Origin of the sequence: Mesorhizobium sp. WSM3859 (genome assembly GCF_002295065.1) — a bacterium.
Classification (GTDB): Bacteria; Pseudomonadota; Alphaproteobacteria; order Rhizobiales; family Rhizobiaceae; genus Mesorhizobium.
Genome location: NZ_NSGG01000027.1, coordinates 1 through 42,039 on the forward strand (window position 1 = coordinate 1; position 42,039 = coordinate 42,039).

Annotated in this window: 45 protein-coding genes; 25 read left to right on the top strand and 20 right to left on the bottom strand. The window is 64.9% G+C overall.

Going from position 1 to position 42,039, the window contains the following annotated elements; genetic code table 11:
• Window positions 1–386: 386 nt before the first annotated feature.
• Window positions 387–1,217: an aldo/keto reductase gene (locus tag CK230_RS31720; RefSeq protein WP_095820717.1), complete on the top strand. Its 831-nt coding sequence runs from the start codon at window positions 387–389 to the stop codon at window positions 1,215–1,217.
• Window positions 1,218–1,390: 173 nt separating this feature from the next.
• Here CK230_RS31720 and CK230_RS31725 read toward each other — a convergent pair whose 3' ends face one another.
• Complete coding sequence (locus CK230_RS31725; RefSeq protein WP_095820718.1) at window positions 1,391–1,690, bottom strand: hypothetical protein; 300 nt, start codon at window positions 1,688–1,690, stop codon at window positions 1,391–1,393.
• Window positions 1,691–1,844: 154 nt separating this feature from the next.
• Here CK230_RS31725 and CK230_RS31730 point away from each other — a divergent pair, with 154 nt between their 5' ends.
• Both CK230_RS31730 and CK230_RS31735 read left to right on the top strand, forming a co-directional pair.
• Complete coding sequence (locus CK230_RS31730; RefSeq protein WP_095820757.1) at window positions 1,845–2,744, top strand: VOC family protein; 900 nt, start codon at window positions 1,845–1,847, stop codon at window positions 2,742–2,744.
• Window positions 2,745–2,784: 40 nt separating this feature from the next.
• Window positions 2,785–3,387 carry a sulfotransferase family protein gene (locus CK230_RS31735; protein WP_095820719.1) on the top strand — a complete coding sequence of 201 codons (603 nt, stop codon included), beginning with the start codon at window positions 2,785–2,787 and terminating at the stop codon, window positions 3,385–3,387.
• A 76-nt stretch (window positions 3,388–3,463) separates the two neighbouring features.
• Here CK230_RS31735 and CK230_RS31740 read toward each other — a convergent pair whose 3' ends face one another.
• Entirely contained in the window at window positions 3,464–4,249 is a 786-nt protein-coding gene (locus CK230_RS31740; RefSeq protein ID WP_095820720.1) for a DUF2270 domain-containing protein, read from the bottom strand.
• A 122-nt stretch (window positions 4,250–4,371) separates the two neighbouring features.
• Window positions 4,372–4,578 carry a hypothetical protein gene (locus CK230_RS31745; RefSeq protein WP_095820721.1) on the bottom strand — a complete coding sequence of 69 codons (207 nt, stop codon included), beginning with the start codon at window positions 4,576–4,578 and terminating at the stop codon, window positions 4,372–4,374.
• 396 nt (window positions 4,579–4,974) lie between these two features.
• Between CK230_RS31745 and CK230_RS31750 the strand changes: the two genes are divergently transcribed.
• The 3 genes from CK230_RS31750 to CK230_RS31760 all read left to right on the top strand — a co-directional run bounded on the left by CK230_RS31750 (window position 4,975) and on the right by CK230_RS31760 (window position 8,243).
• Window positions 4,975–7,269, top strand: a complete 2,295-nt coding sequence (locus CK230_RS31750) for a cation:proton antiporter (RefSeq protein WP_095820722.1) — start codon at window positions 4,975–4,977, stop codon at window positions 7,267–7,269.
• 62 nt (window positions 7,270–7,331) lie between these two features.
• Entirely contained in the window at window positions 7,332–7,901 is a 570-nt protein-coding gene (locus CK230_RS31755) for a GNAT family N-acetyltransferase (RefSeq protein ID WP_095820723.1), read from the top strand.
• A gap of 45 nt (window positions 7,902–7,946) precedes the next feature.
• Window positions 7,947–8,243, top strand: a complete 297-nt coding sequence (locus CK230_RS31760; protein WP_095820724.1) for a DUF1330 domain-containing protein — start codon at window positions 7,947–7,949, stop codon at window positions 8,241–8,243.
• A gap of 25 nt (window positions 8,244–8,268) precedes the next feature.
• Here the strand turns inward: CK230_RS31760 and CK230_RS31765 are convergent, their stop codons facing one another.
• Together CK230_RS31765 and CK230_RS31770 are read right to left on the bottom strand one after the other, a co-directional pair.
• Window positions 8,269–8,901: an ankyrin repeat domain-containing protein gene (locus CK230_RS31765; RefSeq protein ID WP_245430132.1), complete on the bottom strand. Its 633-nt coding sequence runs from the start codon at window positions 8,899–8,901 to the stop codon at window positions 8,269–8,271.
• Window positions 8,902–9,208: 307 nt separating this feature from the next.
• A complete protein-coding gene (locus tag CK230_RS31770; protein ID WP_095820726.1) occupies window positions 9,209–10,417 on the bottom strand; it encodes an MFS transporter in 1,209 nt (402 codons plus the stop codon).
• 262 nt (window positions 10,418–10,679) lie between these two features.
• Between CK230_RS31770 and CK230_RS31775 the strand changes: the two genes are divergently transcribed.
• Entirely contained in the window at window positions 10,680–11,099 is a 420-nt protein-coding gene (locus CK230_RS31775) for a VOC family protein (protein ID WP_095820727.1), read from the top strand.
• Window positions 11,100–11,109: 10 nt separating this feature from the next.
• On the opposite strand, the gene CK230_RS31780 is transcribed toward CK230_RS31775, so the two are convergent.
• The 3 genes from CK230_RS31780 to CK230_RS31790 all read right to left on the bottom strand — a co-directional run bounded on the left by CK230_RS31780 (window position 11,110) and on the right by CK230_RS31790 (window position 13,790).
• Window positions 11,110–12,630, bottom strand: coding sequence for a winged helix-turn-helix domain-containing protein (locus CK230_RS31780; protein ID WP_176480297.1), 1,521 nt, complete (start codon window positions 12,628–12,630; stop codon window positions 11,110–11,112).
• 64 nt (window positions 12,631–12,694) lie between these two features.
• Entirely contained in the window at window positions 12,695–12,925 is a 231-nt protein-coding gene (locus CK230_RS31785; protein WP_141246170.1) for a hypothetical protein, read from the bottom strand.
• A 271-nt stretch (window positions 12,926–13,196) separates the two neighbouring features.
• Complete coding sequence (locus CK230_RS31790) at window positions 13,197–13,790, bottom strand: DUF922 domain-containing protein (protein WP_095820730.1); 594 nt, start codon at window positions 13,788–13,790, stop codon at window positions 13,197–13,199.
• 174 nt (window positions 13,791–13,964) lie between these two features.
• Between CK230_RS31790 and CK230_RS31795 the strand changes: the two genes are divergently transcribed.
• The 4 genes from CK230_RS31795 (at window position 13,965) to CK230_RS31810 (ending at window position 15,964) form a co-directional block, all read left to right on the top strand.
• On the top strand, window positions 13,965–14,198 hold the full coding sequence (locus tag CK230_RS31795) for a hypothetical protein (RefSeq protein WP_095820758.1): 234 nt from the start codon (window positions 13,965–13,967) through the stop codon (window positions 14,196–14,198).
• Between the two features lie 48 nt (window positions 14,199–14,246).
• On the top strand, window positions 14,247–15,218 hold the full coding sequence (locus CK230_RS31800; RefSeq protein ID WP_245430133.1) for an ankyrin repeat domain-containing protein: 972 nt from the start codon (window positions 14,247–14,249) through the stop codon (window positions 15,216–15,218).
• A gap of 30 nt (window positions 15,219–15,248) precedes the next feature.
• On the top strand, window positions 15,249–15,668 hold the full coding sequence (locus CK230_RS31805; protein WP_176480298.1) for a thermonuclease family protein: 420 nt from the start codon (window positions 15,249–15,251) through the stop codon (window positions 15,666–15,668).
• A 92-nt stretch (window positions 15,669–15,760) separates the two neighbouring features.
• A complete protein-coding gene (locus CK230_RS31810; RefSeq protein WP_095820733.1) occupies window positions 15,761–15,964 on the top strand; it encodes a KTSC domain-containing protein in 204 nt (67 codons plus the stop codon).
• Between the two features lie 178 nt (window positions 15,965–16,142).
• On the opposite strand, the gene CK230_RS31820 is transcribed toward CK230_RS31810, so the two are convergent.
• Complete coding sequence (locus CK230_RS31820; protein ID WP_095820735.1) at window positions 16,143–16,328, bottom strand: DUF3606 domain-containing protein; 186 nt, start codon at window positions 16,326–16,328, stop codon at window positions 16,143–16,145.
• Window positions 16,329–16,450: 122 nt separating this feature from the next.
• On the opposite strand from CK230_RS31820, the gene CK230_RS31825 reads away from it, so the two are divergent.
• Both CK230_RS31825 and CK230_RS31830 read left to right on the top strand, forming a co-directional pair.
• Complete coding sequence (locus tag CK230_RS31825; protein WP_095820736.1) at window positions 16,451–17,317, top strand: RNA ligase family protein; 867 nt, start codon at window positions 16,451–16,453, stop codon at window positions 17,315–17,317.
• Between the two features lie 14 nt (window positions 17,318–17,331).
• A complete protein-coding gene (locus CK230_RS31830; protein WP_095820737.1) occupies window positions 17,332–17,553 on the top strand; it encodes a hypothetical protein in 222 nt (73 codons plus the stop codon).
• A 165-nt stretch (window positions 17,554–17,718) separates the two neighbouring features.
• Here the strand turns inward: CK230_RS31830 and CK230_RS31835 are convergent, their stop codons facing one another.
• Together CK230_RS31835 and CK230_RS31840 are read right to left on the bottom strand one after the other, a co-directional pair.
• Complete coding sequence (locus CK230_RS31835) at window positions 17,719–18,171, bottom strand: helix-turn-helix transcriptional regulator (RefSeq protein ID WP_348629182.1); 453 nt, start codon at window positions 18,169–18,171, stop codon at window positions 17,719–17,721.
• 249 nt (window positions 18,172–18,420) lie between these two features.
• Window positions 18,421–18,717 (bottom strand): hypothetical protein, encoded by a 297-nt coding sequence (locus CK230_RS31840; protein ID WP_095820739.1) that lies wholly within the window; start codon window positions 18,715–18,717, stop codon window positions 18,421–18,423.
• Between the two features lie 483 nt (window positions 18,718–19,200).
• On the opposite strand from CK230_RS31840, the gene CK230_RS33410 reads away from it, so the two are divergent.
• The gene (locus CK230_RS33410) at window positions 19,201–19,374 is read left to right on the top strand and encodes a hypothetical protein (protein WP_176480299.1); all 174 of its coding nucleotides are present in this window, start codon (window positions 19,201–19,203) and stop codon (window positions 19,372–19,374) included.
• A 22-nt stretch (window positions 19,375–19,396) separates the two neighbouring features.
• Here CK230_RS33410 and CK230_RS31850 read toward each other — a convergent pair whose 3' ends face one another.
• A complete protein-coding gene (locus CK230_RS31850; protein WP_141246171.1) occupies window positions 19,397–19,669 on the bottom strand; it encodes a hypothetical protein in 273 nt (90 codons plus the stop codon).
• A gap of 224 nt (window positions 19,670–19,893) precedes the next feature.
• Here CK230_RS31850 and CK230_RS31855 point away from each other — a divergent pair, with 224 nt between their 5' ends.
• From CK230_RS31855 to CK230_RS31865, 3 genes are all read left to right on the top strand, one after another.
• Window positions 19,894–20,991 carry an NAD(P)/FAD-dependent oxidoreductase gene (locus CK230_RS31855; RefSeq protein WP_245430134.1) on the top strand — a complete coding sequence of 366 codons (1,098 nt, stop codon included), beginning with the start codon at window positions 19,894–19,896 and terminating at the stop codon, window positions 20,989–20,991.
• 293 nt (window positions 20,992–21,284) lie between these two features.
• Window positions 21,285–21,914, top strand: coding sequence for a glutathione S-transferase family protein (locus tag CK230_RS31860; RefSeq protein WP_095820743.1), 630 nt, complete (start codon window positions 21,285–21,287; stop codon window positions 21,912–21,914).
• A 108-nt stretch (window positions 21,915–22,022) separates the two neighbouring features.
• On the top strand, window positions 22,023–22,250 hold the full coding sequence (locus CK230_RS31865) for a hypothetical protein (RefSeq protein WP_095820744.1): 228 nt from the start codon (window positions 22,023–22,025) through the stop codon (window positions 22,248–22,250).
• Window positions 22,251–22,272: 22 nt separating this feature from the next.
• On the opposite strand, the gene CK230_RS31870 is transcribed toward CK230_RS31865, so the two are convergent.
• Window positions 22,273–23,274, bottom strand: coding sequence for an aldo/keto reductase (locus CK230_RS31870; RefSeq protein ID WP_095820745.1), 1,002 nt, complete (start codon window positions 23,272–23,274; stop codon window positions 22,273–22,275).
• A gap of 447 nt (window positions 23,275–23,721) precedes the next feature.
• Here CK230_RS31870 and CK230_RS31875 point away from each other — a divergent pair, with 447 nt between their 5' ends.
• Entirely contained in the window at window positions 23,722–23,913 is a 192-nt protein-coding gene (locus CK230_RS31875) for a hypothetical protein (RefSeq protein WP_141246172.1), read from the top strand.
• A 125-nt stretch (window positions 23,914–24,038) separates the two neighbouring features.
• Here the strand turns inward: CK230_RS31875 and CK230_RS31880 are convergent, their stop codons facing one another.
• From CK230_RS31880 to CK230_RS31890, 3 genes are all read right to left on the bottom strand, one after another.
• On the bottom strand, window positions 24,039–24,536 hold the full coding sequence (locus tag CK230_RS31880) for an N-acetyltransferase (RefSeq protein WP_095820747.1): 498 nt from the start codon (window positions 24,534–24,536) through the stop codon (window positions 24,039–24,041).
• A 378-nt stretch (window positions 24,537–24,914) separates the two neighbouring features.
• Window positions 24,915–26,201 (bottom strand): NAD(P)/FAD-dependent oxidoreductase, encoded by a 1,287-nt coding sequence (locus tag CK230_RS31885; RefSeq protein ID WP_095820748.1) that lies wholly within the window; start codon window positions 26,199–26,201, stop codon window positions 24,915–24,917.
• The gene (locus CK230_RS31890) at window positions 26,198–27,730 is read right to left on the bottom strand and encodes a formyl transferase (protein ID WP_095820749.1); all 1,533 of its coding nucleotides are present in this window, start codon (window positions 27,728–27,730) and stop codon (window positions 26,198–26,200) included. Before CK230_RS31890 ends, CK230_RS31885 begins: the two co-directional genes overlap by 4 nt.
• Window positions 27,731–27,976: 246 nt before the next feature.
• On the opposite strand from CK230_RS31890, the gene CK230_RS31895 reads away from it, so the two are divergent.
• Entirely contained in the window at window positions 27,977–30,070 is a 2,094-nt protein-coding gene (locus CK230_RS31895; RefSeq protein WP_095820750.1) for a Wzz/FepE/Etk N-terminal domain-containing protein, read from the top strand.
• Between the two features lie 55 nt (window positions 30,071–30,125).
• The gene (locus tag CK230_RS31900) at window positions 30,126–31,403 is read left to right on the top strand and encodes a VpsF family polysaccharide biosynthesis protein (protein WP_245430135.1); all 1,278 of its coding nucleotides are present in this window, start codon (window positions 30,126–30,128) and stop codon (window positions 31,401–31,403) included.
• Here the strand turns inward: CK230_RS31900 and CK230_RS31905 are convergent.
• The 4 genes from CK230_RS31905 to CK230_RS31920 form a co-directional block, all read right to left on the bottom strand.
• Window positions 31,362–31,772, bottom strand: a complete 411-nt coding sequence (locus CK230_RS31905; RefSeq protein WP_095820751.1) for a type II toxin-antitoxin system HicB family antitoxin — start codon at window positions 31,770–31,772, stop codon at window positions 31,362–31,364. The two genes, CK230_RS31900 and CK230_RS31905, sit on opposite strands and share 42 nt — an antisense overlap.
• A gap of 58 nt (window positions 31,773–31,830) precedes the next feature.
• Window positions 31,831–32,013, bottom strand: a complete 183-nt coding sequence (locus CK230_RS31910) for a type II toxin-antitoxin system HicA family toxin (protein ID WP_245430136.1) — start codon at window positions 32,011–32,013, stop codon at window positions 31,831–31,833.
• A 231-nt stretch (window positions 32,014–32,244) separates the two neighbouring features.
• Complete coding sequence (locus CK230_RS31915; protein ID WP_095820761.1) at window positions 32,245–33,516, bottom strand: cellulase family glycosylhydrolase; 1,272 nt, start codon at window positions 33,514–33,516, stop codon at window positions 32,245–32,247.
• A gap of 10 nt (window positions 33,517–33,526) precedes the next feature.
• Window positions 33,527–34,714 (bottom strand): DUF1972 domain-containing protein, encoded by a 1,188-nt coding sequence (locus CK230_RS31920; RefSeq protein ID WP_245430137.1) that lies wholly within the window; start codon window positions 34,712–34,714, stop codon window positions 33,527–33,529.
• Window positions 34,715–35,069: 355 nt separating this feature from the next.
• On the opposite strand from CK230_RS31920, the gene CK230_RS31925 reads away from it, so the two are divergent.
• From CK230_RS31925 to ligD, 5 genes are all read left to right on the top strand, one after another.
• On the top strand, window positions 35,070–36,257 hold the full coding sequence (locus CK230_RS31925) for a glycosyltransferase family 4 protein (protein WP_095820762.1): 1,188 nt from the start codon (window positions 35,070–35,072) through the stop codon (window positions 36,255–36,257).
• Complete coding sequence (locus tag CK230_RS31930; RefSeq protein WP_095820753.1) at window positions 36,254–37,561, top strand: hypothetical protein; 1,308 nt, start codon at window positions 36,254–36,256, stop codon at window positions 37,559–37,561. Before CK230_RS31925 ends, CK230_RS31930 begins: the two co-directional genes overlap by 4 nt.
• 9 nt (window positions 37,562–37,570) lie before the next feature.
• Complete coding sequence (locus CK230_RS31935; protein WP_095820754.1) at window positions 37,571–38,800, top strand: GNAT family N-acetyltransferase; 1,230 nt, start codon at window positions 37,571–37,573, stop codon at window positions 38,798–38,800.
• 95 nt (window positions 38,801–38,895) lie between these two features.
• Window positions 38,896–39,120, top strand: coding sequence for a hypothetical protein (locus CK230_RS31940; protein WP_095820755.1), 225 nt, complete (start codon window positions 38,896–38,898; stop codon window positions 39,118–39,120).
• A gap of 116 nt (window positions 39,121–39,236) precedes the next feature.
• Window positions 39,237–41,732, top strand: a complete 2,496-nt coding sequence (gene ligD, locus CK230_RS31945) for a DNA ligase D (RefSeq protein WP_095820756.1) — start codon at window positions 39,237–39,239, stop codon at window positions 41,730–41,732.
• Window positions 41,733–42,039: the final 307 nt, after the last annotated feature.

Below are 42,039 nucleotides of genomic sequence, written 5' to 3' on the forward strand. Positions count from 1 at the left end.
ACCCGATCCACCATCGCGAATCCTCCTTGCCGGATATCCGCATGGAATCACCGATCCGATTCTGTGCAAAGCCCTCCGTGTGGGAGAAGGTGGCCGAGCGAAGCTCGGTCGGATGAGGGGTGCTGCAGCTTGGCACCGCCGGACGAGACGGGAAATTTCCCAGCGTCTCACTCCGCTGGAACACCCCTCATCCGTCTCGGCGCTGCGCGCCGATCCACCTTCTCCCACAAGGGGAGAAGGGGAGCGCGCGAGCCATCTGCGCTCAGCCTCCTCCCTGCCGGCTTCTCTATTTTTTGCAGAGATCAACTCGTCATTTCAGAGCTAAAGCCTAAATAGTCGGCACCACCCGTCCCGTACACCACCCTCCCTCCCAAAGGAATCTCCCCATGCCCGAACAGCTCAAGCTCAACGACGGCTCGACCATCCCGCAGATCGGGCTCGGCGTGTGGCAGGTGGATCCGGACGTCACCGCAAAGGTCGTTCGCTGGGGCATCGACGCAGGTTACCGGCTGATCGACACCGCGGAGGGCTACCGCAACGAGGAAGGCGTCGGCGAGGCGATCCGCGCGGCCGGCGTGCCGAGGAACGAGCTCTTCATCACCTCCAAGCTTCGCAACGGCGCGCATCAGCGCGACGCGGCGTTGCGCGCCTTCGACGACACGATGCAAAAACTCGGCATCGACCGGATCGACCTCTTCCTCATCCACTGGCCGGTGCCTGCCCAAAACAAATATGTCGAAGCATGGAAGACGCTGGTCGAATTGCAGAAGGCCGGGCGCATCAAGTCGGTCGGTGTGTCGAACTTCAACCAGGACCATCTGGAGCGCATCATCGGCGAGACCGGCGTGACGCCCGTCGTCAACCAGATCGAGCTGCATCCGCGCTTCCAGCAGCGCGATAAGCGCGACTTCCACAAGAAGCACGACATCCATATCGAAAGCTGGAGCCCGCTGGGCAGCGGCCGGCTGCTTTCCGACCCGACACTGGAGAAGATCGCGAAGAAGCACGGCAAGTCGGTGGCGCAGGTGATCATCCGCTGGCATTTGCAGGAGGGGCTGATCGTCATCCCGAAGTCGGTCCACCAGGAGCGCATCGCCGGCAATTTCGACGTCTTCGATTTCGAGCTGGACGCAGACGACATGCAGACGATCCGTGGCCTGGATTCCGCCGACGGCCGCACCGGGCCTGATCCGGCGACGGCGGCGTTCTTGTTTTGAGGGCCTAAGCTCCCCCTTCCCCCCTTGTGGGGGAAGGTGGCCGAGCGAAGCTCGGTCGGATGAGGGGTGCTCCAGGGAAAGCCAACGTCTCACTCCGCTGGAACACCCCTCATCCGTCTCGGCGCTGCGCGCCGATCCACCTTCTCCCACAAGGGGAGAAGGGACAGTTGCCCCTAAATCCCTTCCCCATCCACCAGCGGCACGTCCTCACCCTCCCAGGGGCTCGGCATCGAGCCTCGCCCGGCGCTCGGCAGCGGCATCCAGCATCTGAGCTCCGGCTCGGCATATTCGACCACGCGGCCGGGTGAGGAGTCCGAGGCCCGCCAGCCTTCCTCGCCGAACTGGTCGGCGCGCGACCAATACGCCATGTCGACCTCGGCCGGTCCCTGCTCGGAGGAGCGCACCGTCACCAGGATGCGGCTGCCGTCCCGCGGCGCGCTCGCCATGTTGCGCCAGTGGTCGGTGTCGTCCATGGGAGGTTCCTCCTGCTTCGTTCGGAGCTGCGAAAAAACAGCCTGCTTCGGCGATAGTCGCCGCCCGCCGGGGAGGGGTCAACCCGAACTTGGCGCGAGACATAAATATCGTTCAGAGCTAATGTATCCATCGACCGCAATCGGATGGACGACGATGGACGAAGGATTGCTGTCTCAGGCCACGCGTCTCGGGCCGGTCCATCTCAAGGTGACCGACATTCCGGCCGCCTTGACCGTCTGGCGCGACACGCTCGGACTGGCGCTGGCCAGCGAGGATGCCGCTCAAGCGGAGCTTGGCGCCGGCGGCCGGACGCTGATCGTGCTCCATGCGGGCGCGGAAGTCGCACTGGCGCAGAAGTCGCGCGATCTCTTCCACGTCGCCATCCACGTCACCACCCGCCGAGATCTGGCGCATACAGCCGCCCGCCTTAAGGCGTCGGGCTTGCGGTACAGCGCCCAGGACCACCTCGTCTCGGAATCGCTCTACGTCTCCGACCCGTCCGGCAACGGCATCGAGATATGCTTCGACACGCCTGAACGCCTGCTGCGCCGCGAGGTCTCGCCCGACGGCCGCGTGTCGCTGATCGCCGTCGACGGCAGCGCGCATTCGGGGCTCGAGTCGCTGGACGTCTCTAGCCTGCTGCGCGATCGCGGCAATTCCGGCCATGTCGAGCCGAGGATGGCGCGGGACGCTTTCATCGGCCACATCCATTTGCGCGCCCGCGCGCCCGAGGCGCTGATGGAATTCTATCTCGGCGTGCTCGGCTTCCGGCCGCATATCCAGTCCCGGACCTTCGGCATGTTCGACTGCGGCACCGAGCGCCGCGCGCATATGATCGCCTTCAACATCTGGGCGCGCGACGAGCTGCGCGAGCCGCCGCCCAATGCCGCCGGCCTCGACCATTTCACAATCGAGCTCGGTTCGGCGCAGGAGTTCGCCGCCGTCGAGCGCAGGCTCGAAGCGGCCGGTATACAAGCGAAAAGAGACGGTCCCGTTGTCTCGACCGCTGATCCGGAAGACAACCGCCTGCGGCTCGTGCTCCAGGGAGGTTGATCGCCACCGCTTGAAGACGGCAGAAGTGGAGGAGGGGGAAATGTCGCTGATGGTGATTGGAACCGGCTTCGGCCGGACCGGCACGGACTCGATGCGCGAGGCGCTGACCATGCTCGGCTTCGGTCCTTGCCACCATATGTCGGAGGTCATGGGACATGCGAAGCAGAAGCGGCTCTGGCGGGCGCTGGCCAGGGGCGGGGCGCCCGACTGGGCCCAGCTCTTCGCGGGATATAAATCCTGCGTCGACTGGCCCTCGGCGTTCTATTGGCGCGAGCTGATCGAAGCCTATCCGCAGGCGCGCGTCATCCTCACCTGGCGCTCGCCCGAAAGCTGGTGGGAGAGTTTTGAAAAAACCCTGCTGCCGGCGATCGCCGGCAGCACGGATCAGGAGTCGCTCGGCATCGCGCTCGTCGCCAACCAGGTCTTCGGCGGCCGCCCTCAGGACCGAGCCCATGCCATCGCCGTCTATCGGGACAATGTCGAGGCGGTGCTGAACACCGTGCCGTCGGAACGGCTGCTGGTGCACAAGCTCGGCGACGGCTGGGCGCCGCTCTGCAGCCATCTCGGCGTTCCCGTGCCGGACGAACCCTATCCCGCTCGCAACACCACGAACGAGTTTCGGGCGGCGCTGTCGCTGCAGTAGGCAGTAGGCAGTAGGCAGGAGAGGGGCGTCTGCGCAGTCTGATTTTCCTACTGCCTAATCCCTACTGCCTAACCTCTCACACATGCACGTCGCCGAAGGAAAGCTCGGCGTCCTCGTCGCGGATCAGAAATGACGCGGCCAGCATCGCGAGATAGAAAACAGCGACCCCGCACACCACCGCCACGCCCGGGATGGGCCCGAGCGTTGCCACCCGGAACGTGTCAAGCAGCGAGGCGCTGAAGCCGATCGGGGCGCCCTCGCGCGCCAGGCTGGGTGTCGTGATCTTCAACACCCAGGCGAGCATCAGGATCGTATACATGAAGATGTAATTGCGGCGCAGCCGCCTGACGAGCGCCGAGCGCTGTGAGATCAGGAAGCGTGGCGAGCGCAGGCCTTCGCCGAGGATGGCGAGCCAGTTGGAGGCAAAGTCCGGCTGCGGTGAGAAGATCTGCGCAAAGTAGTATCGCTCGAACTGCCGTACCCTTGTCCTGTAGACGTCGAAGAAACGGTAGCGCCGCGCCTCGATCCACAAAAGCAGCGTGATCAGGAGCATGGCGAACAAAAGCACGCCGTGATGCGCGGAGGGCGTCGACAGCGATACCGACAGCATCGCCGCCACCACGGTGATCGCCCAGTTGCTGGTGCGGTCGAGCCGGTCGCGCCAGCCTGCCATGCGTGCGATCTCGGCCCGGTGGAAATGCGACAGCGTCGAGGTGAATTCGGGAGAGCTGAGCTTCAGCGCCAGCGTGTCGGACGCCCGCGGCGGCGCCGCCTTTTCGGTTGATGTTGCCGGCGCGTTCGCCTCGATGGATTTCGGGGCCCTTGCCGCGTCGGTGGATCCTGCGGCCTTCGTCTGGGACATTCTCTGCCATGCGCCTCCCGCCATGGCCGGCCGCATCCGATTTCAAGAACAGGCCGGCCACACCCCGTATAGCACAAACGTGTGGCCGGCCCAAAATGTTCCCGCCTTTTCAGGCGGATAAGTCAGGATGCAAGCGGTGGAACGCCGCCATTCGCGCGCAGCGGAAAGGGCAGCACGTCGGCCATCGGCCTGGCATGCTGGGCCGCCGCCACCGCGTCGATCACGAGGTCGAGCGCCTGAAGCGCCGCGCGGCTCGTTTCATCATCGCCACGCAGGTAATGGCACGCCCGGTCGAGGTGCAGGTGGGCGGCGGCAAAGTCGCTTTTCATTAGCTTCTCCTTATTGCCCCGCCTTGGCGGCCAACATCGTCGAGTCGCTTTACCGGGAAGCAAAGATCGGCGCTGGCATTTGATTAGAATTGTAGGGATGCGGGGCGTGGGAGCGACTAATCTCCCCCCTTGTGGGGGAGATGCCCGGCAGGGCAGAGGGGGCGCCGTGGAGCGCCAAGTTCTGTCATTTCTTTATTGCCATGTGTTCTATACCTGGCCGCGGATATCGACGCTTCTCGCTGAGAAGCCGCGATCCTTCGCGCCTCCCTCTGTCCTGCCGGACATCTCCCCAAAAGGGACCACAAGGGGGGAGATTGGCAGTTCCGCCCCCGTGCAACCGATCCTCCCGCCAGACCGTTATGCCGAAGCGAGGAATGAGGGGACATCTTGTCCAATATGCTCAATCGGCGCTGGCCGCCGTCGGTCTGGATTGCGCTTGCAGCGGCGGCGCTCGCTTTGATGCCAGCCGTGGCCTTCGCCGCCGAGAAGACCGGCATGTCGTCGGAAGGCGTTTTCGTCGCCGAGCTGATCCTGCTCCTGGTTGTCGGCCGCGGCATCGGCGAGGTGCTGGAAGCGCTGGGACAGCCGGCGGTGATGGGGCAACTGATCGGCGGCATCCTGCTCGGGCCTTCGCTGCTCGGCTGGGTCTGGCCGGCGGCCGAGCGGCTGATCTTCGCCGGCGATCCGACGCAGAAATCGATGATCAACGCCATCGCCCAGCTCGGCGTTCTGATGCTGCTTCTGCTCACCGGCATGGAAACGGATCTGAGGCTCGTGCGCCGGGTCGGCCGCGCCTGCTTTTCCATCTCGGCGGCCGGCGTCGCCGTGCCCTTCGCGCTCGGCTTCATCGCCGCGCAGTTCATGCCCGACACGCTGCTTGCCACGGGCGGCGAACGCATCGTTGCCGGGCTATTCCTCGGCACAGCGCTCTCCATCTCCTCGGTCAAGATCGTTGCCATGGTGGTGCGCGACATGAACTTCATGCGCCGCGACCTCGGCCAGATCATCGTCTCCTCGGCCATCATCGAGGACACGATCGGCTGGGTGGTCGTCGCCATCACCATCGGCATCGCCACCAAGGGGCGGATCGAGATCGCCAGCCTGACCTTCACCATCGCCGGCGTCGCCCTCTTCATGGCGTTTTCCTTCACGGTGGGCCGCCGCATCGTCTTCGACGCCATCCGCTGGACCAACGACACCTTCCGCTCGGAATATGCGGTGGTCACCGTCATCCTCGCCATCATGGGCGTGATGGCGCTGATCACCGATCTGATCGGCGCGCACACCGTGCTCGGCGCTTTCGTCGCTGGCATATTGGTGGGTGAATCGCCCATCCTGTCGCGCCATATCGAAGGGCAGTTGCGCGGCGTCATCACGGCTCTTTTCATGCCGGTGTTCTTTGGCGTCGCCGGCCTGTCGGCCGATCTCACCGTCTTGGTCGATCCGCAACTGGCGCTGCTCACCGTGGCTCTGGTGGTGATCGCCTCGATCGGCAAGTTCGGTGGTGCCTTCATCGGCGCGGAAGTGGCAGGCATGAGCCGCGCCGAAGGCATCGCGGTCGGCTGCGGCATGAACGCGCGTGGCTCGACCGAGGTGATCGTCGCGTCCATCGGCCTGTCGATGGGCGTGCTGTCGCACACCCTTTTCACCATGATCCTCACCATGGCCGTCGTCACCACGCTGGCCATGCCGCCGACATTGCGCTGGGCGCTGCGCCGCCTGCCGATCGGCGACCACGAGAAGAAGCGCCTGGAGCGCGAGGAGATCGACCAGCGCGGCTTCGTCGCCAATCTGGAGCGGCTTCTGGTCGTGGTCGACGAGGGCGTCGTTGGCCGCTTCGCCGCCTATCTCGCCGGGGTCATTGGCGCCGGCAAGCCGACGACGGTGCTGCATTCCAGCGGTGAGACCGATGCCGAGCCGACCGAGGGCCTGCATCTGGAGGAAATCGAGAAGGGCGCGGAGGACAGCCGCGAGGCGGCCAAGGAGGGTGACGAGGACCCGATGCGCGAAGCGCCAGTCACCCGCCGCCAGCATGAGGAGCTTTCGGCCGAGGCGGTCGCCAGGGAGGCGCGCAAGGGCTACGGCATGCTGCTTGTCGGCCTCGGCCGCGCCGTCACCTCCAAGGGCGGCTTCTCGCATCGGTTGAACGAAGTCGCCGGCGCCTTCGACGGGCCGCTCTGCCTGGTGCTGAAGCCGGCGAGCGCCGGCCGCCAGATGCCGAAACTCGGTCCCGGATCGGGCAAGATACTGGTGCCGGTCAACGGCACGGCGGTAGCCCGCCGCGGCGCCGAGCTAGCGCTTGCAATAGCCGCCGTCACCGGCGCCCCGGTCAAGATGCTCTATGTCGCGCGCACCGGCCGAGAGGAGCCGCGCGACACCGTCTCGCATCGTCGCCGGGAAGCGGTGTTGAAGGACATCGTCACACTTGCCGACCGTTATGGGGTCGAGATCGAGACCGCCATCCGCTCCAGGGCCGCGGCCGCCGACGCCATCGCCCGCCAGGCCGGCCGCAATGTGTCCTTGATCGTCATGGGTGTGGCGCGGCGGCAGGGCGAGGAACTCATCTTCGGCGAGACGACGACGGCCGTCCTGCGGCGCGGCTCGAGCCCGGTGGTGCTGATCTCCGACGAGCGGGTGCAACGCGACGAGAGCGAGCGCGAGGCCGTGCGCACGGGGGCGGGGACCGGGTGAAGCGAGAGCCCTCGCTTCAAAGTCGGCCTGGATCGGTTATCTTGCCGCGCAAGGAGGCATCAATGACCTTCAGCACAAAACCTCTCGACATCACCACCTGGCCGGATTTTGCCGCGCTGGTCGAGCGGCACAATGGCGTGTGGGGCGGCTGCTGGTGCATGGCCTTCCACGCCAAGGGTGCGGGCGCCGCGGGCAACCGCGATGCAAAGGAGGCACGCGTACGTGAAGGCAGCACGCATGCCTCGCTCGTCTTCGACGGTCCGGCTTGTGTCGGCTGGTGCCAGTTCGGGCCGACCGGCGAACTGCCGCGCATCAAGCACCGGCGTACATACGAGGAAGGGCTGGCGGCGTTGCCCGACTGGCGCATCACCTGCTTCTTCATCGACAAGGCGCGGCGTGGCGAAGGCGTTGCCGCCGCAGCGCTTGCCGGCGCGTTGGCCGAGATCGGTCGCCTCGGCGGCGGCACGGTGGAAAGCTATCCTGAGGACACCGCAGGCCGGAAGGTCGCAAGCGCCTTCCTGCACAACGGCACGCTGGCAATGTTCGAGCGCCAAGGTTTCAGCCGCAATCGCCAGATCGGCAAGCACCGCTGGGTGGTCGAGAAGAGGGTGGTGGCTCGGGACTCAAGATAGTATGAGTAATCACTAATATGAAGTGGATAGAACGGGAGAACGACGATGGCCGCATATCTGATTGCCGATGTCGACATCACCGACATGGCCATGTTCGACGAGTACAGACGCGAAGTCCCGGCGACCGAGGCCCGCTATGGCGGGCGCTATCTCGCGCGGGGCGGCGCGACGCGGGTGCTTGAAGGCGACTGGGAGCCGCACCGCCTGGTCATAATCGAGTTTCCCGACATGGCCGCGATCACCGCGTGGTACGACTCGCCGGAGTATGAGAGGCTGAAGCAAATCCGTTTCCGCTGCGCCCACACACGCATCATCGCCCTCGAAGGGGTGGCACCCGCCTGACGTTCCAAGGGCTGACGGCTGCCGTTCACTTGCCTTCGAAAAACGCGTGGATCGCGGCGTCGAGTTTCTCGATGAGTTCGGCGTTGCGGGTGCTGCCGGCCCAGATCAGCGCGTTGAGCCGCATGTCCTTGTTGAGGAAGTTCACCTTCCTGGTCTCGAGCAGATATTGCGCAACCGCGAAGTGCCGCCCCTTGATGGCTTCGATGAGGGCGCTGTTTCGCCCTGTCTTGTCGGCCGCATTGACGTCCGCGCCATGCTCGACCAGCAGCATGACGGCATCGAGATGCCCGTTCCTTGCCGCTTCGATCAACGCCGTGCGGCCATAATAGTCGGCGCGCGCGTCGATATCGATCTGAGGGTGTTGCACCAGCGCCTGGATGCAGTCGTAATGACCCTTGGCCGCGGCCAGGCTCAAGGGCGTGCTCTTCCATTTGTTCCTGGAATTGACGTCGATCGCCGGCTGCGCGATCAAGGCTTCGAGCACTGCCATGCGGGCATTGTGGGCGGCAAGATGCAGTGCCGACCAGCCGCCTTCATCGGTCTGGTTGATGTCCGCCCCCGCCGCGAGTTCGGCACGTACGGTCTCGGCGTCGCCTTTCTCGGCGGCGGTCAGCAGGTTGGACCAATTTCTGGCGTCTTCGGCTTCCAAGCTTGCCATCACCGCAATGCTCCTGGACGATGGATCGCGCTGGCGCGCGGCCAGCCTGACTTGCGAAGCGTTTCACACTCGCCGGCATCGGGCAACGAATTTCGCATTCGATGAAGCGTAGCGAGATGCGGCCGGAGCGGAGAAGCGCTATTCGCCGGCATCTCAAGGCTTGGGTTCCTCGCCCCCGCCAAAGGCGGGGGAGAGGTGTCCGCGAAGCGGACGGAGAGGGGGTCTTCGTAGGGCGCTCCCCCTCTCCGTCTCGGCTTCGCCGAGCCACCTCTCCCCCATTTCATGGGGGCGAGAAACCAGGTTTCTCTCACGCCATCTGCAGCTTCTGCCGGCTGGGCTGCGGCGGGAAGGCGATGGCGATGCCGGCGGCTCCGAGGCCGATCAGCGCCGAGCCGATGAACAGCCAGTGATAGCTGGCGGTGGCGTCGTAGATCATGCCGCCGGCGAGCGGGCCAAGCGACATGCCGAGGCTGGACAGCAGCGTCGCCGCGCCAAGCACCGTGCCGATGATGCGCAGGCCGAAATACTCGCGCGCCAGCACCGCGTAGAGCGGCATCACACCGCCATAGGTGGCGCCGAAGATGACGGCCAGGAGGTAGAACTGCTCGATCCGGCCGACGGCGAGGTAGGCGGCGATCACCAGCCCCTGGATGGCGAGCCCGGCGACCAGCACCGGCTTGACGCCCAGCCGGTCGGCGAGCACGCCGTAGAGCACGCGTCCGCCAAGGCCGGCCAGGCCTTCGACGCTGTAGATCGACACCGCCGCCATCGGCGCCACGCCGCAGGACATGGCATAGCTCACCATGTGGAAGATCGGGCCCGAATGCGCCGCGCAGCAGGCGAAGAAGGTGAGACCCAGCACGATGAATTGCGGCGAGCGCAGCGCCTGGCCGACGCTCATGCCGGGATCGTTTGCGGCGGGCGCCGGCATGCCGTCGCTTGCAGCAGCCGCCGCAGGCGGCTGGCGCACCAGCAAGACGGCGGGCAAAAGCAGCACCCAGGCCATGACGCCGATATCGAACATGGCGGTGCGCCAGTCATAGGCCGTGATCAGCCATCGCGCGAAGGGCGAGATGGTCATTGGCGCCACGCCCATGCCGGCCGAGACCAGCGACACGGCGAGGCTGCGGTTGGTGTCGAACCAGGCGGTGGTGAGCGCGATCATCGGCGCGAAGAAGGCGCTGGCCGCCAGCCCGACGATGATGCCGTAGCTGAGCTGGAAGACGATGAGCGACGTGGCGCGGCTCGCCACCACCAGCGAAAGGCCGAGCAGCACGGCGCCTGCAAGCACCACCGGCCGCGCGCCGACCCGGTCATAGATCGAGCCCCAGGCGAAGCCGCCGAGGCCCATCACCAGGAAGTTCAAGGTCATGGCGCTGGAGATGCCGGTGCGCGACCAGTTTGTGTCGAGCGATATCGGCTCCAGAAAGATCGCCAGCGAGAACATGGCGCCGAGCGCCACACAGGTCATCAGCGCGCCGGCCGCGACGATGACCCAACGATAAGAATGGTTCATGGTTCTGCTCCATGCCGTAAGGCATCCTGTTTGATACGGCACGGTTTTTCCAGTCCACCGGGCCGCTTGCGTCCGAAGGACGTCGGAGCGGGAGCCGATCCTACAAATCCGGTTGCATTTTTTATCCGGTTTTTTTGGGCGTGTCGTTGTTGCCGTCGACGCCCCGCCGCCGGCCCTTCAGTGTCAGCAGTCTGCGGCGCTCCGCATTGACCGTGTTGCAGGCCCTTCTAGATTGAACCGCAGCATCCAGGAGACGTCACCCATGGAACTTTATCGCGGCCGGCTCATCGACCACATCCAGCTCGTGGTGCGCGACCTTGCGGCCAGCCGGCGTTTCTACGGCGCCCTGTTCGAAGTGCTGGGCATCCCGATCGGCGGCGAGGCGCAGGACTATTTCTGGGCCGACGATTTGTTCGTCTCCAGCGCCGACAGCCGCGCCGCGCTCGGCGTGCTGACCGGCCGCCATCATCTCGCTTTCCAGGCGAAGGATCGCGCCATGGTCGACGCCTTCTACCAGGCGGGCCTTGCGGCCGGCGGCAAGGACAATGGCGCGCCGGGCGAGCGCCATTACCATCCCGGCTACTATGCCTGCTTCCTGCTCGACCCCGACGGCAACAACATCGAGGCGGTGTTCCATGGCGAGGCCAGGCGAAGCGCCGCGGCGGTGGAGATCAGTTTCTAGCCGGACATGCTTAGATGGCCGTGTCCCAGCCGGCGAGTTCGAGCCCGCGACGGAGTCGGTCGCGGTCCTCTTCGCGTTCCATGCGCATGTCCTGGACGATCTGGGCGATGGTGAGGTCTGGCTCCAGGGCGCGACCTTCCATGACGCAGGCCAACGCCTTCCCGTGGTCGCTGGCAAATGCGTGGCATGCGGCCAGCCGCGCCCATTGCCAGGCGCTCTTGCGGGGCAGACAGGAGAAGGACGCGGCCGCTTCCTGATACCGCGCGAGCGCCAGCAGGGCTTCGCCTCGGTCGTAATAGTACCAGGTCGGATGCATCGGGTTGAGCTGGACGGCCTTGTCGAGCAGCGCGAGCCCAGCCTCGCCGTCGCCGCGCAGCGCCCGGAAGAAGCCGGTTTGGGCGAGCGTGTCGGCGTCATAGGGATTGAGATCGAGCGCGCGGGCGAAGTGCTTCTCGGCGGCGTCGTATTCGTCGCGGCCTCGGTAGAGCAAGATTAGCGCCAGCATGCGGTGGCACCGCGCCTCGTCGGGGCTGAGCGCGATTGCGTGCAGCGCACGGTCACGCGCCTGGTCGAGCACGGCGCGCGGCGCATCGGCGTAGCCGCCGATGATGACATCTGCAAGCGCCAGATAGGCGTTCGCCAGGCCAGAACGAGGATCGAGTTCGATCGCCTTGAGGAAATGCTCGCGCGCATCCTGGTTGACCCGTTCGCCATAGCTGCGCAGCAGCTCCTTCCCCCGCAGGAAATGCAGATAGGCTTCGACATTGGCCGCAGCCACGGGCAGGCCGCGCCGCATCACCGCGCTTTCGATGTTGGCGACCAGCGCCGTCACGATGCGTTGCGCCACCATCGTCTGGAACGTGAAGATCTCGCCTTTGGCGAAGGTGAAGCTCTGGCCCCAGACGCGTCGCCCGGACGCCGTCTCGGTCAGCACCACGCGTGCGCTGTATTCGGCTTCGGAAGTCTCGACGCTACCTTCGGCGACGTAGTCGGCTCCGAAGCGCTCGGCGGTCGCCCGGATGTCCTCGCGCGAATGCTCGGCCAAAGCGAAGGCCGAATGACGCGCCAGCACGGCGACGGTCTTGAAGTAGGAGAGCGCGTTGGTGATTTCCTCGACCGCGCCGTCGAACAGCGCCTTGGCGGTGCCGTCGACCGGATCGACCTGGAACGGCAAAATAGCCACCATCGGCTCCGCCCGGGCAGCAGCCATGGCGCCGACGGGCGCTGGTGCCGCCTCGATCTCCGGCTGGAACAGGTAGCCCCGGCGCGGCACCGTGCGGATCAGCGCCTGCGCCTCGTCGCCGATCGATTTGCGCGCGTCGCGGATCGATTGGGTTAGCGAGTCCTCGGTGACGATGATGCCCGGCCAGACTGCCTGCATCAGCTCGTCCTTGCTCAGCACCCGTCCCGGATTGCGCGTCAGGAAGGCGAGCAATTCCAGGGTTTTTGGCCGGATGGGCACAATCTCGCCGTCGCGCCGGAGCGTACCCCGGTCAAGATCGAGAACAGCGCCGCCAATCCGTAGCGCCAAGCCCTTGCCCCATCGACACGCCTGATTGCGCAGGGTTCATTGGGAGGGGCAAATCCCGGCAAGGTCAAGCCCGAAACATGCCGAGCAGGCCAAGCCATGAACGGCGCCGCGCGGCGTTCGGCTCGACGCCTGTCTTGCCTGGCGCGGTCTCGCTGGACGGCAGCAGGGAAAGCCAGGCCAGCATCTCGTTGGCTTCGCCGCAGCAGGGTCCCGCGATGCTCGCGGAAAGCATGCTCAGCGCTTCACCCCGCGACAGCGACATCGGTGCAAATGATGTGTCGGTCCTCGCATGCATGATCGACCTCCGTGACTGGCGTCGGCGCCATGTGCCGCCCCATGAACGCCATCATCGTCCCGAGGGTGTCCGTTTGTCCTGAAACAGTCCTGATTTTTCGCTGAATCCGTTGCGGCTAGCGGCGCACAAGGGCTTGGCGAGCTCATCGCGACGCTCGGCTCAATTCCGGATTTCCTGACTCTTCGGTCGAGAGCTTTATTGTGGGCTACCCGGTCAGCAACCCGAAAGCCGTCCGCTCTATCCGCGAGGCGGCGAAGCTGGTGGCGATCCGTTAGCCTCCGCCCAGAAACGCCGCGATCAACTTCAACATGTTGCCGTCCCGGCCGAACTCTTTCGCGTCGAAGTCGCGGCTGCCCTGGCGCTGCGCCCTGGAGAACTGGTCGAGATAGGCCGTGAGCTTCGCCCTGACCTTTTGGCAGCCGGGATCGTTCTCGGCGGTGAGGCCGGTGCTGAAGGCGATGATCTTGTCGACCATGTCGATGATGTCGGCGCCATGCACCTTTTCATGGGCAATCAGACCGGCGGCGAACCTGTCCCAGTGCGCCTGCAGGGCAGGGTCCAGCTTTCCGGCCGGCCTCGGCAGCGTGTAGGTGATGATCAGCTTCGGTCGCGCCGACTTCAGCACGCAGGCGCTGCCTTGCGGCTGGTAGTCGCGCTGCCAGGTCAGCTTGAAGAACGTATGCGCGATGACGCGTCGAGCATTGCCGGCCGTTCCGACCAGCGGGCCTTTCGAGCCGATCGAGAGATAGAGCTGCTCCGCGCTCTGGCCTGACACGGCATAGGTGTCGATCTTCTCGATGGGCTTCCAGTCTGCCCGGGCGGGGGAGGCAAGGAGCAAGGCGCAAAGCAGGATGGCGAATTTCATGAGGGGCTCGATGGGATTCCGTCCGTAAGGTGCATAGCGGTTGTCTCGTGCGAGATCAAAGCGCGCGGGCAATCCGTCCTTCGAGGAAGGAGGCTAAGAGACGCCGCGGCGGAACCCGCTCCGCCCGTCATCCGTTTCCTCGAGCAATCATCCCAACCGATGGGGGAGGACAAGATGACCCGCAACGAGATCATTTCCGTGCTTGGACCGGTCGACGAGGCCGTTATCGCCGACATCGCGCTCACCGGCGCAAGCCTCGAGGAGCTGCGCGAGGCCTTCGCGTGGATCGGCGCCGACGAGGCGCTGGTGAATGAAGGTCACGCCATGCCTGGCACTCGCGTCGCGAAACTGATCGAGATCCTCGAACCGCCGGAGGACGAGCCCGAGGCGCCGCGCGCGGCGGACTAGGGCGCGGGTGTCGTCAAGGCCATTATAATCATTAGTCATCGCTAATATATGCTGGAAGCGAGCGCCTATCGGGTATATCTTTCTCCTTATCGGCGGAGGGATGCCGAAATGCGGGGCTTATTCACAAGCTTCCTACTCTTGCTATGTGTCGTCACAACAGCGCATGGCGGTGCGCTCCACGACGCAGCCAAGAGCGGAGACCTCAACGCAATTACGACGGCGCTCGATGCAGGCGCTGACATCGAGGAGCAGGAGAAGGGGGCAACACCGCTGTTCCTGGCGGTGCGCGGCGGCCACGTCGATGCAGCGGCGCTGTTGATCAAACGCGGTGCTGATGTCAACAAGGAGGCGAAGCTCGGCCGGCCGATGACCGTGGCCGTGCTGAAAAACGCCGCCGATATGATCCGGCTGCTGCTGGCGCATGGTGCCGACGCCAATGACAAGACGCGGGGCGAGCCAATGCTGATCCTCGCGGTCGCGAGTGGCTGCCTCGACTGCGTGAAGGTGCTGGTTGAGGCCGGCGCTGACGTCAACGCCATCTGGGTCCAGGGCGATCCCAATCAACGGCCGAGCATCATCACGGCCTACCATCTGGCAAAGCATGACGATCATGAGGACATCGCCGCCTACCTTTTGGAGCATGGCGTCGTCATCTTGAAGCCGGAGCCGATTTCCGCGCGGCTTGCGAAAGGCGATCCCATCAAAGGCGGGGCCTTTTTTGAAAGCACTTGCGCACCCTGCCATGTCGTGCGGCCAAAGGAACTTCCTACCATCGGGCCGAACCTATGGAACGTAGTCGGGCGGGACAAGGCATCGACGAAGTTCGAGCGTTACTCCAAGATCCTGCTGGGCTGGGAGGGAAACTGGACCTACGAGGACTTGAACATCTTCCTGGCCGGTCCCACTCTGACGACGCCCGGCGTCAACATGGACTTTCGCGGCGTGCCTGATGAGGCCGACCGGTTGAACGTGATCGCCTATCTCAGAACGCTCGCCGACGCGCCGGTTCCACTGCCGTAGGGGGGTGCGTTTAGCACGGCCATGTGTAGGTTGATCCTCACCCTTGCCTTCGTGCTCACCTGTGGCCCTGTGTCCGCAGCAGAGCATTGGTCTGCTGAGGACGGCGACACGCTGTGGCACGACAAAAAACGAATTCAATTGCTCGGTTTTGATGCCCCCGAACTTTCGCAGGTGTGTTTTGATGCCGCTGACAAGATCTGGCCCTGCGGCAAGTATGCGCGTGACCACATCCAAAATCTTATCGCCTCAGGCGATGTATCCTGCATCATCGAGGGCAAGGACGATTACAACGACGACATCGGCGTCTGCTTCGTGGGAGGCATCGATCTCGGACGGGACCTGGTGAAACACGGATTGGCGGTAGCCGACACTCGATACCTTGCCGAGGAGCAAGAAGCCCGCATTGCCAAACGCAACTTGTGGGCAGGGAGCTTTATCAAGCGGCGATAGCAGCTAGCGCGCATGGGAGGCGTATACGTTCACATCCCTGAAACAAAAGCCGCGCCCCGGCGTTTGCGATTGCAAACTCGCAAGGTGCGCCATTGCCATCCACCTCGATCAAGAAGACAGAGTACGATCAGGCCAGCAGGATCCTCTCTGTGTGGTTCGTGGCCAGCGGCAAGCGCTACGATTTTGAGGGCGTGCCACCGGAGACTTACGCCGCGTTCCGGTCGGCCTTTGTCAAAGGCCGCTTTTTCAACGACCATATCCGCGGTCATTTCCGGTATCGCCGCATTGCCGATTAGCTGTCCAGTTCAAGCGGCTCATGCTCGTCCTGGAACTGGTGCCACATAACCTGTCTGATGTCTTTGCAGTCGACTGCCTGGCCGCACGTCTCGCAGCGATAGAAGTCCGAATTCCGAATGGAGCCAGCCGGGCGGTGCACCGTCACCCCTTTCGGCGGGCCGAGCTCGGAAAGCCTCGTCATCCTCTCAGCTTCCTCGCCTCCCGCTCCAAGGTCTTTCGGTCGTTGCCGTGTTCTTTGATGAGATCCAGAACCTGCTCGGGGCTGATCCGGTGCTGCTTGGCGAAATAGCGCACCTCATAATCCTCATCAACTGAGACTCGGTCGCGATCGCGAAAGTCGCGCTTGGTCTTGTCGTCTGCCATAGCTGTTCCTCCTGGTGAGAGAGAACAGAGTTCCGCACCGAATGTTCCCATTAGCTGCAGCTAACGGAACCGAAGCGACCCTGCGCTATTGAATCAAACTTGAGTGATGCGTTGGGGTTCTCATGCGTAAGCCGGTTCGGCTGTCGTTCATTCGCCCGATGGAGCCGGAGCTTGTCGAGCAGCCGCCCAAGGGCGACGATTGGAGCCATGAGGTGAAATTCGACGGCTACAGATCGCAACTCGTCAAGGACGATGAAGGCATTCGCATCTTCACAAAGGCAGGCATTGATTGGACCGCGAAGTACAAGCCGCTCGCGGAAGAGGCGGCCAGTCTGAAAGCCGGCAGCTTCATTATCGAAGGCGAGATGATCGTGCTCAACGAAAAGGGCCTGTCCAACTTCGATGCGCTGCGCTCGGCAATCACACGGCGGCCTCAGGATCTCTATCTCGTCGCCTTCGACCTCCTGCACCTGAACGGCCATGACTTGCGCGATCTCCCCCTGCAGGATCGCAGGGAGGTGCTACAGGCGCTCATCCCGGCCGGCGGGCATATCCAGTTCTCGGAAGCTTTGCCTGGTGCTGGCGATGCCGTTTACCACCTGGCGTGCGAGACCAACCTGGAAGGCATCGTTTCGAAGCGCCTCGACAGTGTCTATCGCTCTGGCGCGACCATGAGCTGGCGGAAAATCAAATGCTACGTCGAAGCCGAAATGGACATCATCGGCGTGCAGCGAGAGGCTGGGAAGCCCGCCATGGTGCTGATGGCCGATCAGGGCCGCTATATGGGCGGCGCCTTCGTGACGTTCAAAGCCGACAAACGACAGGCTCTCTGGGATCGCGTGCAGGGCAAAGCTGGTGCTCCGCCTCCAAAGGGATTGGCAAAGCAGAAGGCGGAATGGCTGAAGCCGGGGCTCGTCGGACGGGTGAAGTTCCTCAAGGGCGAGGAGACGTTGCGTCATGCCTCGCTGAAGGATTTTCGCGAAAAGTAGGTGGAGTTACTGCGATGCCAATCCGCCGGAAAGCACAGGACGCCGGAATTTTCGAGCCTCAAGAATTGGAGTTCCTGGCAAGGGTGTTCGACCGCCTGAAATATGAAGAGCAGACTGCCGATGAACGTGAGGCTCTGGCGTCCCGAATCCTCGCCAACTTCATGGCCGGCATCGCGGATGAGGAAGAGCTTGTTTCGCTGTCAAGGCTGCCTCTGGGCCGCTCGCACATGTCGTAAGCGACATCGCGGTCGTTGCCTCATCAGTCGCTAGCTGTTGCCGCCAAGCTACAGCCCTTCGCCTGAGATTCCATTAGAAATGGCTTGTGCGGGGTTTCCTGGGTTTCGGGCGGACCATCCGGGGAAAGGGGCGCACAGCAGTTCGAGGGAAGATGACCCGTCGGCTTAGGTCGGCGGGTCTTTCTTTCGAGCGACGGCTCTCATTTGAGATCGCACCTCGGATCGGTCGCGAGTCAAGGAGCGGTCCGCCAGCCGTCGGCGCCACGTTCTGTTGTCGGCAGTGATCTGGCCTTGCGGATCCGCTATTGAAGCGCGCCCGTCCGGCGCAAAGACAATCCCCCCAGCCTCCAAAGCCAGCCGCACAGCAAGCACACTGCTGGGCCGAGTGTTCTTTAGGCCGTTTTCGATTCCGCTGATCGTTGCCTCGCTGAGGTTGGCCTTGGAAGCAAGTCGCACCCGCGACCAGTTCAAAAGGGCTCGGGCGAGTCTGACCTGTTCTGCGGAGAGTTCATGTCGGCTGTCCATAAGTCTGGAACATTCAATCTCGCTAAAATGTTCCAGGCCGATTTTACAACGAAGCAGGTGGGCAACGCGGCTGCCAAGTTTAACATTTGACATCGCGGCCTCGGTGACAATGCATCACTATGGCGCCGTCCCCATTTCTACCCAGGAGTGGACACCGGTCTGCGATCGAGTGTCATCGCAAAATCGCAGACCGGCCCCCTCATCGCCCAAGCTGTTGCCGCCAAGCTACAGCCCTTTACCCGAGATTCTACTAGGAAAGGCTTGTGCGGGGTTTCCTGAGTTTTGGCGGACCATCCGGGAAAAGGGGCGCACAGCAGTTTGAGGGAAGATAACCCATCGGCTTTACGTCGATGGGTTTTTCTTTGGCGGAACGTGACTCGTCATCAGGCGCACAGTGTTCGTCTTGACCGTTATCCCGAGATCCTTGCCGCCAACCGTCACGGTGTCCCCATCTACCCTAGTGACTTCCCCCGTAAGCTCGATCTTCTGCCCGCTGCTGATGTTCGGGGTGGTGTCTACGATCGAATGTGGCTGGTGGTAGGAAGGGATCAAAACAGCGACTCTATCCGCTGTCACACGCTTGCGGATCGTTGCGGTGATCGCAACCGTATCGCCCACCTTGATGTTGCCCTTTGCCATACAGCGAGTCTGGGGCGGTCCATCGGCTAGTCAAGCTTGTTCTAATGTACATAAAATTGCTCCCCGGCCGAAAGCGGCGGGCTTTGTCTTTCAAGGTGGCTCTAACAAGCTCCAGTTCGGGAGCCTCAGCCTCTTCCGACTGGAGGATCACCTCCAAACGGATGATGGCATGGGCGGTCGTGGGAGTTATAGGATCGATAGAAGACGGGAACCTCGCTGGTTCTCCGCTAGTTGCCGAGGCGGAAAGATGCAGTCTCCGGTAGAAAAGAACAAAAGCCCACCTCGACTGTTGCCGGGCGACGCGGAACGTCAGGCGAGGCTACAGAAAATCATCGGGCTCCGAAGCCTTCGATCCCACAGCTCTTGCCTCCGGCTCGACCCAGATGCCGAGTTGCACGATGTGATCGACTGTTCTGCTCTGTTTGAACTGCCAGAGGGCGCGGAGACGTTGATCCGATACCCGTCCTAGAGCGGCTTGCCAGCGTGGACCATCGCCCTGGCAATCGCCAGCTCAGCCTCGATCCCTGGCATTTCCATCTGAGCCATGTTGCCGGCCGCGATCAGCCGCCGCAGCGCTCGCTCGGCTCCTCACGCGTCCAGCCTTCCTCGGTCGCGCGCGGCGAGCTGGATGCCGGCCTCGGGCCGGATCAGCCCTGACTTCACTGGGATTTGCTGAAGATCATCTGTTGCCACGAATGCCGTGCCGCGACGGAGCAGCGGAAGACGGCTTGTCAGTAAAAGTCTTGGCACGAGCAGCTTTCAAGTCCGGTTGCTTTGCCTTGCCAGGCCCAGCAGGCAGCTCGGGTGCGCTCGCAAGGATTTCTCGGGACCGCTCAATGAGTCGGCGGTTCTGCTCTATGAGCTCCTCAGCTTCCTCAATGCGTATCATGGTTTGCTGCTCCATGTCATCGAGCGGCTGAACTGAACTGTTGGACTCGCCGATCTGTTGCATGACCATCCTCAATTATGAGTCACCCGCCGGCGACAAAACTCGTGAGGGCTGGAAACAGTTCCCTAAGCGGCCCGACAGTTCCGCGTTGGGGTGCGTTCGGTCGAACCGCCTGGAGGGAGATAAGGCGCCGCCGCCCTGAGACGGGTAAGCATGGGTGCTTCTCCCTACTTGCCCCTCCAACCCCTCCCGTCATAGCTTTTGCCGCTTTGGCGGGAGGAAAGCATTTGGAGACCAATGTCGTCATCGTCGGCGCCGGCCCCGCCGGTCTTGCCGTCGCCGCCTGCCTCAAACAGGCGGGCGTGGATTTCCTGATCCTCGAAAAGGCCGATGAGGTTGCGCCGTCCTGGCGGCGGCATTACCGGAGGCTGCATCTGCACACGGTGAAATCCTTCTCCTCCCTGCCTTTCGCGCCGTTCCCGAAGAGCCATCCCCGCTACGTTCCGCGCGAAAAAGTGGTGGCCTATCTCGATGCCTATGCCGAGCGCTTCCGCCTTGAGCCGCGCTTCGGCGTCACGGTCAAATCCATCCGCCGCGAGGGCGATCGCCTGCTGGTGCAGACCGATGCCGGGCTGTTCAGCGCCCGCAGGATCGTTGTCGCCACCGGCAACAACGCCCAGCCGATCATGCCGAATTTCCCGGGCATAGAGGATTTCAAGGGCAAGGTGCTGCACAGCGCCGCCTACACCGAAGCGGCCCCCTATGCCGGCAAGGACGTGCTGATCGTCGGCATGGGCAATACGGGCGCGGAGATCGCGCTCGATCTTGCCGAGAGCGGCGCCCACCCGACCATCTCGGTGCGCAAGGGCGTCCACATCGTGCCGCGCCAGCTGTTCGGTGTGCCCATCCAGATGGTGGGCATCGCCAGCCGAACCATGCCGCGATCGGTCAATGACTGGATGTTCCCGAAAATCCTCGACCTCGCGCTGGGCCGGCTGGAGCGATACGGCATCGTGCGGCCAAAGCAAGGCATCCTGCAAGGCATCGAGGCCGGCCGCATTCCGGTGATCGATATCGGCACGGTGGCGGAGATCAAGGCGGGAAGGATCGGGATTGCGCCGGACATCGCAAGCTTCACCGGAGACGGCGTGAAATTCGTCGATGGCGTGGAGAAGAAATTCGACGCGGCGATTTTCGCCACCGGCTATCGTCCGGCCTATGACGCCTTCCTGCCGGCGGAGCTCAGGCCGGACAAGAGCGGCGTGAACGCGCGGGCAAGCGAGCTGGGCGTCTATCTCGTCGGCTTTCACAACCCCGTCACCGGCCTGCTGCGCGAGATCGGCATCGAGGCCCAGGCAGTGGCGAAGGATATTGCGGGGCGATGAGTAGCGTCTGTGGCCCACATGGCAGGCCGAGTTCCTTCGCCCCCTCTCTGTCCTGCCTACATCTCCCCTCAAGGGGGAGATCGGCAGCTTCGGCGACGGGCATCTCCCTGCAGCGCTGGCGATTGGCGAAAGCATGCATGACATATAATCTCCCCCCTTGAGGGGGAGATGCCCGGTAGGGCAGAGAGGGGGGCCTCGCGCAGACCTTTCTGTGTTTGAGCCCCGCCCACCTGAATCGGGTGGCGCATCCCACCACCTCATGCGAAGCCATTGCTGCCAATGAGGGATCGGCCATGCTCACGCTCTACGATTATCTCCCGTCGCAAAACGCCTGGAAAGTCCGCGTCCTGCTCGGCCTGCTCGGCATCGCTTACGAAACCCGCATCGTCTCGATCTTCGAGGGCGAGAGCCGCACGGAGGCCTTTCTGAAGCTCAACCCCGCCGGCGCCGTTCCGGTGCTCGCCGTGGAGAATGGCCAGGCGATTGCCGAGTCCAACGCGATCCTCACTCTCGTCGCCGAGGGTACGCCCTATCTTCCGGCGGACCGGCTTGCCCGCGCCAAGGTCATGCAGTGGCTGTTCTTCGAGCAGTATTATGTCGAGCCGGTCATCGGCTCGTTGCGCTTCTGGACGCTGACCGGCCGGCTGGAGCGCAACCAGGCGCTGGTTGCCGGCAAGCGCGAGGCGGCCGCGCGGGCGCTTGGCGCGCTGGAGCGCAGTCTTCGGAACACGCCTTTCCTGGTCGGCGATACGCTCACCATCGCCGACATCGCCGTCTATGCCTACAGCCACCGCGCCGAGGATTGCGGTTTCTCACTCGCCGATTATCCGGCGGTCGAAGCCTGGGTGGAAAGGGTTGGCGAGGCGATCGGGCCCGGCTATCCGGTGCATCCCTACAGCATCGATCCGCATTCGGGCGCCTGAGCTGCCGGAACACCGCGGCGGGCAGGGCGTTTCCCAATAGCGGCATGTCGGCGTCGCCTCAATCCGGCGCCCGCCGCAGCGCTCCAACCAGAGCCATGGAGGTCCGCAATGGTCCGCACCCTCGCCATCGCAATCCTCGCCACCGGCATCATGAGCCTGCCCGCCATGGCGGCCGAGAAATATTGGGTCGCTAGGGACGCGGTCTCCAAGCAGTGCGAGATCGTCCCGAAGAAGCCGGATGGCACGCTTGTCGTCGATCTGGACAAGAAGACATACGCTAGCGAGGGCGAGGCACGGAAAGCGATGGAGGCAAGGGCGGATTGCAAGAACAAGTAGGGCGTTGACGGGCTGCTCCTACCTACCTGTCCACGAGCGACATCGTGCGCTCGTTGTATCTCGGTCCCGAAACCTTGTCGGGCGTCAGCGCCATGTCGAGCCCCAGCATCTCGGTCGGATCGAGATCGATATCCGCGGCCGCGACATTCTCTTCCAAATAGGTTCGCCGCTTGGTGCCGGGGATCGGCACGATGTCGATGCCGAAGTCCGGCCCCTTGGCGAGCAGCCAGGCGATCGCGATCTGGCCGGGCTTCACGCCTTTTGCCGCGGCGATGTCGCGCACTGCGGCGGCGGCCGCGACATTCAAGTCGAAGTTCTCGCCCTGGTACCGCGGGTCGCCGCGACGGAAATCGCCCTCGGGATAGTCTTCCGCGCGCTTGACGTCGCCGGCCAGGAAACCGCGGCCGAGCGGCGCGAAGGGCACCAGGCCGATGCCCAGCTCCTTCAATGCCGGGATGATCTCGGGCTCGAGGTTGCGCTCCCACAGCGAATATTCGCTCTGCAGCGCCGAGACCGGATGCACGGCATGCGCGCGGCGGATGTTGGCAATGCCCGCTTCCGACAGGCCGAAGAAGCGCACCTTGCCCTCGGCCACCAGCTCGCCGACCGCGCCGGCGACGTCTTCCATCGGCACCGAGGGGTCGACACGGTGCTGGTAAAGCAGATCGATGCGGTCGGTGGCGAGCCGCTTCAGCGAAGCGTCGACCACCTCGCGAATGTGTTCGGGCCGGCTGTCGGTGCCGGCCTGCTTGCCATCGACGATGCGGAAGCCGAATTTGGTCGCGATCGTGACCTGATCGCGCCGGCCTTGCAGCGCGCGTCCAAGCAGTTCCTCGTTGACGAAAGGCCCGTAGACCTCGGCCGTGTCGAGAAAGGTGCAGCCGAGCTCGATCGCCCGGTGGAGCGTCGCGATCGATTCCTGTTCGTCGGCCGGGCCGTAGGACTGGCTCATGCCCATGCAGCCGAGGCCTATGGCCGAGACTTCGAGCCCCTGGCTGCCGAGTTTGTGTCTGCCGAGGCTCATAAGTCCTTGTCTCCCGCGAAAGATCAGCGCTCGCGAAATTATAGGGCGGGGACAGGACACGTCCAGCGCCGGGCCGGCAGCGCTTGATCCAGGTCAAGGGAAACGGCGGAGGGCGTCGTATGATCGGCCTGTCTTGGGAAGGACACAAGGCGGGCGGGTGGTTCCGCCGACTCCACGGGGACCCGGCGGAATCACCCACACCGACGTTTGGACAAAAGACCTGTAACGCGTCGCCCGAACTCGTTTCGGCGCGACGCGCTTTTTCATGTTCCCACAGTCCACGCCGCGCCCGGCTCTGAGCCGACGCCTGATGCGACTGTTTCGAAAATCGCTCTAGCGAGTCCGATGGCAGGGCGATTACTCTTAAAAAAACCGTTGCCCGATACTGGGGTGCCGTTGATAGACAAGCGCATAATGAAACCCAGCAAGTTTATGATGAGAGCCGTTATGCTGGCCATCGAGCTTTTCCTGCTCGTACCGGTTGCCCAATCTCTTTGGACGGGCCGGATCAATTTCAAGGATCACCCCGTAGAGCGAGCCCATGACCCATTTACCTATTGGGTCGAATTGGCCGTGATTGTGGTCGGTATGGTAACTGTGCCGCTCTGGATACTCTACCGGGAGCGGCAGGAACGCTAGGTGGTGGTTTTGCTACGGCAGTCCTCATCGTAGGCATCGGTCTGCCAGGCTTGCTGGCCGCCATCGGACACTGATGAGCACCGTAGACCCCCTCGGTGCCCGTGGAGCAAATTCTGGAACGGGCTCTAAGCCCTCGGCAGCATGCGGCGCATGATTAGCGAGGCGTGGCCGCCTACGCCGTGGGCGGCTTCGCGGCGTTCGACGACCTCGAAGCCGTGCTTGCGGTAGAAGGCGATCGCGCGGTCGTTGCCTTCGATCACCTCCAGCGCCATCGAGGGGATGCCGGCATGCGCGGCAAGCACGGCATGCAAAAGGTCGACCGCAAGCCCGCTACCGAACGCCTGCGGCTCTATGTGCAGCCGCTCCAGCGTGACTTCGCCTTTGGCGTCCATCGCCGCCATCGCATAGCCGGCGATCGAGCCGTCGGCGCGCTCGGCGACAAAGGACATCTTGTCCTCGTCCTCCAGTTCTTGCGCGAGCTTGTCCGGCGCATGCCTCTCGTCGGAAAGCCGCGCCACGGTCTCGTCGCCCATGATTGGCGCGTAGGTCCGCCGCCAGGATTGGCCGAGCAGCCGCGACACCTCGGCAAGATCGTTCCTCGTCATCGCCCGGATGCTAGTCATGGTCGTTGTCCCTGTCTCGATCCGAAGATAGGGCGAAGCGCGGTGCGGGGCCAATCCCCATGCGCGCGGAGGGGGCGGATCCTGCCGGCGCCCGTGCCGGGCGTTCGAGCGGATATCGGGCGGCGGAAACGATCCTGCGTGGCCGCTAGAGCAATACCAGGAAAAGTGTGAGCGGTTTTCCGTCCGGAATTGCGTTAAATCAAAGAGACATGGCGTTTCGCCGTTTCCGTGAAACGGTGAAACGCACTAGCCCGATGCCGAACCGATGAGGCGGCAGCGGGCCATTGATGCGACGCTGTCCCGCCGAGCAGGAGACACTGGTCCATCGTGAAACTAAACCGGGTTCGCCCGCGACGCGCGACTTGCGGATTCGTAAGCTTACGGTTGTGCTCCCACGCGCGGCCCGGCGTGTAATTCCTGCGCCGCCTTGTCGGTGTGGTCGAAAGCAGCTCCTGTTACGCCAGGTGCGGCACCGCTCGGTTTTCCCGCCTCCCGGAACCGGCGGGCGAAGATCATCAGGCGCCGCGCGGTGTTGTTGCGCAGGCGGCGCAGGCGCCATTCCAGTCCCGTCTCGGTGGTGATGCGCCTGGCATAGATGCTGGCGCGCATGGCTCTTTCGTCGGCGGCGACCTTGACCGGATCGTCGTAGAAAGCGCTGATCTTATCAGCCGCCATGCCGGGCGTTTCGAGCCAGGCAGGGATATGGGTCGTGGCGAGGCAGTCGACATCGGTGAGCACCCGGTGGATGCCGTCGCCCTGCGCCGGACAGGTCGTGGCGAACGCATCGCCGACGAAGACCACGCCGTCGCGGCGATGGCCCTGCGTCGTCGTCAGGCTGACCTGCCGCACGTCCACCTCGCTGGCGATCGCGAAGTTGCCGCATCGCGCGGCAATCTCCGGCATCAGCTCGAGCAGAATCTTTTGCGGGTTCTCGCGGAACGCCCGCACCCACGGGTCGGCGACGGTCCGGTAGACGAACATGTTGGCCCGCAGCCGCTCGCCGATCCGGAAGATGGTAAGAAAGGCAATGCGATCGGCGATCCGCCTTGCGTAGAAGGTGAGGGATTGCAGACCGAATTCCTGCGGCGAGATCGCGAAATCGAACCCCATCGACAGCGAATGCGCCTTCGATTCCTCGATGCGCTCGACGCCGATGGCGCGCCGCACCGCTTCGCTGTAGCCGGTGGCCACCACCAGCAGGCGCGCATCGATGACCGAGCCGTCGGTGAGCACCAGGCGCTGCCGGTTCGGTCCGGTCGACACGTCGGCGACCTTGCCCACCGTCAGCGGCACTTCTGGAGGGAGCGCCGCACGCAGGCCGTTGACCAGCGGCGTGTAGGAAAAGGCGTATTCGAAGGTCTGCTTGCGCTCGAACAATCGGCCGAAGCGGAAGACATGGAGATCGGTCATTGGCGTGACGAGCGACCTGAAAACCGGCCCGAGCCCGAGTTTCTCGAACAGCCCCATCTGTTCCGCGCGGGTCTTCTCGGCCCGGAATTCTTCATGGTGGATTCGATGCGGGTCGATCAGCGCCACCTTGCGGCCCGCTTTGGCGAGCGTTATCGCCAGAACGGTTCCGGCCAGCCCGGCGCCGACGATTGCCACTTCCACCTCGGTCCGGCCGGGCGGGGCGGCGGGCGTTTCGCGGTTCTCGGTGGTGCTCATTGCCTGTCTCCACGGGCCGTGGGCATGCTCTCCCGCCACTGGGCCTGCTTCCAGCGTGGTGCCATTGCCGAACCATCTATGAATTCCAGTCCGCCCGCTTCGTTGAGCGTATGCAGCTTGCGGCCGGCCCAGCCGGCGCCCGGATTGAGGATCGTCTCGACGACCTGTTCGAAGCCGTCATCGTCGAGCCGGGTGACGCGTGCGATGCCAAGCGCGGCGCCATAGCTTCTGCGGCAGTCCTGCACCGGACGCAGAAGCTGGCCGCCGCGGCTAACCAGGCGGCCCGCCGGGCGCGCCGAGGCGATGTCGATCAGCAGCGGGTTCTTCGGATGCGACGTCCACGGCCCGCGGAAGTCCGGCGCCGACCACAGATGCAGCTGGTCCGAGAAGGCGCCGCCGCCGTCGCGCACCGTGGCGAACATCCACCAGCGCCCGCCATGCTCGACAAGCGTGGCGTCGCTGGCGACGATGTCGGAGACCAACGTCGCTTCCTTCACCCAGCCGCCCGGGAAGATGGTGGCGCGGTAGAGGTCGACGCTGCGGTTGGCGCCGCTTTCCGGCACCATCCACATCTGGCCGTCGCGCTCGAACACGAAGGGGTAGGAGAGGTGGTAGGGCAGTTCCAGCACCGGCTTGGGGGTGCCTGCCGGCCCGTTCGGCCCGAAAGCCACCGCCGACAGGATCGCCTTGCCGGCGCTATGGATATAATCCTCGACGAACAGTGTCACCTGGCCGCGGTAAAGCACCGGGAACGGATCGGCGTAGAACCGGCTGCCGTCGTCAGCCAGGTCGCGCCATCCCGATCGCGGATGGGCGCGCAGATCGTAAAGGTCCCTGCCTTGGGTCTCGCGCCAGCCGACCCGCCAGTGCGGAGCGTTGTAGCACAGATGATAGATCTGCTGGACGATGCGTCGTGCCGTCGCCTTGGTCGCCCGCACACCGAGTTTCGTGGCCGAGGGCATCACCGACGACGCCACCTCGGGCGACGGTTCGGGCAGCACGGGCAGATGCGACCGCGCGGCGCCATTGACCGCCGCCACGATCAGGCTGGCGCTGCGCGCCAGCATGTCCTGGAACGACGCCAGAGCAATACCGGGATATTCGGTGCCGAGTCGTCCTTCGGCGACCGTCGTGCCATTCTGCTCCAGGCGCGCGTGCGGCGTGCGGCCGGCAAGGATAAGCGCCAGCAGGGCTTCCTCGCCGCAGACGCCGTCATAGGAGAGCCGCCACACTCGTCCGCCCTGCGGCTTCGCATTGCCGACGAGGTCGATGGTGATATCGACCGGCGCGGACGCTCTCGCATGGCCGGCCAGGGCCGAAATTGGCACACGCCTGGCCGTCCCATTGGCGGGCAGGCGGTGGATAAGCGTCTCAAGCTGGAACAGCGCCTCGGCCGCGCGCGGCACGCCGCCCGCCGCCGGACGCGCGTCGACGCAAAGCTCGACGCCAGACAGCAGCGACAGCCGTTCGGCCAGCACGACATGGAAAGCGCGCACGCGATCGCCGTTGAGGCGCAGGCTCAGGCGCATGGCCAGTCCCCGGGCGACTCGCCTCCGGAACTGGCAGGCAGGCCCGCCGGGTCTAGTTCCCGCCGCATGCGCACGATGTCTCCACTTTCAGCTGCACCAAATTTCCACTGTGTTGGTGCAAACTTCGTGCCAGGGCAGCCTCAATTTATGAACATAATTAACAGTGTTTTAATCGTTGCCGGGAATAGCTAGGCCAACGCCGCATTTCTCGTCTTGCCGGCCGATGGAGCGTTGTCGGAGCGACCTTTGCAACCACCCCTGCTCATGGTGCCTCAGCAGAACGCTCCGGAGGCGGTCGCGCCGCAGCCGGCCTATTACGCGCCCGCGCCAGCCTCCGCCACGGTCGAGCTTGGCGATCTCGGTCGCATCCTGTTGCGGCGCCGCTTCCTAATCCTCGCCGTCACCGCGCTGCTCACCGCCGCGACGCTCGTCTACACCTTGCTGACGCCGGCGCTGTACTCCTCGACGGCGCAGATCATCGTCGATCCCGAGGATCTCCAGGTCGTCACCAACGACGTCAATCCGAGCCGCATCTCGCCCGACGGCGGCATCACCCAGGTCGAGAGCCAGGTCAGCGTCGCGCAGTCGAACGGCGTCCTGCTGCGCGCGATCAAGGCGACCAACCTGACCGAGGATCCGGATTTCAACGGGCAGGGTGTTCTCGGCCGCTGGATGGGCATGCTCTTCGGCGACAGTGACAGCGACAGGACGGCGATCACGCTGGATTCGCTGCGACGCGTCCTCGCGGTGAAGCGCGACGACAAGGTGCTGGTGCTCAACATCATCATCACCGCCAAGACCGCGCAGAAGGCGTCGGACCTCGCCAACGCCATCGCCACCGCCTACCTTGCCGACCAGGCCGACGCGCGCAGGGACAAGGCGGCCAAGGCCTCCGAGGCGATCACCGCGCGGCTCGACGAACAGCGCAAGCGCGTCGAGGAGGCCGAGAATGCGGTCGAGGCCTATCGCTCGCAGCACAACATGGTGATGGCCCAGGGCAACCTGGTGAGCGACCAGGAACTGACCGGGCTCAATGCCGAGCTGACCGCTGCGCAGGCGCGCACCCAGCAGCTCAAGGCGCAGGTCGATCAGTTGCGCAGGCAGGGCGGCGCGCCGGACGCGACCTCGGAAGCCACGCGCTCCTCGACGATTTCGAGCCTCAGGGCACAGGAAGCGGCGCTCGTCGACCAGATCGCCCAGCTCGGCACCGGGCTCGGACCGCGCCATCCCTCGATGATCGCCGCCCAGCAGCAGCTGCGCGACCTGCGTGTGCTGATCCAGCGCGAGCTCGGCCGCATCGTCACCGCCGCGGAGACCGACTATGAGCGGTCCCTGGCCAACCAGCAGGCGCTGCAGGCCAGGGTGGCGGCGCTCAAGTCGAAATCGCTCGATACCGACCAGGCTTCGGTGCGCCTGCGCGAATTGCAGCGCGACCTCGACGCCGTGCGCACCGTCTATGCCAACTACCTGCAGCGCGCCCAGGAAACGCGCGAGCAGACCAATGTCGACAGCACCAACGCCCGCATCATCTCGCAGGCCATGCCGGCGCTGAAGAAGAGCTGGCCGCCGAAGGGGCTGCTTGTGTTCGGCGCCGTCTTCGGCGGGCTGGCGCTGGGCGTCGGCATGGCGCTGATCGCCGAATATCTTTCCCCGACCGTGCTTTCCGCCAACCAGATGCAGACGGCCATCGAGGCGCCGGTGCTGGGCGTGCTGCCGGGCAGGGGACGCCGCCGCTCGGGCGCCGCCGCCCAGAAGACCGACGCCGTGGCCGGGCTGGCCCTGCAGCGCATCGCCGCCGCCACAAGGCGTCCGCCCGACTGGCCGCTGGTGCCTTCGATCCTGGTGGCGTCGCCGCCCGAGGACAAGGCGCAGCGCTCGAGGGTTGCATGGCAGCTCGCCAACGCGGCGGCGGCCAGGGGGCGGCGCGTGCTGTTCATCGACATCAATGCCGGCAAGGGCCAGAAGGACCCGCAGCCCGGCGTGCTCGACGTGCTGCGCGGCGAATATCCGCTCGACGCGGTCAGCCGCTATGCGCCCGGCAGTTCCGTCGCGCTCATCGGTCGGGGCCGGCCGGCGGCGGTGTTCCAGGAAGCGCAGGCGCTTTATTTCGCCCACCGCATGCTGGCCGAGGCCAATCGCAGCTTCGAGCTCGTCGTCGTCGACGGCGGCGCCCTGGCCGACGACCTCAACGTCCTGCCGCTGGTCGCCATGGCCGACGAGATCCTGCTCGTCGCCAGGCTGAACGCGACGCCGATGCGCGACGTCGCCTCGACCTCGGAGGCGGTCTCCGTCATGGGGCGGCTACCGACCGGCGCCATGCTGGTCGACGAGGCCGCCTGACATGGCCTCGGTCCTGGCTGGTTCTGCCCGGCCTGTCCCCGTTTCAGGTTACGGCATGGCGGGCTGGCGCGCTGTCCCTGTCGACACGCTGACCCGGCTTGGCATCACGGTGGCGGTGCTTCTGCTGTTTGCCCTATCCGGCGGCATGCTGTGGCTGCTCGGCTACAATTACGAGGGCCTGCAAGGCAGCGCGCTGACCAAGATCCATCCGTCCACCTATCTGGTGGTCCTGGTGTTTGCCTGGCGGTCATGCACCTTCGGCAATCCCGTCGGCTACGTCGTCAATGTCACCAACCGGCGTCCGGCCACCGCGCTTTTGGCGGTGATCGCAGTGGTGCTTCTCATCGTCGTCATCGCCAGGCAACGCCCCGGCATGGCCGGCATGATCGACACCTTCGTGGCGCCGGCGCTGTTCGTCCTGGTGTTGAGCGAGGATGACGAAAAGACCTTTGCCCGGCTGCAACTCGTCATCCATGCCGTGATGACGGTGAACGCGCTGCTGGCGCTGTTCGAGTTCGGCACCAAGCATCTGGTATTCCCCTACAGGTTCGACGGCGCGGTGTTCGTCAACGACCCGCGCTCGACGGCGCTGCAGGGGCACCCGCTGTCCAATGCCACGGTCACCTTGATCTATGTGCTGTCGCTGCTGTCCGGCGCGCGTTCCCTGTCGACGCCGCTTCGGCTGGCTTTGGTCGGCCTGCAGTTCTGCGCGCTGGTCGCCTTCGGCGGCCGCTCGGCGATGGTGCTGACGGTCCTGCTCGGCAGCGTCTATATGCTGACTCGCGGCGTCGCCCAGCTCAGGACCGGGCGCGTCAACCTTCTGGCCGCGGCGCTCGTGATCATGCTTGCCGCGCTGCTGCCGCTGGCGATCATGCTCGCCGGCTATTACGGCTTCTTCGACGCGCTGCTCGAGCGCTTCGTCTCCGACAATGGCAGCGCCAACGCGCGCGTCCAGATGTTCGACCTGTTCAGCCGGCTGGAGCTGCGCGACATCATCGTCGGCCCCGACATCGACCTTTTGGAGAGCACCCGCCGCATCAGCGGCCTCGAACAGGGCATCGAGAACCCGATCATCCGCATGACGCTCTATCAGGGCGCCTTCTTCACGCTTTTGATGTTCTTCGGCTTCGCGCTGTTCATGCACGAGGTGGCTCGCCGCTGCCATCCCGGCATCTGGCTGCCGATGCTGGGCTGGCTTCTCATCATCAACACCTCGGAAAGCCTTGCGTCCAAGACAACGCTGATGACCAAATTCGTGGTGATTGCCTTGGCGCTGTACAGGCCGGAGCGATCAGACGGTTTCCTTAAGCCTCTCCCTGGCCGCCGCGGCTAGAAACGCAGACCTGGTAACACCCAGTCGATGGGCTGCTTCGTCGATGTCGGCCAGCAGGCCTGCATCCAATGAGATGTTGGCCCGGGCCGGCCGGCCATAGTCCCGAATGAGAGGGACCGAGATCAAAACGGCGCCATCGGTCAAGGCCGATCGTACCTCTCCGTCGGCCATAAGCTCGTCCATGCTTCGGGGGCGGGGAGCATCACGACCCTCCGCCAGTTCTTCAGCTACCCATTCGGCCAGAGCCGCGGTTGCATCCTTGAATGCCTCGTCGCGGTTTTCCGATTGGGCCACGCAACCTGGTGCATCGGGGAACGACACACCGACAATGCCGTCCGCGGCATCCACGAGTGCGATATAGCGAGACACGTCCTGGGCCTATGTTCTTTGTTGCCTTGCTCTTCATGGAGATGGTGAGGAGTCGGTATTATTCCCAGCCCGCCGCTTTCGCGATTGAGCGGGCTGCCAAGGGCGTCACTGTCTTCTGCCGGGGAACCATGATCGTGGGCATCCCGGCCTTCTTGTATTTGTCATGTTTCGAGCCGCCGACAAGCTGCCAGCCTTCCCGTTCCAGCCGGGCCTTGATCTTGGTGGTGTTCGTCTCCGACACCAGGATCCCTTGGGAAGCCAAGGTGCAATTATTTGCACAATTTGCTCGACCTATCAACGGAAATGCGCAAATAGATGTACATTCTTGCTGTCGGCGGCGCAGCGATTGGCTGCGGGCGCCGGCACGCCTTATTTGTGAGCCGCTGGCTCGATTTCGCAAGAATGCACCGGCTCCCCACCGCCGACTCCCGCATCAAACCAAAGCTTTAGCGTGGTTTGGTGATTCAACAAATCAACTTGGCGGCATCCTCAGCCCGAGCGCCTCGATCATGGCGGGATCGAGCACGCGGGTTTTGTCGTCCATCATGCCCATGCCGTCGAACAAGTCCCAGAACGCCCAGGGAAAGCCGGCGGCTTCGGCGCTCTGCCGCACATCGGCGATGTAGCGGGCGCGATCGGGATTGGGCGCGGCGGTGTAGCGGGCTTCGGTGCGCAGCGCACCGAACTCGCCCATGATGATGCGCCCGGGCGCGATGCCATGGCCGTCCGCCCAGTCGCTCACCTGCGCGAGGTAGCCGTCGATGAAGCCGCGGTCGGGCTGCGCGTCGAAATAGACTTTGAGCACCTTCTCGGTCTCGGCATAGGCGGCCTTCTTGGCTTCGTCGGACCTCTCTGTCTCCTTTGCCATCCTTGCCCGGACCGAGGCCAGCGTCTTGTCGAGCGATCCGGCCGAAGCTGGCCAGGGCACGTTGTTCAGCGCGCGATAGACCGGCTCGCGCATCCATGGCGCGCCCTGATGGCTGAACAGATAGGGCTCGTAGAAGTGGAAGGTGAACAGGACCGGCTCGAATTCCGCCAGCGGCGCCGGGTCGAGCGCGGTGAGGCCCCGCACCATCGAGCCGCAGCCGCCGGTCACGACGATCGGCAGGTCTTTCGCTAAGCCCCGCGCGGCCCTGAGCAGCGCCGCCTGCACCTTGGGCCACGCCTCGGAGGAACAGTCCCGCGGCGGCTCGTTCACCGGTTCCAGCGCGACCCTGCCGGGCGCCATGTCCTTGAGCATGCCGGCCACGTCGGCGACGAAGGCGCGGTAGCGGGCGAATTCCGGCGCGCCGGTGTTGGAAACCATGCGCTCGGGATTCCAATAATGGGTTGCGCCATTGGCCTGGACGTTGACGATGACGCCGAGATCGGCGGCTAGAGCCGCTTCGACCGCCGCGCCGAGCATCGCCATGAGGTCGGCGCGCGGGCCAGTATCGGCGGCCAGGAACGGGCCCGGATCGACAGGCAGGCGGATGAAATCGAGCCCGCTGGCGCGCAGGCGGGCAAGGTCGGCCGGCGTCGGCACGGGCCGCTGCGACTGGAAAGGCGGCCAGTCATAGTCGGTGCGGGGCGCGGGAAATTCGCGCGTCAGCGCAAACCACGGCCAGGCGTTGACGCCGCGCCTGAAAGGCCATTCGCCGGCGGCTCGCGCTTGAGATATGACCGGCGGAACCGTAGCGACCAGCGGCACTGTTGCCGCGACCAGCGCCGCGCCGAGCAGACGGCGGCGCGACCAGCCGGGCATGCGTGCCCAGTCATGCATGCTTGGCGCGGTCGGCTTGCGCCGGCGCGGCCGTGGCGGCGCCGAGCTGCCGCAGCGCTTCCTTCTCATAGGCCGCGAGCACGTCTTCCCAGCGGAAGGCTTCGCGGGCGCGTGCCCGCGCCGCCTTGCTGCAGCGCGCCACCAGCGCGTCGTCGGCCAGCGCCTCGTCGATCCGCTGGCTCAGGCTGTCGGTGTCGTTGAAGTAGATCGCCGCCTCGCCGGCGACCCAGCGGTTGTAGCGATTGTCATGCGCGATCACCATGTTGCCGGCGGCCAGCGCCTCGACCAGCGAGGGGTTGGTGCCGCCCACCGTGTGGCCGTGCATATAGGCGCGCGCATGGTAGCGCAGCGCCTTCACCGTCGCCTGGTCGTAGATCGCGCCCGGCATGACCACCGTGGTGCCTGCCGCCTCGCGCACGGCGCGGTGATAAGGGATGTCGTCGTTGAGCGTGCCCAGCACCACCAGCTTGATGTCGCCGCGATCGCGGCGGCGGAAGGCTTCGATGATCGGCAGGATGTTGTTGTCGGGCTCGATGCGCGCGATCGAGACCAGATATCTGCCGGACTCCAGCCCGAGCGCGCGAACGGGTTCCTCCGGCGCCGAGGTCACCGGGTCGGCGCCATAGGCAATGGTGGCGATGGCGCTGCGCGGCCGCCTTGTCGCCAGGTGATCGGCGATCGCCGGATGGTCCGCGACGAGCCTGTGCGAGAGCCAGGCGCCGATCCATTCGTTGAGCCAGAACCAGGCGCGCGCCGCCGGCCCCCATTTCGGCCGCCGCCACTCGATGCCGTCCATGTTGGTGATGATCTTGCGCCGCATGAGCCTGAGCCAGGTCAGGAACACCGCGCCGTTATAGCCGAGCACCAGGCACACGCCAGGGCGCCTGGCAGCGTCGAGCACGCACTGCCAGTCGAATTCGAGCGTCGCGCGGGGCCCTTTGGAGGCGACCTCGATGGTGATGAGCTCGATGCCGCGCCAGGTGCCGGTCGTCACCCTTTGGCCGACGTGCTCGACTTCCTTCTGGCAATAGACGCCGACCTTCCAGCCGCGTCCGGCCAGGAAAAGCGCCAGCCGCTCGGCGAAAGTCTCGAAGCCGCCATGGGAAGCCGGAATGCCGCGCGTGCCCAGGATCAGGATCGAAGGCTTTTCGATCGGGGTGGAAGGTCGTTCCGATTTCAAAATAAAAGGATTCCCCGGGTCCGGTCATGGTTGTCGTTATGTCAATGACCGCCCAGCAACTTCCGTGCCAGGGGTACCCCCGGGACGAATACTCGCATGAAGGTGTAAAATTTCTCTTCAGAACGCGGGGCTTGCTTCATTATCGGTCAACTTTCGCGACGTATCTGTGTCGATACGGGGCACGGTTGGGTTTTCGGGTCGCAGCCGGGCGTTCGATACCCGGCACGATCCTTGCTCCCGAGGCCTGCAGTGGCCACCGCTGGGTAGAGCGGCGTGCGGATTCGGCATGAAGTTCCTTCCGCGCTTGAAGGGTCCGGTGCTGAGCCGGCCCGGGGTGCAAGGTGGAAAGATAGAAATGCGCATAGCCTGCGTTCATCAGGGCTACGAGCTCTATGGTTCGGACCGCAGCTTCGCGGAGAGCGTGGCTGCGCTGCGCGCCGCGTTTCCGGCCGCCGAGATCGAGGTCGTGCTGCCGCGCGAGGGGCCGATCGTCGATATCCTGGCGCCGCATGCCAGCCGCATCGTGTTCGAGCCGCTCTGGGTGCTCAGGCGCCAGGCGATGCTCAGGCTCGCCACCGTCGAGATGGCGCGGCTGCCGGCGGCGCTCTGGCGCGCCTGGCGCCGCATGCGGGGCAGCGACCTGACCTATATCAACACCTCGATCATCGCAGACTATGCGCTGGCGGCGCGGCTTTTGCCGCGCAAGGCGCTGCTGCACATCCACGAGATCCCCGAGGGCATATTGCGCAAAGTGCTTGTCGCCCTGATGCGCTGGAGCCGTGCGGACCTGATCTTCAACTCGCGAGCCACGCGCGCCACTTTCGGCGATCCGCCGGCCGTCGATGCCAGGGGGCGGCGCACGCATGTCGTCTATAACGGCGTCGCCGGGCCGCTGGTCGCCCTGCCGGTGACCTATGACGGCAGCCGCCCGCTAAAAATCCTGCTGCTTGGCCGCGTCAACCGCATCAAGGGGCAGGAGGTGCTGCTCGAAGCGGTCGCCTCGCTTCCCGCCGGGTTGCGCGATCGCGTCGAGGTCCGCCTCGTCGGCGGCGCCTTCGAAAGCGTCGAGCGCGAGCAGGCCTTGGCCGAGCTGGTCGGGCGCATGGGGCTGCTGACCGGACATGTCGAGGTGCTGCCCTTCGTCTCCGACCCCACCGACCACTACCGCTGGGCGGACATCGTGGCGGTTCCGTCGCGTCGCCCGGAATCGCTCGGCCGCGTCGCCATCGAGGCGATGGGCTGGGGCAGGCCGCCGCTGGTGTCGGCAATCGGCGGACTGGTGGAAGTGGTGGCCGACGGCGAGACCGGCTGGCATGTGCCGCCGGGCGATGCCAGGGCCCTTGCCGGCAAGCTCGGTGAGATCATCCAGCGGCCGGAGCTCTGGCGCGGCTTCGCCGCCGCCGGCCGGGCGCGCTACGAGACGCTCTTCAGCGAACATATCGCCGCCGCCGCGATCGTGGCGATCGTGGCCGACAAGCTGAAGGCCGCGACGCCGCGGCGGGGGCGGGCGCGTGTCGCCCGCGAGGCGGAGACGAGCCCGTGAAGTTCACCTTCCCGGCCCACCTGGTGCGACGCCTCATGCTGATGATCGGCGGCGAGGCGATGCAGAGCGGCTTCCATTTCGCCCTCAACATCGCGCTGCTGCATCTTTTGTCGGCGGAAGGCTACGGCCTCTTCGCGCTGGCCATGGTGATGGGCGGCGTCGGCCTGTCCTATATCCGCTCGCTCACCGCCGTTCCGGCGACCGTATGGATGAGCAAGAGCACCAACAGGATCGGCGTCGACGCTTATGACGTGACCTTCGGATCGGCCGCTCTTGCGGTGGCGCTGCTGATGGGGCTGGGCACTGGACTGCTGATGCGCCTGCTCGGCGATCCGAGCGGCATCGGCGCCGCCTGTTTCGTCGGCGCCTGGTCGCTGCGCAGCCACATGCGCACGGCTTTTTTCGCGCGCCGCATGCAGATTGTCGTCTCCATCAGCGACGCCGTGTTTACCATCGCGGGCATCGTGCTGGCGGGAGCGGCGATCTGGTTCTTCGCGAACGCGCTTCAGGCCACCTTCTTCGCGCTTGCGGCCGCCAATATGGTCGGCATCGCCGTGCTGGTGAAACTGGCGCGCCGCAGGCTGCGCGTCTCTTTCCGCGCGCCGACCTGGCGGCGCTACGCAAAGCTCTGGCCCCAGCTCTCCTGGTCGGGGTTCAGCGCCACCACCACCAACATCCAGGGGCAATGCCTGGCGCTGCTGGTCGCCGGCATCGCCGGACCGGCCGCCTACGCGCCGCTGGCGGCGGTGCTGGTGCTGTTCGCGCCGCTGCGCATCTCCAGCCTTGCCTTCTCCAACATGACGCAGCCGGAACTTGCAAAGCTGGTGCGCAACAAGGAGTTCGACCGCGTCTGGACGCAGGCCAAGGTCTGGGCGCTCGTCATGGGTTTCGGCAGCCTGGCCTATGGCTGCGGCGTCCTGTTCGTCCTGCCGATGATCAAATCGCAGGCCCTGCAGCATGCCTCGGTCGGCCTGATCGGAATTTTCGCCATCGCCAACTTCGTGCCGATCATGGCCTATGTGATGCCGCGCGTGGTCCTCGAGATCCTCGGGGATTTCCGCATCGTCGCCTTCATCACCCTGGCCGGCGCGATTGTCGGACTGGCGACGATCGGGGTCCTGTTGGCCGTCGCGCCATCGACATGGTCGCTCGCCGGCGCCGCGGTGTCCGAGACCTTCGTGCTTGTGACCTCATGGTATTTCGCGGGTCACCGCATGTGGAATTCCAAGCATCCGAACGAGCAGCGCCCCAGTGTTTTGGGCGCCTGGCGCCGTGCGGCGACGCTCGCCGTGCAGAGACGATAGGAGAATGATGTGGCAAGCCAGGCAATGCCGATGGCGGCGATGACGACCGGCTTGGCCGACGACGAGGCGGCGCTGCACCCCGCCGGCGCCGCCAGTGGCGCCTATGTGGCGCGGCTGCACACCAGCCTCGAAGCCGTCAAACCGCTCTGGCTGCGCCTCGAGACGACCGGCATGTGCACCGGCCACCAGCATTTCGCCTGGGCCGAGGGGATCGTCGAACGGCTCATGCCCGTGAAAGCCGAACTGGCCATCGTCGAATTGCGGGACGCCGCGACTGGCAAACCGATCATGCTTGTGCCGCTGATGCGGCGCCGCGCGTTCGGCCATTGGGTGATCGAGTGGCTGAGCTGCGGGGTCTGCGACTATGCGGCGCCCTTGCTCGCCGACGCCACGCCGTGGACGAGGCAGTCCGCCGAGGCCGCGTGGGCGGCGGCGCTTTCCGTGCTGCCGCCGGCGGACCGCATCCACATCACCGGTATCCCGAAAAAGATCGGCGGCGTCGCCAACCCCCTGGCGCTGCTTTCGCCGGCGCGCGATTCCATCCATTCCCACTACGGCATCGCCATGGATGGCGACGCCGAGACGGTCGTCAAGCGCATCTGCCGTCCGTCATTCGTCAAGGCCCTCAACAAGGACCTGCGCCGGCTGGACCGCAATGGCGGCCTGGCGCTGGTGGAAGCCGACACGCCGGCTTTGGTGGACGCGATCTTCGGCAAGCTGGTCGAGATGCGGCTCAGCCGTTTTCGCGAGCTGGGCCGGTTCGATCTCCTGGCGCAGCAGCCGGCGGTCGATTTCTACCGCGAGGCCGCGCATCGCGGCCTGAAGGACGGGTCGGTGCGGATCTTCGGCCTGCGCGCCGGCGACGTCATGGTCGCGGTCCAGTACCTGGCGGTCCATCTGGGCACACTGCATGCGCTGCTGGTCGCGATCGACCAGGCCGCGGTGCCCAACGTTTCGCCCGGGCTGTGCATCATGGGCGAGCTGATCCGCTGGGGACGCGGGCAGGGCTTCGACTATTTCGACCTGTCGGTCGGCAACCAGAGCTACAAGGAGCATATGGGCGCGGTGAAGTCGGTCCTGTCCGAGCTTTGCTACGGCATCACGCTGAAGGGCGTGGCGGCGAGCGAAGCGATCAAGTATCGCGGCCGCGGCGTCGCCTTCGTGCGCGACAACCCGCGCCTGTTCAAGCTCGCGCAGGAATTCATGCAGCGCTGGCGGCGCCTGCGGGCGGGGCGGTGAACCGCTGCCCGCGTCCCGCAAATTGACTCACATTCCGCTCTCCGCCATGCTTATGGCAGCCGCATTCTTCGGCGGCAGCGAGTTCGAGTGAGGCCATGGCCAGTCCCGTCGCCAGAGAAAAATCCCGCCGCGCCGCGGTGAAGACCGCGCTCGAGCGCCACAAGGTCTATGTCACCGCGCAGCGCTTTTCCGGCGGCTCCTACAGCGCCCGCGTGCTCGTCGACGGCGAGGCCTATTGGGTCGACGAGTTCCGGCTGAGCCAGCTGCGGCAGGGGCTGACCCCGGCAGAGCTGGAGCTGACGCCGGCGATTGACGATTGATCCCGGTCCCTTGCTTCGCCGCGCTATAGGAAAATCCGAAATGCTGGCAGGACAGAGGGGGGTGTGCCGGAACGCGGCGCTGGCAAGGTAAGCTTGCCGTCACCTCCGCCTGACCGATGCCCGCCAAGCTCACCTCCTACCGCGCCAAGCGCGAATTCTCCCGCACTCCCGAGCCCGCGGGCGGCACTGCCTTCGAGGGCTCCAACCGCTTCGTCGTCCACAAGCACCACGCCACAGCCGACCATTACGATCTCCGCCTCGAAATCGGCGGCGTGCTGAAGAGCTGGGCGGTGCCGCGCGGCCCCTCGCTCAACCCCGCCGACAAGCGGCTTGCCGTCGAGACCGAGGACCACCCGATCGAATATATCGACTTCGAGGGCGTCATTCCCGAGGGCGAATATGGCGGCGGGCCGATGATCGTCTGGGACACCGGCACCTGGGCGCCGATGGAGGACGTCGACAAAAGCCTGCGCACCGGCGCCTTCAAGTTCCGGCTGGCGGGCCAGAAACTCAATGGCGGCTGGATGCTGACAAGGCTGAAGCCCAAGCCCGGCGAGGACGAGAACAAGAAGAACTGGCTCTTGTTCAAGGAGCGCGACCTCGCTTCGGACGCGAAACGCGACATCCTGAGCGTGCGGCCGGAAAGCGTGAAGTCCGGCCGTCGCATCGAGGAACTGGCGGCGCCGCCGAGGAAGCGGGAACGTCTGCCGCCGAAGCCGGGTTCGCTGAAGCCCGGCGCGCTGCTAGGCGCCGTCAAGGCCGCCCCGCCGACCCGTATCGAGCCGCAGCTTGCCACCCAGGTGCCGAAACCGCCGGGCGGCGAGGGACCGGCGGAGAAGACGGGCGAGTTGTGGCTGCACGAGATCAAATTCGACGGTTACCGCACCATGGCGCATGTGGTGGATGGCGAGGTGCGGCTGATCACCCGCGGCGGCATCGACTGGACGAAGCGCTATGGCGATCTTCCGCAGGCCTTTTCGCGTCTGCCGGTCGCGCAGGCGATCATCGACGGCGAGATCATGGTGCTCGACGAGAAAGGCATTTCGCGCTTCGCGCTGCTGCAGGACGCGCTGGCCGAAGGCGCCGGCTCGAAACTGCATTTCTACGCCTTCGACCTTTTGCATCTCGACGGCTGGGACCTGCGCAGGGCGCCGCTGATAAAGCGTAAGGCGCTGCTTGCCGAGCTGCTCGCCGGCCAGGCCGCCAATGCCGCCATCCAGTACAGCGACCATGTCGAGGGCGACGGGCAGGGTCTGTACGACCAGGCTTCGGACCTTGGACTGGAAGGCGTCGTCTCCAAGCGCGCCGACGCCATCTACACGAGCGGCCGCACCAAGAGCTGGACCAAGGTGAAGGCGCAAAAGACGGATGATTTCGTCATCGCCGGTTACACCGTCTCCGATCGGGCGGAAGGGTTGGCGGCGCTCGGCATGGCCGAGTTCGAAAATGGCGAGCTGCATTATCGCGGCAAGGTCGGCACCGGCTTCGACCGCGACATGGCGACCGAGCTGCTTGCCAGGCTGGAGCGGCTGATGGCCGGCGCCAGCCCGCCTGAAGGCGTGCCGCGCGAGATCATGCGCGAGATGCACTGGGTGAAGCCGCTGCTGTCGGCGCGCGTGCGCTATTCGAACCGCACCGCCGACAATGCGATCCGCCACGGCGTCTTTCGCGGGTTGCGCGATGTCGGCGGGCTGACCACGCCGGCGCCGGTCAAGCGCAAGCGCCTGATCGCCGAATCCGACCTCGCCACCATCTGGGTGACCAATCCGGAGCGGCGGCTGTTCGGCAAGACCGGCCCGACAAAACTCGACATCGCCGTCTATTACGCATTGGTCGGCGATTTCATGCTGCCGCATATCATCGGCCGCCCGGTGTCGCTGGTGCGCTGTCCGACGGGAAAACCGCAGGATTGCTTCTTCCAGCGCCACGCCTTCACCGGCATGCCGCCTTCGGTGGCGGTGTTCGAGAGCGTCAATTCGGAAGGCGAGACGAAAACCTATCTCTCGGTCGAGGACGCCAAGGGCTATCTGGCGCTGGCGCAATTCGGCGTCGTCGAGTTCCACACCTGGGGCACGCACCGATCAAAACTCGACAAGCCCGACCAGATCGTCTTCGACCTCGACCCGGGCGAGGGTATTTCCTGGCGCGAGGTGGTGGAGGCGGCGGTCCACATCAAGGGCGGGCTGGAGAGTTTGGGGCTGGTCCCCTTCGCCAAGACCTCCGGCGGCAAGGGCATCCACATCACCGTGCCGGTGACGCGCAAGCAGAACTGGAAAAAACTGCACCAGGCCTCGAGCGCCATCTCGACTTTGCTGGCCGCCAGCGCGCCCGACACCTTCACCACGACGATGGGCAAGGAGAACCGCAAGAAGCGGATCTTCATCGACTTCCACCGCAACGCCCGCGGCCACACCTCCGCCGCGCCCTATTCGCTGCGCGCCCGCACCAACCTGCCCGCCTCGACCCCGGTGAGTTGGACCGACCTGGAGACGATCGACGCGCCTGAGGATCTGAACTACGCCTCGCTGCCCGGGCTGCTGGAGACGTCGGGCGATCCCTGGGCTGAGATCGACGAGGCGGCGAGGGATCTGCCGGTGATGGAGGGGAAATGAACCGCAGGCGTTGGCGATCCGTCACACCCCCCTCTGTCCTGCCGGACATCTCCCCCGCAAGGGCATATGCGCTAAGATAGCTTTGGCATGGACTGAAACTTGCGCTTTCGTGGTGGCTCACGCCAACGATGTCGCAGGGCATGGAGATTTCGGCGCAGAGTTGCCAGGGGCGGCTGAGTAAAGATCGCGGCGATCAGGGAGGCAACGATCTGGCGGGTAGCGCGCCATAGTGTCCAGCCGATAGATGGGTAACACTTTGAACCGGATACATGGGTTACAGTTTTCCCCCTGAGTTGCTGTCCGCCGC

Coding starts and splice junctions, on each gene's coding strand:
- CK230_RS31750 (WP_095820722.1), top strand. CDS start 4,975: ATGCTCAATCGGCGCTGGCCGCCGTCGGTCTGGATTGCGCTTGCAGCG.
- CK230_RS31835 (WP_348629182.1), bottom strand. CDS start 18,171: ATGTCAAATGTTAAACTTGGCAGCCGCGTTGCCCACCTGCTTCGTTGT.
- CK230_RS31725 (WP_095820718.1), bottom strand. CDS start 1,690: ATGGACGACACCGACCACTGGCGCAACATGGCGAGCGCGCCGCGGGAC.
- CK230_RS31740 (WP_095820720.1), bottom strand. CDS start 4,249: ATGTCCCAGACGAAGGCCGCAGGATCCACCGACGCGGCAAGGGCCCCG.
- CK230_RS31925 (WP_095820762.1), top strand. CDS start 35,070: ATGCGCATAGCCTGCGTTCATCAGGGCTACGAGCTCTATGGTTCGGAC.
- CK230_RS31760 (WP_095820724.1), top strand. CDS start 7,947: ATGGCCGCATATCTGATTGCCGATGTCGACATCACCGACATGGCCATG.
- CK230_RS31915 (WP_095820761.1), bottom strand. CDS start 33,516: ATGCCCGGCTGGTCGCGCCGCCGTCTGCTCGGCGCGGCGCTGGTCGCG.
- CK230_RS31875 (WP_141246172.1), top strand. CDS start 23,722: ATGCTGGCCATCGAGCTTTTCCTGCTCGTACCGGTTGCCCAATCTCTT.
- CK230_RS31720 (WP_095820717.1), top strand. CDS start 387: ATGCCCGAACAGCTCAAGCTCAACGACGGCTCGACCATCCCGCAGATC.
- CK230_RS31890 (WP_095820749.1), bottom strand. CDS start 27,730: ATGCGCCTGAGCCTGCGCCTCAACGGCGATCGCGTGCGCGCTTTCCAT.
- CK230_RS31795 (WP_095820758.1), top strand. CDS start 13,965: ATGACCCGCAACGAGATCATTTCCGTGCTTGGACCGGTCGACGAGGCC.
- CK230_RS31870 (WP_095820745.1), bottom strand. CDS start 23,274: ATGAGCCTCGGCAGACACAAACTCGGCAGCCAGGGGCTCGAAGTCTCG.
- CK230_RS31800 (WP_245430133.1), top strand. CDS start 14,247: ATGCTGGAAGCGAGCGCCTATCGGGTATATCTTTCTCCTTATCGGCGG.
- CK230_RS31755 (WP_095820723.1), top strand. CDS start 7,332: ATGACCTTCAGCACAAAACCTCTCGACATCACCACCTGGCCGGATTTT.
- CK230_RS31825 (WP_095820736.1), top strand. CDS start 16,451: ATGCGTAAGCCGGTTCGGCTGTCGTTCATTCGCCCGATGGAGCCGGAG.
- ligD (WP_095820756.1), top strand. CDS start 39,237: ATGCCCGCCAAGCTCACCTCCTACCGCGCCAAGCGCGAATTCTCCCGC.
- CK230_RS31735 (WP_095820719.1), top strand. CDS start 2,785: ATGTCGCTGATGGTGATTGGAACCGGCTTCGGCCGGACCGGCACGGAC.
- CK230_RS31940 (WP_095820755.1), top strand. CDS start 38,896: ATGGCCAGTCCCGTCGCCAGAGAAAAATCCCGCCGCGCCGCGGTGAAG.
- CK230_RS31865 (WP_095820744.1), top strand. CDS start 22,023: ATGGTCCGCACCCTCGCCATCGCAATCCTCGCCACCGGCATCATGAGC.
- CK230_RS31790 (WP_095820730.1), bottom strand. CDS start 13,790: ATGAAATTCGCCATCCTGCTTTGCGCCTTGCTCCTTGCCTCCCCCGCC.
- CK230_RS31765 (WP_245430132.1), bottom strand. CDS start 8,901: ATGGCAAGCTTGGAAGCCGAAGACGCCAGAAATTGGTCCAACCTGCTG.
- CK230_RS31885 (WP_095820748.1), bottom strand. CDS start 26,201: ATGAGCACCACCGAGAACCGCGAAACGCCCGCCGCCCCGCCCGGCCGG.
- CK230_RS31745 (WP_095820721.1), bottom strand. CDS start 4,578: ATGAAAAGCGACTTTGCCGCCGCCCACCTGCACCTCGACCGGGCGTGC.
- CK230_RS31730 (WP_095820757.1), top strand. CDS start 1,845: ATGGACGAAGGATTGCTGTCTCAGGCCACGCGTCTCGGGCCGGTCCAT.
- CK230_RS31770 (WP_095820726.1), bottom strand. CDS start 10,417: ATGAACCATTCTTATCGTTGGGTCATCGTCGCGGCCGGCGCGCTGATG.
- CK230_RS31820 (WP_095820735.1), bottom strand. CDS start 16,328: ATGGCAGACGACAAGACCAAGCGCGACTTTCGCGATCGCGACCGAGTC.
- CK230_RS31830 (WP_095820737.1), top strand. CDS start 17,332: ATGCCAATCCGCCGGAAAGCACAGGACGCCGGAATTTTCGAGCCTCAA.
- CK230_RS31785 (WP_141246170.1), bottom strand. CDS start 12,925: ATGCATGCGAGGACCGACACATCATTTGCACCGATGTCGCTGTCGCGG.
- CK230_RS31840 (WP_095820739.1), bottom strand. CDS start 18,717: ATGGCAAAGGGCAACATCAAGGTGGGCGATACGGTTGCGATCACCGCA.
- CK230_RS31860 (WP_095820743.1), top strand. CDS start 21,285: ATGCTCACGCTCTACGATTATCTCCCGTCGCAAAACGCCTGGAAAGTC.
- CK230_RS31850 (WP_141246171.1), bottom strand. CDS start 19,669: ATGCAACAGATCGGCGAGTCCAACAGTTCAGTTCAGCCGCTCGATGAC.
- CK230_RS31775 (WP_095820727.1), top strand. CDS start 10,680: ATGGAACTTTATCGCGGCCGGCTCATCGACCACATCCAGCTCGTGGTG.
- CK230_RS31880 (WP_095820747.1), bottom strand. CDS start 24,536: ATGACTAGCATCCGGGCGATGACGAGGAACGATCTTGCCGAGGTGTCG.
- CK230_RS31900 (WP_245430135.1), top strand. CDS start 30,126: ATGGCGGGCTGGCGCGCTGTCCCTGTCGACACGCTGACCCGGCTTGGC.